The following is a 56156-nucleotide window of genomic DNA, read 5'->3' on the forward strand; positions in this document are numbered from 1 at the left end:
GGTGGTGGATGGGTACTGCTTCATGAAGTCAGCCAGGTTTTTGATGTCAGCGTAGCTGTTAGGCTTGACATCCGCCTTGTTGAAGTCGAACTTCACGTCCAGCTCAACACGTACGACTTCAGCAACAGCCGGGCAGCCATCAGCGTCAACAGTTACGTTGGCCGGGGTGTCAGGGCACTTGTCAACGTTGTCGCAAACGCCGTCGTTGTCGCTGTCGGAGCAGACTTCTGGAGCTGGAACCGGAGCAGCAGGCTTGTTGCCGCCACCGAAGTTAACACCCAGACCTACGGACGGGATGTAGTCCCAACGGCCGTTGTCCAGCTTGTAGTCAGCTTCTACGCCAGCACGAGCGTAAACGTTTTCCAGGAAGTAGTACTTCAGGCCAGCGCCAGCAGTCAGGAAAGTCGACTGGTCACGACCAGTGTGGCCGTCAGCGGCTACGTTGGTCATGCTGCCGTGCTTGACACCACCTTGAACGTAAGGACGCAGAGCGTCGCCAGCGTTGTTGAAGTGGTACTGAGCGTTCAGACCGAACTGGTCGCCTTCGATTTTCTGATGGCCAGTACCGTTGTTCGAACGGGTGTGGTCGTCATTGTTGTAGGTCAAGTTCAACGATACATCGTCGGTCAAGAAGTAACCGATGGAGGCGCCAGGAGTGTAGCCGTCTTCAACGTTGTTAACGCTGTCGTTGTACTTCTTCCCGTAGTTGAGCTCGCCTTCAACTGCGCCTTGGCCTTGTGCCAGTGCGCCGAACGAAGTAGCGGCAATAAGAGTACCAATGGCCAAGCCCAAGGTGTTTTTCAGTTTCATCCGTTAAATCCCCATCTGGTGATTGTGAAGCAGTCCCGCAAACCGGGGGACAACTCGGCGGCAAGTCTAACAGAACTTGCCTGCACGTAAGAGATATTTGCGCTGAACTAAGTTTCAGCAATGCCTGCAAATTTCTCACGCAATTTATCTAGAGCGCGTTTGTACCGCATTTTTGTTGCACTCAAACCCATGTGCATGATGTCTGCGATCTCCTGAAACTCCAGCTCTGCGACAAAACGTAGCACCAGAATTTCCCGGTCGATCGGGTTCACATACACCAGCCAGCGATCAAGCCCGCCCTTTTCCTCAGGTTTCGGCGTCTTTTCTTCGGACGCTTCCTCGAGGGGGTCAAGGCTCAAGGCGTCCATCAAGCGACGCTTTCGCCGTTCCTTCCGATACTGTGTGATGCACTCGTTGTACGTGATGCTATACAGCCATGTCTTGAACTTCGACTTACCCTCGAAGTTCTTCAGGCCATACAGCACCTTCAACATGACCTCCTGACAGACATCGTCTGCATCGCGATCGTTCCCGAGATACCGTGCACACACGTTAAATAATGTTCGCTGGTAACGCCGCATCAGTTCTTCATAGGCGCGCGTTACGTGAAACAGCTCGGTATGCGAGCGCGCGACCAACTCCTCATCAGAGAGCTCGCGGGGGTCGTAGCGCATGGATAGCGATTGGGCTTTATTCAAAACAAGTCGGGCCGACAGTCAGGTCAATGTCCGCCGCAGCCGGCGTCAGCAGGCATTTTGCGGCGGCATAGATTAGCAGGGTTTGCCGGGTTAGCGGCTACTCACATGCTGCTCAAGGAGAATCCGATTGGAGAGAGAGACTAGCTCACCTTCATCGGTCAGCAATGTGGTTTTAACCGTGCCGATCTCTTCGATCTGGCCTTCGACCTCACCAACACGCACTTGTTGCCCAACCTGGTACAGCTCACGCACGTAGATTCCCGCAAGAATCTGGCCGGCGATTTCCCGGCTTCCCAACCCCATGGCCAGCGCTACCGCCAGACCAACGGTTATCAACACGATCACGATCACATGGTTGAGCAGGTCAGTCTTGACCTCCAACTGACTGATCGCCACCGAAATACTGATGATGATTACCAGGCCCTGGGCAATTCGCCCAAGCCCTGAAGCATAGTCCAGACCTACGCCTTCCGCCGCGCCGCGCACCAGCCCGTTGGCCAGTTGCGCCAGCAAGACACCGACCAGCAACACCAGCGCGGCGCCAAACACCTTCGGCAAATACAGCGCAAGCATGTCCAGCGTAGCTGAAACTCGCTCAAGTCCAAGGGACTCTGCTGCAGAAACCAGGAAAATAAGCAGAACGAACCAATAGACGATCTTGCCGATCAAGGTCGAAATGGGAACTTGCAGTCCGGCACGGGACATCAGCTTGGTCAGGCCGGTGCCGCCCATCAAGCGGTCAAGGCCCAATTTGGCGAGTAACTTGGAGAGCAAGGTGTCCAGCAGTTTGGCCACGACAAAACCCAACAGCAACACAACCAGTGCGCCGAACAGGTTCGGAATGAAGTTCGCAACCTTGGTCCACAACGCAGTCATTGCAGTGACGAGGCTCTGAGTCCAGAGATCAAGTTCCATATTCAATCAGCCTTATCAGCAGTGCGGGCAGCAGGTTTACGAAGACGGGATACCGGCGCGACATGGGCCGATCCGTTATTAAGGGCAATCATCAGTGCGGGCAACCAACGCCCCAGCAGGCTGAACAAATCACCTGCGCCGACCTGGCGGTTGGCGGTTTTCAGCACACGCCCCAGGCACGCATCGTCGTCCCGGGTGGACGGTGAGGCATTGAGCATGTCGCGTAAAGACTGTTCAAACGGATCGTGCATACGCACCTCTCGTGATGTCTGTGGGAGACGCGGTCAGATTTGGTCGGGTCACATGGTTGCCCTCAGACCCAGCGCAAACGTCGGAACAACCACCACTGCCCCAGCGCCACCGAGACCATCATCAGGCAGGCGATGAGAAAGCCATAAGGGCTGGCAGAGAACGGAATTCCACCGACGTTGATTCCCAAAAGCCCAGTCAGAAAACTCATCGGCAAAAAGATCCCGGTGATGATGCCGAAGCGATACATCGTGCGATTCATGCGCACGCTCAAGCGACGGTCTTCAGCTTCCAGGACCAGCCCCACCCGCTCCCGGGTCAATTCCAGCTCTTCGAGATAACGGGTCAGGCTGTTGTTCAATTCGTTCCAGTAATCACCATCGTCCTCGACGAACCAGGGCAACTTGATGCGCGTCAACTGCCCGAAAATATCCCGCTGCGGAGCAAGAAAGCGCTTCAACGCCGCCGCCCGGCGACGAATCTGCAAAACCGATCCGTGCTCGGGAGTGTACCGTTCGTCGGCATCCAGCTTTTCTTCTTCCTCATCGACCACTTCCGAGAGACAACCGACCAGATCCTGCACCTTGTTGGTGAGGTACTGCGCCATGCACAGGATGAGTTCGGAGGCAGTTTTCGGCCCCTTGCCTTCGGACAGTTGCACCAGCAGCTCTTCAGTGGCGCGCAACGGACGCAAACGCAAGGAAATGACACGCTGTGCGGAACCGAAGATTCGCACCGACACCATGTCTTCCGGTTCGGCACCGGGGTTCAGATTGACCCCGCGCAGAAACAGCAGCAGTTCGCTGTCTGAAAGTTGTAAAAGTCGCGGACGGGTGTTTTCTTCGAGCAAGAGGTCACAGCTGAATTCGCTCAGACCGCTGGATTTGCGCAGCCAGGTCTGGGTTTGCGGATGACTGCGATCCCAGTGCAACCACAGGCTTTCATGGGCCTGCAGTTGCAAGTCGTCAAGTTCAGTCCGGGCAATCGAACGCGCACCGCCTCTACCGTCAAGCACCAGGGCATGCACCAGCCCCCATTGCGCGTTTTCTTCCTCGAACATCCGCACTCCTTTGGTCGGCCAGCGCTTTATTCAGGCATTTTCAGCGGACTTGGCGAAATGATCACGCCGTTGTTGTCCGCATAGATGTAATGGCCCGGATGAAAGGTCACGCCCGCGAAGGTCACGGCAACGTTGAGATCGCCGATGCCGCGCTTGTCGGTTTTCATCGGGTGGCTGGCCAGCGCCTGAACCCCCAGGTCGGTTTGCGCGATGACGTCGACGTCACGGATGCAACCGTAGATCACCAGGCCTTCCCAGCCATTGCTGGATGCTTTTTCGGCGAGCATGTCACCCAGCAGCGCGCGACGCAGGGAGCCACCGCCATCAACCACCAGAACCTTGCCATTGCCCTTGAGTTCGACTTGTTCCTTGACCAGCGAGTTGTCTTCGAAGCACTTGATGGTCACGATTTCGCCACCGAAGGAATCACGGCCGCCGAAATTGCTGAACATCGGTTCCAGCACCTGCACCAGTTCCGGATAGGCGTCGCACAGGTCAGGCGTGAGGTAATGGATCATCGAGAAACTCCTGTAAAGAGGAAGACAGCACGAACATCTGTGATGACTCGGTCACGCAAAGTGACCGGAACAGCTCAATGCGTCATATCTTAGCCGCAAGCTGATCAGAGCGAAATGCCCTTGTTAGAGCACCCGACTCAAACCGCCGCGGCCAAATCCCGTTGATCGCCCAACAGTGGTGCCTGTTGATCCGCCAGCCAACGGGCCACCAGCGGCCAGACTTCGGCCTGGGCAGGTTTGCTGACGAGCATTTCAACGTGACCGAAATTGGTGGTGAACCCTTCATCCCGACCCAGGCTGATAAACTGCTTGTGCTCGGAACCGAACTGTTCGAACAGTTTGCGGCACGCCCACGCAGGATCCTGATGATCACCCGCCGCGCTCACCGCGAGCACCGGCAACTTGACCTCGGCCAGACCGGCCCACCAGTTTTTATCGGTGTCGCCAAAGCGTCCGAACAGGCCGAACCAGCGCATGCTTTCCAGGGCCAGGCCGATCGGCTCGTCCTCCGGTCCGCGCTTGAGCCTTGAACCAGATAACTGGGCGAAGCGCTTGAGAATGAAACGACCGCCCCACTCCACCGGCGGAATCTTCAATGGCCAGTAGGTTCGACTGACCTGGGTGCCAAAAAACGCCGCCGAGGCCACCACCGGTTCACCGATGTACTCGCCGCCCAGCGCCGCCGCCAGTGTGGTGCCGCCCAGAGAATGACCGATCCAGTGCGGAACCTGCCCGCTCTGTTCGCGCACGAACGCGCCAATGGCCGGCAGGTCGTAGCGGGCATAGTCGGCGACACGGTTCTTGCGGTAGTCGTGGTTACGCTGGGACAAGCCATGACCGCGCATTTCCGGAATCCAGACGTCGAATCCCAGGCGCGCCAGATAAGCGCCCAGCCCCTGGCCCTTGGGAGAAAACCAGAACCGCCGATTGGAAAAGCTGCCATGCAGCAGAATCACCGGCACGCCTCGGGAAGACGGCTCATCGGCCATGCCGAGACGTGTCACAGCCAATTCGACAGTGAAGTCGGGGCTGTTGCCGGGTTTCAAACGATACACATCTTCGCTCAGATCACCGCGACGTTCGGCGCAGATCAGGGCGACAGGAAATAGGTTGCTGCTGCTTTGCATAATCTCTTGCGCAAAAAAGGGCGGCATCCGAATGGAGCCCGCCCTGATTGGATCTTGATGACTGTAGGAGCGAGCATGCTCGCGATGGAACCCCAAACACCACGGGGCATCTGATGCCCCGCGTTATCGTTGACGACCATCGCGACGGTGCGACGATTCGACATGCTCGCTCCTACAGGGATCTTGTACACCGCGGAGCACCTGGCGCCCCGCGGTATCGCAGGCTCGCTCCCACAGGGAACGGCCCGTTCACATGGCAATCAAGCTTAAGCCTGACCCTCAGCGAGGAAGAACCAGGTTTCCAGCACGGAGTCCGGGTTCAACGAAACGCTTTCGATGCCCTGTTCCATCAGCCACTTGGCCAGGTCCGGGTGGTCCGAAGGGCCCTGGCCGCAGATGCCGATGTACTTGCCGGCCTTGTTGCACGCGGCAATGGCGTTGGCCAGCAGCTTCTTGACCGCCGGGTTACGCTCGTCGAACAGGTGCGCGATGATCCCGGAGTCACGGTCCAGGCCCAGGGTCAGCTGGGTCAGGTCGTTGGAGCCGATGGAGAAGCCGTCGAAGTATTCGAGGAACTCTTCCGCCAGGATGGCGTTGGACGGCAGTTCGCACATCATGATCACGCGCAGGCCGTTGTCACCGCGGGCCAAGCCATTCTTGGCCAGCAGATCCACCACCTGGCTCGCTTCGCCCAGGGTACGGACGAACGGCACCATGATTTCCACGTTGGTCAGGCCCATCTCGTTGCGCACGCGCTTGAGGGCGCGGCATTCGAGTTCGAAGCAGTCACGGAACGATTCGCTGATGTAACGCGAAGCACCGCGGAAGCCCAGCATCGGGTTCTCTTCTTCCGGCTCGTAGAGCTTGCCGCCGATCAGGTTGGCGTATTCGTTGGACTTGAAGTCCGACAGACGCACGATGACCTTCTTCGGATAGAACGCCGCCGCCAGGGTGCTGATGCCCTCGACCAGTTTTTCGACATAGAAGCCGACCGGATCGTTGTAACCGGCGATACGCTTGTCGACGCTTTCCTTGATGTCCAGCGGCAGACCGTCGTAGTTCAGCAGCGCTTTAGGGTGCACGCCGATCATGCGGTTAATGATGAACTCCAGGCGGGCCAGGCCCACACCGGCGTTCGGCAGCTGTGCGAAGTCGAAGGCGCGGTCCGGGTTGCCGACGTTCATCATGATCTTGAACGGCAGTTCCGGCATGGCGTCCACGGAGTTCTTCTTGATGTCGAAGCCCAGTTCACCTTCGAAGATGTAGCCGGTGTCGCCTTCGGCGCAGGAAACGGTCACGCCCTGGCCTTCTTTCAACAGCTCGGTGGCGTTGCCGCAACCGACCACGGCCGGAATGCCCAGCTCACGGGCGATGATCGCCGCGTGGCAGGTACGCCCGCCACGGTTGGTGACGATGGCGCTGGCGCGCTTCATGACCGGTTCCCAGTCCGGGTCGGTCATGTCGGAGACCAGCACGTCGCCGACCTGGACCTTGTCCATCTCGGACACGTCCTTGATGATGCGGACCTTGCCGGCGCCGATGCGCTGGCCGATGGCGCGGCCTTCCACCAGCACGGTGCCGGTTTCTTTCAGCAGGTAACGTTCCATGACGTTGGCCTGGGTGCGGCTCTTCACCGTTTCCGGACGGGCCTGCACGATGTACAGCTTGCCGTCGTCACCGTCCTTGGCCCACTCGATGTCCATCGGGCACTGGTAGTGTTTCTCGATGATCATCGCCTGCTTGGCCAGCTCGCTGACTTCGGCGTCGGTCAGGCAGAAACGCGCGCGATCGGCCTTGTCCACATCGACGGTCTTGACCGAACGACCGGCCTTGGCCTCGTCGCCGTAGATCATCTTGATGGCCTTGCTGCCCAGGTTGCGGCGCAGGATGGCCGGACGACCGGCACTCAGGGTGTTTTTGTGGACATAGAATTCGTCCGGGTTCACCGCACCTTGCACGACGGTTTCACCCAGGCCGTAGGCGCCGGTGATGAACACCACGTCACGGAAACCCGATTCGGTATCGAGGGTGAACATCACGCCGGCGGTGCCGGTTTCGGAACGGACCATGCGCTGTACGCCGGCCGACAGGGCAACCAACTTGTGGTCGAAGCCCTGATGCACGCGGTAGGAAATCGCGCGATCGTTGAAAAGGGAAGCGAACACCTCTTTGGCGGCGCGGATGACGTTATCCACACCACGGATGTTCAGGAAGGTTTCCTGCTGGCCGGCGAAAGAAGCGTCTGGCAGGTCTTCGGCGGTGGCGGAAGAACGCACGGCCACGGCCACGTCGGGATTGCCGGCGGACAGGGTGGCGAATGCGGCGCGGATTTCGGCGTTCAGTTGTTCAGGGAACTCGGCTTCCATGATCCATTGACGGATCTGGGCACCGGTCTTGGCCAGGGCATTCACGTCGTCGACGTCCAGGGCATCAAGGGCGTCGTGAATCTGCTGGTTCAGGCCGCTCAGTTCCAGGAAATCACGATAAGCCTGAGCGGTCGTGGCGAAGCCACCAGGCACCGATACACCGGCACCTGCAAGGTTGCTGATCATCTCGCCCAGGGATGCGTTCTTGCCCCCCACGTGCTCAACATCGTGTTTGCCGAGCTTGTCGAGGGAAACTACGTACTCTACCAAGGTGATCTCTCCACTAACTGTGTTGGAAAAGCTCAAAAACCGGCTGCCAAAGGGAGCGTTTGCCGGCTATATGGCCTGGACCTGGAAAATAAGTGAGAATGCGGGCCATCGGCGGCCAGCAAATCGCGCCTATCATATCCAAGAATCATCATTAGCTTAAGGCCCAAGGTGCAAATGAAACGATCTGCTTTCTTTATCTCCGATGGTACCGGCATCACCGCCGAAACCCTGGGTCAAAGCCTTCTGGCGCAGTTCGAAAACATTACCTTCAGCAAAGTCACGCGGCCGTACATCGACAACGTGGACAAAGCGCGGGCCATGGTACAACAAATCAACAAGGCCGCCGAAACCGACGGCTTCCGTCCGATTATCTTCGACACCATCGTCAATCAGGACATTCGTGAGATTCTCGCTACCTCAAATGGTTTCATGATCGACATTTTCTCGACGTTCCTGGCACCGCTTGAACAGGAACTGACCGAGCATTCTTCCTACACCGTGGGCAAATCCCACTCCATCGGCACCAACTCCAATTACATGGAGCGCATCGAGGCGGTGAACTTTGCCCTCGACAACGACGACGGCGCCCGCACCCACTATTACGACAAGGCCGACCTGATACTAGTGGGCGTGTCGCGATGTGGTAAGACGCCGACGTGCCTGTACATGGCGATGCAATTCGGTATCCGCGCAGCCAACTACCCGCTGACCGAAGACGACATGGAGCGCCTGCAACTGCCGTCCGCCCTGCGCGCCCACCAGCACAAGCTGTTCGGCCTTACCATCGACCCGGACCGCCTCACCGCGATCCGCAACGAGCGCAAGCCCAACAGCCGCTATTCGAGCTACGCCCAGTGCGAGTTCGAAGTGCGCGAGGTAGAGAACCTGTTCCGCCGTGAAAACATCCCGAACATCAACTCAACGCATTTTTCCGTGGAAGAAATTTCCGCGAAGATTCTCGTGGAGAAAGGCGTGGAGCGGCGCTTGAAGTAGATATCCAGCGTTTGAGCGGGCCCCTTCGCGAGCAAGCCCGCTCCCACACTGGATTTGGGTGATCCTAGAAAGAATCCCCCGGCACCCGCACAAACCCTTCCATCAACACCCGCGCACTACGGCTCATGATGGCTTTGTTCACCGTCCATTCGCCGTTGACCTGACTGGCCTCGGCGCCAACGCGCAAGGTGCCGGACGGGTGACCGAAACGCACTGCATTGCGTTCGATTCCGCCTGCCGCAAGGTTCACCAAAGTGCCGGAAATTGCCGCCGCCGTGCCGATGGCCACCGCAGCGGTACCCATCATCGCGTGGTGCAATTTACCCATGGACAGTGCACGCACCAGCAGGTCGACATCGCCGGCCGCCACCGCTTTGCCGCTGGACGACACGTAGTCCGCCGGCTTGGCCACGAACGCCACTTTCGGCGTGTGCTGACGCTTGGCCGCTTCGTCGACATTGGCAATCAGGCCCATGCGCACGGCGCCGTAAGCACGGATGGTTTCGAACATCAGCAGCGCTTTCGGATCGCCGTTGATCGCGCCTTGCAACTCGGTGCCCTTGTAGCCGATGTCTTCGGCATTGATAAAAATTGTCGGGATACCGGCGTTGATCATGGTCGCCTTGAAGGTGCCGACACCTGGCACTTCCAGGTCATCGATCAGATTGCCGGTCGGGAACATCGAGCCGCCACCGCCCTCTTCTTCCGCTGCCGGATCGAGGAACTCGACCTGCACTTCAGCAGCCGGGAAGGTCACGCCATCGAGCTCGAAATCGCCGGTTTCCTGCACTTCGCCGTCAGTGATCGGCACATGGGCAATGATGGTCTTGCCGATGTTGGCCTGCCATACACGGACCACGGCTACGCCGTTTTGCGGAATGCGGCTGGCATCCACCAGACCGTTGCTGATGGCGAACGAACCGACCGCCGCCGTCAGGTTGCCGCAGTTGCCGCTCCAGTCCACGAACGGCTTGTCGATGGAGACCTGACCGAACAGGTAGTCGACGTCGTGATCGGCCCTGGTGCTTTTCGACAGGATCACGGTTTTGCTGGTGCTGGACGTCGCGCCACCCATGCCGTCGATTTGCTTGTCGTACGGATCGGGGCTGCCGATCACGCGCAGCAACAAGGCATCGCGGGCCGGACCTGGAACCTGTGCCGCTTCCGGCAGGTCCTTCAGGCTGAAGAACACGCCTTTGCTGGTGCCGCCGCGCATGTAGGTCGCGGGAATCTTTATTTGAGGTACGTGAGCCATGGTGCTCCTTACTCCTGAAAACGGACACGGGACTCGAAAGCCCCGTGTCTGTACTGCTTGTGTTAAACGGCGACCGCCGATTCTTCGAGGAAGTCCTGGGCGAAGCGTTGCAACACGCCGCCAGCCTCGTAGATCGACACTTCTTCGGCGGTGTCGAGACGGCAGGTCACCGGCACCTCGACGCGCTCGCCGTTCTTGCGATGGATCACCAGTGTCAGCTCGGCACGCGGCGTACGATCGCCGATCACGTCATAGACCTCGGTACCGTCGATGGCCAGGGTGTGGCGATCGGTGCCCGGCTTGAACTCCAGCGGCAACACGCCCATGCCCACCAGGTTGGTGCGGTGAATGCGCTCGAAACCTTCGGCGGCAATCGCCTCCACACCCGCCAGGCGCACGCCTTTGGCTGCCCAGTCGCGGGACGAGCCCTGACCGTAGTCGGCACCGGCGATGATGATCAGCGACTGCTTGCGATCCATGTAGGTCTCGATGGCTTCCCACATGCGCATCACCTTGCCTTCCGGCTCGACGCGAGCCAGTGAGCCCTGCTTGACCTTGCCGTTTTCCTGAACCATTTCGTTGAACAGTTTCGGGTTGGCGAACGTTGCGCGCTGCGCGGTCAGGTGGTCGCCACGGTGAGTCGCGTAAGAGTTGAAGTCCTCTTCCGGCAGGCCCATTTTCGCCAGGTATTCGCCAGCGGCGCTGTCCATCATGATCGCGTTCGAGGGCGACAGGTGATCGGTGGTGATGTTGTCCGGCAGCACCGCCAACGGACGCATGCCCTTGAGCGAACGAGCCCCGGCCAACGCACCTTCCCAGTACGGCGGACGGCGGATGTAGGTGCTCATCTCGCGCCACTCGTACAGCGGTGCGACTTTCGGGCCGGTGTCTTCGTGGATGGCGAACATCGGAATGTAGACCTGACGGAACTGCTCCGGCTTCACCGCAGCCTTGACCACGGCGTCGACTTCTTCGTCGCTCGGCCAGATGTCTTTCAGGCGGATTTCCTTGCCATCGACCACGCCCAGCACATCTTTTTCGATGTCGAAACGGATGGTGCCGGCGATGGCGTAAGCGACCACCAGTGGCGGCGAAGCAAGGAACGCCTGCTTGGCGTATGGGTGAATCCGGCCGTCGAAGTTGCGGTTGCCGGACAGCACGGCAGTGGCGTACAGGTCGCGGTCGATGATCTCTTGCTGGATCACCGGGTCCAGTGCGCCGGACATGCCGTTGCAGGTGGTGCAAGCGAAGGCGACTACACCGAAGCCAAGCTGGTCCAACTCCTGGGTCAGGCCCGCCTCATCGAGGTACAGCGCCACGGTTTTCGAGCCCGGTGCCAGGGACGACTTGACCCATGGCTTGCGGGTCAGGCCGAGCTTGTTGGCGTTGCGCGCCAGCAGGCCGGCGGCGATTACGTTGCGCGGGTTGCTGGTGTTGGTGCAACTGGTGATGGCGGCAATGATTACCGCGCCATCCGGCATCTGGCCTGGCACATCTTCCCATTGGCCGGAGATGCCTTTGGCTGCCAGATCGGAAACCGCAACACGGGCGTGCGGGTTGCTCGGGCCGGCCATGTTGCGCACGACCGAGGACAGGTCAAACGTCAGGCCACGCTCGTATTGCGCGCCTTTGAGGCTGTCAGCCCACAAACCGATCTGCTTGGCGTAGTTCTCGACCAACTGCACCTGCTCGTCTTCACGGCCGGTGAGCTTGAGGTAGTCGATGGTCTGCTGGTCGATGTAGAACATCGCCGCGGTGGCGCCGTATTCCGGGGCCATGTTGGAAATGGTTGCGCGGTCGCCGAGGGTCAGCGCGGAGGCGCCTTCGCCGAAGAACTCCAGCCATGCGCCAACCACTTTTTGCTTGCGCAGGAACTCGGTCAGTGCCAGCACCATGTCGGTGGCGGTGATGCCCGGTTGCAGCTTGCCAGTCAGTTCGACGCCAACGCTTTCCGGCAGACGCATCCACGATGCGCGGCCGAGCATCACGCTTTCGGCTTCGAGACCACCGACACCAATGGCGATCACGCCCAGCGCATCGACGTGCGGGGTGTGGCTGTCGGTGCCGACGCAAGTGTCGGGGAAAGCCACGCCATCACGCACCTGGATCACCGGAGACATTTTCTCCAGGTTGATCTGGTGCATGATGCCGTTGCCCGGCGGGATCACGTCGACGTTCTTGAACGCCTTCTTGGTCCAGTTGATGAAGTGGAAGCGGTCTTCGTTGCGACGGTCTTCGATGGCGCGGTTCTTCTCGAACGCCTGTGGATCGAAGCCGCCACGCTCGACGGCCAGGGAGTGGTCTACGATCAGTTGCGTCGGCACCACCGGGTTGACTTGCGCGGGGTCGCCGCCTTGCTGGGCGATGGCGTCACGCAGGCCGGCGAGGTCGACCAGCGCGGTCTGGCCAAGGATGTCGTGACACACCACGCGGGCCGGGAACCACGGGAAATCGAGGTCGCGCTTGCGTTCGATGAATTGCTTGAGGGATTCGGTGAGCGTGGCCGGGTCGCAGCGACGCACAAGGTTTTCCGCCAGCACACGAGAGGTGTACGGCAGGGTGTCATAGGCGCCAGGCTGGATCGCCTCGACCGCTGCGCGGACATCGAAGTAATCCAGGTGGCTGCCAGGCAGCGATTTACGGAATTGTGTGTTCATCGTCAGGACTCGGTCACGGTAAATACAAAAGGCGGGCTCGGCTTTCACCTCCTGTAGGAGCGAGCATGCTCGCGATGGTGGACGCCACACCGCGGGGTATCAGATTCCCCTCGTATTCGTTGACGTCCATCGCGAGCGTGCTCGCTCCTACAGCCCTCCTCGATCAGCGTTGTTCGATTGGCACGAACTTGCGCTGTTCAACGCCGGTGTACTCGGCGCTTGGACGGATGATGCGGTTGTTGGCACGTTGTTCGTACACGTGGGCGGCCCAGCCGGTCAGGCGCGAGCAGACGAAGATCGGTGTGAACAACTTGGTCGGAATGCCCATGAAGTGGTACGCCGAGGCATGGTAGAAGTCGGCGTTCGGGAACAGCTTCTTCTGCTCCCACATGGTCTTGTCGATGGCTTCGGACACCGGGAACAACACCTTGTCGCCCACTTCGTCGGCGAGCTTTTTCGACCAGCCCTTGATCACCTCGTTGCGCGGATCGCTGTCCTTGTAGATCGCGTGGCCGAAGCCCATGATCTTGTCCTTGCGCTCGAGCATGCCGAGGGTGCCCTTGATCGCGTCTTCCGGCGACGAGAAACGCTCGATCATTTCCATCGCCGCTTCGTTGGCGCCGCCGTGCAGTGGGCCGCGCAGCGAACCAATGGCTGCAGTGATGCAGGAGAACAGATCGGACAGGGTCGAGGCACAGACACGGGCGGTGAAGGTCGAGGCGTTGAACTCGTGCTCCGCGTAGAGGATCAGCGAAACGTTCATCACCTTGACGTGCAGCTCGCTCGGCTTCTTGCCGTGCAGCAGGTGCAGGAAGTGACCACCGATGGACGGCTCGTCGCTCACGCAATCGATGCGCTTGCCTTCGTGGCTGAAGCGATACCAGTAGGTCATGATCGCCGGGAATGCGGCCAGCAGGCGATCGGTCTTGTCGTGCTGTTCGGAGAAGTTGTTCTCAGGCTCCAGGTTGCCCAGGAACGAGCAGCCAGTGCGCATCACGTCCATCGGGTGGGCGTCGGCAGGGATGCGTTCCAGCACTTCTTTCAGCGCTTGCGGCAGGTCACGCAGCTTGCTCAGCTTGGCGACGTAGGCGCTCAGTTGCGCCTTGCTCGGCAGCTCACCGTACAGCAGCAGGTAAGCGACTTCTTCGAACTGTGCGTCGGCCGCCAGTTCACGAACGTCGTAGCCGCGATAGGTCAGGCCTGCGCCTTCCTGGCCCACGGTGGACAGGGCGGTTTGCCCGGCTACCTGGCCACGGAGCCCGGCGCCACTGAGTACTTTTGCTTCGGCCATTGCTGCCTCCAATATTCTTGAATTTGTCAGAGATTCGTTATCGGGTCTTCTGTAGGAGCGAGCATGCTCGCGATGGTGGACGCTACACCGCTGGGTATCAGGTGCCCTGCGTTATCGTTTACGTCCATCGCGAGCATGCTCGCTCCTACAGGACCGGTTCATTACTTCTTGGCAGCAAACAACGCATCGAGCTTCTGCTCGAAGGTGTGGTAGTCGATGCGATCGTAAAGCTCCATGCGAGTCTGCATGGTGTCGATGACATTCTGCTGCGTGCCATCGCGACGGATCGCGGTGTAGACGTTTTCCGCAGCCTTGTTCATCGCGCGGAACGCCGACAGCGGGTACAGCACCAGCGATACATCCGCTGCAGCCAACTGTTCGGTGGTGTACAGCGGGGTTGCGCCGAATTCGGTGATGTTGGCCAGGATCGGCGCTTTCACGCGGTTGGCGAACAGTTTGTACATTTCGAGTTCAGTGATGGCTTCCGGGAACACCATGTCGGCGCCGGCCTCGATGCACGCGGCGGCGCGATCCAGGGCAGACTCCAGGCCTTCCACCGCCAGGGCATCGGTACGGGCCATGATCACGAAGCTGTCATCGGTACGCGCATCGACTGCGGCCTTGATGCGGTCGACCATTTCCTGCTGGGTCACGATTTCCTTGTTGGGGCGGTGACCGCAACGCTTGGCGCCAACCTGGTCTTCGATGTGAATCGCCGCCGCGCCGAACTTGATCATCGACTTGACGGTGCGAGCGACGTTGAACGCCGAGGAACCGAAACCGGTATCCACGTCCACCAGCAATGGCAGGTCGCAAACGTCGGTGATACGGCGCACGTCGGTCAGCACGTCATCCAGACCGGTGATGCCCAGGTCAGGCACGCCCAGGGAGCCGGCAGCCACCCCACCACCCGACAGGTAGATCGCCTTGAAACCGGCGCGTTTGGCCAGCAGCGCATGGTTGGCGTTGATCGCGCCGACCACTTGCAATGGATGCTCGCTGGCGACCGCATCGCGGAAACGCTGGCCTGGAGTGCTCTTGTTCAAACTCATGACTCACCTCGTTTGGCTGTCGGGTTAGCGCCGTCCTGGTAAAGACGGGCGATGTTGCGTTTGGAGGCGCCGATGTGACGACGCATCAACAACTCGGCCAGTTCACCGTCACGGTCGGCGATGGCATCGAGAATTCGGTGGTGCTCGGCGAACGCCTGGTGCGGGCGATTGGGCGTGGTGGAAAACTGGATGCGGTACATGCGCACCAGTTGATACAGCTCGCCGCAGAGCATTTGGGTCAGCGTGCGGTTGCCGCTGCCCTGGATGATTCGGTAGTGGAAGTCGAAATCGCCTTCCTGCTGGTAGTAGCCTCTCCCGGCCTGGAACGCCTCATCGCGCTCATGGGTTTCCAGGACCCGGCGCAGCTCGTCGATTTCTTCGAGGCTCATGCGCTCGGCGGCCAGGCGACAGGCCATCCCTTCCAGGGATTCGCGAATTTCATATAGCTCGATCAATTCGGCGTGATTGAGCGACACCACCCGTGCGCCGACGTGCGGCACGCGGACCAGCAGGCGCTGACCTTCCAGACGGTGGATGGCTTCGCGCAACGGGCCTCGGCTGATGCCATAGGTGCGCGCCAGTTCCGGTTCGGAGATTTTGCTGCCCGGGGCGATTTCGCCTTTGACGATAGCCGCCTGAATGCGGCGGAAGACGTTCTCGGAAAGCGTCTCCGTATCGTCTTGCGTAGAAACCGGGGGATCGAGTTGATCCAGCATATTGTCGACACCTTGTAAGCCAGCGCCGTAAAAACTAACGAATACAGACGTATCAGTCAAAGGATAATTAGATATTGTCGACAATCTTCTGATAACCGGTTGCACCATAACGAAGCAACCCATCTCTTTATAGCCACCGGCCAGCGCTGGCGCCATCAAACCACCGTGCTAGAATGCCGCCCGCATTTGTTTGTCACATCTGCACTGTCTGTCATAAAACCCTGATAGGCATACGAGGGAGCTTGCGCAGCGATGCCAGGGCCTTGAATCAAGTCGGACCGCTGCGCACCAGGATTTATGAGACTCAAGCCCCTCCCTGCCCTTCTTTATTTCTTATGCCTGCCCGGCTTCGCAATGGCCGGAGAAAAGACCGTGTATGGCTTGAACGAGTACGCATCGCTCAATGGCATCGACCTGGAAGTGGCGGCCAAACTCGACACGGGGGCGAAAACCGCGTCCCTGAGTGCACGGGATATCAAACGCTTCAAACGCAACGGCGAGTCATGGGTGCGCTTTTACCTGGCCATCGACGCCGCCCATTCGCACCCGATCGAACGCCCTCTGGCCCGTGTCAGCAAGATCAAGCGCCGGGCCGGCGACTACGACCCGGAGGAAGGCAAGACGTACACCGCCCGCCCGGTGATCGAACTGGACATCTGCATGGGCTCGGCCCTGCGCAGCATCGAAGTGAACCTGACCGATCGCAGCGCCTTCCAATATCCGCTGCTGATTGGCTCCGAAGCGCTCAAACGCTTCGATGCACTGGTCGACCCCAGCCTTAAATATGCTGCCGGCAAACCCGCCTGCACCACCGACGCTCATACCGCCGAGTAATTCAAATGCGCTCTCTTACCCTTCATCTGAAATTGCTGATCGCCATCCTGGTGGTGCTGGGCCTTTCAGTTACGGCCTATCAGATCTTCGTGCTGGGCATCCCGGTGACCGAAGACGCCACTGACGACTTGTGGAACATCGACGCCAAGGTCGAGTTCGTTGCCAATGCCAAGGACCCGGTCAAGATCCAGATGTTCGTGCCTCCACTGAGCCGCGACTTCGTCAGCCTCAACGAGAGCTTCATCTCCAACAATTACGGCGTGGCCGTGAACCGGGTCGACGGCAACCGCAAGGTCACCTGGTCGGCGCGCCGGGCCAAGGGCAATCAGACACTGTATTACCGCCTGGTACTGACCAAGCGTTACTCCGGCGAGAAAGCCAAGGTCAAAGGCCCGACCTTCCGTGACAGCGTCGCCATCGAGGGTCCGGAGAAAATCGCCGCCGAAGCGCTGCTCGCTCCCATTCGCCAGCACTCGGCCGACGTCGAGACCTTTGTCGGTGAAACGATCAAGCGTGTCAGCAACGTCAACGACGACAACGTGAAACTGTTGCTGGCCGGTGATCCGTCCACCGCGCACAAGGCGAAAATCGTCGAGTTGCTGCTGTCCATCGCCCACGTGCCGATCGAAAAGGTCCACACCATTCGCCTGGTGGCCGACCAGCCGCAAATGCCGGAACTGTGGCTACGCAGTTTCAACGGCACCGACTGGCTGTACTTCAACCCGGAAACCGGCGAACAGGGCCTGCCGAGCGACCGCCTGCTGTGGTGGACCGGCGACGAAAACCTGATCACCGTCGATGGCGGCAAGAAAGCCAACGTGACCTTCAGTCTGAACAACAGCGAGATGAACGCCATTCGTCTGGCCAAGCTGACCGACGAAAACACCGACGCCAACTTCCTCGAGTACTCGTTGTACGGCCTGCCGCTGCAAACCCAGCAGACTTTCATGATCATGGTGATGATCCCGATCGGCGTGCTGGTGATCCTGATCCTGCGCAACCTGGTCGGCATCCAGACACTGGGTACCTTCACGCCGGTGCTGATCGCCCTGGCCTTCCGCGAAACCCAGCTCGGCTTCGGCATCATGCTGTTTACCATCATCACGGCACTGGGGCTGTCGCTGCGGTCCTACCTCGAACACCTGAAGCTGCAAATGCTGCCGAGGCTGTCGGTGGTACTGACGTTCGTGGTGGTGCTGATTGCGGCGATCAGCCTGTTCAGCCACAAACTCGGCCTGGAACGCGGCTTGTCAGTGGCGCTGTTCCCGATGGTGATCCTGACCATGACCATCGAACGCCTGTCGATCACCTGGGAAGAACGTGGCGGCGGACATGCCATGAAAGTGGCCATCGGCACGCTGTTCGCCGCATCCCTGGCGCACTTGATCATGACCGTTCCGGAGCTGGTGTACTTCGTGTTCACTTTCCCGGCAATCCTGCTGATCCTGGTGGGCTTCATGCTGGCCATGGGCCGTTATCGCGGCTATCGCCTGACCGAACTGGTGCGCTTCAAGGCCTTCCTGAAGAAGGCTGACGCCTGATGTTCGGCTTCTGGAAGACCTGGAAGGCCCTGGAAGCCCGGGGCATCATGGGGATCAATCGGCGCAACGCAGACTACGTGCTCAAGTACAACAAACGCAGCCTGTACCCGATCGTCGATGACAAGATCCTCACCAAGGAGCGCGCCATCGCCGCCGGCATCCATGTGCCCGAGCTGTATGGCGTGATTTCCACCGAGAAGGAAATCGACAATCTCGAGGAGATCGTCGGTGGACGCAACGATTTCGTGATCAAACCGGCCCAGGGTGCCGGTGGCGACGGCATCCTGGTGATTGCCGACCGTTTCGAGGGACGGTATCGCACGGTGTCCGGCAAGATCATCAGCCACGAAGAAATCGAACACCAGATTTCCAGCATCCTGACCGGCCTGTACTCCCTGGGCGGTCACCGCGACCGGGCGCTGATTGAATACCGCGTGATTCCGGACCAGATCTTCAAGAGCATCAGTTATGAAGGCGTGCCGGATATTCGCATCATTGTCTTGATGGGCTACCCGGTCATGGCCATGTTGCGCTTGCCGACGCGCCAGTCCAACGGCAAGGCCAACCTGCACCAGGGCGCCATCGGTGTCGGCGTGGACCTGGCCACCGGCCTGACCCTGCGCGGCACCTGGCTGAACAACATCATCAACAAACACCCGGACACCACCAACGCGGTGGATGGCGTGCAACTGCCCTACTGGGACGGTTTCATGAAACTCGCCGCGGGTTGTCATGAGTTGTGCGGGCTGGGCTACATTGGTGTCGACATGGTCCTGGACCAGGAAAAAGGCCCGCTGATCCTTGAACTCAACGCCCGTCCGGGCTTGAACATTCAGATTGCCAACGATTGCGGGCTGACGCTGCGAACCCATGCCGTCGAGGCTCGCCTGGAAGAACTGAAGGCGCGCGGCGCGACCGAAACCGTCGAGGAGCGCATAGCGTTTGTACAGGAGATGTTTGGGCATATTCCTGCGGTCCTGTAGGAGCGAGCATGCTCGCGATGGTCGTCAACGATGACGATGGGTGCCTGACACCCAGCGGTGTTCTCGAGTTCATCGCGAGCTTGCTCGCTCCTACAGGTGACCAACCAGCCAATCCCCTCTAGGAGCAAATCTCCGAGGGGACTACAATCGCCACCCCGCCTCGATGGCTGATCTCCCTCGCCCATGCCGACCTGTTCCGTACACCCGCTGCCCTATCGCGCCAACCCCGCCCACTACTTCGCGGCGATTCGCCATGCTCCCGGTGCCGTGCTGCTCGACAGCGGCCGCCCCAGTGCCGACCGGGGTCGCTATGACCTGCTCAGCGCCTGGCCCCTGGAGCAACTGACGGTATCGCCCGACGAAAGCGGCGATGATTTCCTGCAACGCCTGCGCGATAACCTGACACGCCTGGGTGAAGCCTCTCTGCCAGCACCTTATGAGTTGCCGTTCGCCGGCGGGCTGATCGGCTACTTGAGTTACGATTTCGGCCGGCACCTGGAACGCTTGCCGAGCCAGGCCCGGGACGACCTGCAATTGCCCGATGCACGTTTTGGCCTGTACGGCTGGGCATTGATCAGCGACCACCTTTCGCTGACCAGCCAACTGGTGTTCCACCCGGCACTGCCCGCCAGCGAACGCCAGCGCCTGATCGAACTGTTCAGCCAAGCGTCACCGGAAGTGGCCGCGCCCTTCAAACTGCTAACGCCGATGACAGCCGACTTGAGCGCCGACGAGTATCAACAGGCCATCGAGCGCATCCAGCAATACATTCAGGCCGGTGACTGCTATCAGGTCAACTTCGCCCAACGGTTTCGCGCGCTCTGCGAGGGTGATTCGTGGGCCGCTTACTGCGCATTGCGCGCAGCGTGCCCGACGCCTTTTTCCGGCTTCCAGAGCCTGCCTGACGGCAACGCTGTTCTCAGCCTGTCGCCGGAGCGCTTCGTCAGAGTCAGCCAGCGCCACGTGGAAACCCGCCCGATCAAGGGCACTCGACCTCGCGGCCTGACGCCTGAACAAGACGCCGCGAACGCCGCCGAACTGTTGGCCAGCCCCAAGGACCGCGCGGAAAACCTGATGATTGTCGACCTGCTGCGCAATGACCTCGGTCGGACCTGCCGCACAGGTTCAGTCCGGGTGCCGGAATTGTTCAGCCTGGAAAGCTATCCGAACGTGCATCACCTGGTGAGCAGCGTCACCGGCGAACTGGCGGATGACCGCGACGCCCTGGACCTGATTGCCGGCAGTTTCCCCGGCGGTTCGATTACCGGCGCGCCAAAGATTCGGGCGATGCAGATCATCGACGAACTGGAGCCGACCCGACGCGGACTGTATTGCGGTTCTTTGCTGTACCTGGACGTGCGCGGCGAGATGGACAGCTCGATCGCGATTCGCAGCTTGCTGGTCAAGGATGGCCAGGTCTGTTGCTGGGGCGGCGGCGGGATTGTCGCGGATTCCGAGTGGCAGGCCGAATATCAGGAGTCGATCACCAAGGTGAAGATCCTTCTCGAGACCCTGCAGGATCTTTGATCTGCCCCCCCTGTAGGAGCGGGTGCCCGCTTGCGGCATGCTCGCGATGAACCCGAGAACACCGCTGGGTGTCAGGCGCCCAACGTCATTGTTGGCGACCATCGCGAGCTTGCTCGCTCCTACAGGGAATGCATTTACAGGCTCAAAGTGCGGTTCGAAGCCTTGATGAACTCCTGCTTCAACGCTTCAAACGTATGCACCGCCGGGAATTGCGGGAACTCTGCAATCACGTTGTCCGGTGCATGGAACAGAATCCCGGCATCGGCCTCACCCAGCATTGTGGTGTCGTTGTAGGAATCCCCCGCCGCGATCACCCGGTAGTAGAGGCTCTTGAAGGCCAGGACCGACTGACGCTTGGGATCTTTCTGACGCAGCTGATAGCCGGTGACTCGTCCGGTGTCGTCGGTAATCAGGCGGTGGCAGAGCAGCGTCGGGAAGCCCAGTTGACGCATCAACGGCTGGGAGAACTCATAGAACGTGTCCGACAGGATCACCACCTGGAAGCGCTCGCGCAGCCAGTCGACGAACTCGATGGCGCCGTCCAGCGGCTTGAGCGTGGCGATCACTTCCTGGATGTCGGAGAGCTTCAGCCCGTGCTCGTCGAGAATCCGCAGGCGCTGCTTCATCAGCACGTCGTAATCGGGAATGTCCCGGGTGGTGGCCCTGAGGGATTCGATCCCGGTTTTTTCGGCGAAGGCGATCCAGATTTCCGGGACCAGCACTCCTTCAAGATCCAGACAGGCAATTTCCACAAGACACTCCCATTTGTATTGATTATTGAGTCGAGCGAGCAAAAAGACTGCCGAACTCTAGCGACTCGGGCTTGCCTGCGCAACGCAGAGGATGCCCCGGCCCGTGCAGCTTTTTGTTACCATCGGCCCCATATAGAGCGCCAAGCGCCACCGACCTGTAGGAAGCCGCCCTGATGAGCCCAACGTTCGACGTCGTGGAACTCGCCACGACCTATGCCAACAAATCCGCCCAGGACATCCTCAAACTCGCGTTTGCCGAGTTCGGCGATGACCTGTGGATATCTTTCAGCGGCGCCGAGGATGTGGTGCTGGTGGACATGGCCTGGAAGCTGAACAAGAACGTCAAGGTGTTCAGCCTCGACACCGGCCGCCTGCACCCGGAGACCTACCGTTTTATCGATCAGGTGCGCGAGCACTACAAGATCGACATCGAACTGGTATCGCCGGACTACACCAAACTTGAACCCTTCGTGAAGGAAAAGGGCCTGTTCAGCTTCTACAAGGACGGCCATGGCGAATGCTGCGGCATCCGCAAGATCGAACCGCTGCGCCGCAAGCTGTCCAGCGTAAAGGCCTGGGCCACCGGCCAGCGTCGGGACCAGAGCCCCGGCACTCGCAGCGCCGTCGCGGTGATGGAAATCGACACTGCGTTCTCCACCCCGGAACGCACCCTGTACAAGTTCAACCCGCTGGCGCAAATGACCAGCGAAGAGATCTGGGGCTACATCCGCATGCTCGAGCTGCCGTACAACAGCCTGCATGAACGCGGCTTCATCAGCATCGGCTGCGAACCCTGCACCCGCCCGGTACTGCCGAACCAGCATGAGCGCGAAGGTCGCTGGTGGTGGGAAGAAGCGACGCAAAAGGAATGCGGGCTGCATGCGGGGAATATCATCAGCAAGTCCAAATGACACCCCTGTAGGAGCGAGCATGCTCGCGATGGTCGTCAACGATAACGCTGGCTGCCTGATGCCCCGAGGTGTCTGGCCCACCATCGCGAGCATGCTCGCTCCTACAGGTCAGTGTCCTGCCTCATAAATGTGTACACAGGAATGTCACCATCGGTGCCATTTATGTGTGCACTTCTTGTTTCCAAGCCCCCAAAAGTTACATTCCTGCGCCTGATTCGCGCCGCCACCCTCTTCTGAATCCCCGTCTTGAAATAAATACCTGTTCAGTCGGTCAATTTATATTGCTTGTTTTTCAGCATGTTGGCGAAAAGGCATAACAAAACGAAATGAGCAACGCTTTTCATAGAACGCCTGATTGGCATGGATCTGGCTTAAGTGCATACATGTTTTGTATACAATCACATCAAAACATACACACACTTTAGATCCGCAAGCCTGAAGCGCCCTATCCCGTACAGGCTGCAGATGCCCCGTAACCAATGATATTCGCCGCCCGCGACGAAGATTTGTCGAGCCAACGCTCATGCACAGTCATCGCGATGTCGAGCATCAGGAGCCTGCCGGAATGCGTACTAGTCTCTCCAATAACAACATCGCACTGGATCTACCCTCCTCCCATTCCACCCACACCGCCGACAATCAGGGGCACCACGCTCCCGTGGTGCTCAGCCCGCGACTGCACAACCAGGACCTGGCGCCAACCAAGTCCGAAGGCCGGCGCTGGGGTCGCTACAGCATCTTCGCCCTGTGGACCAACGACGTTCACAACATTGCCAACTACTCGTTCGCCATCGGCCTGTACGCCCTGGGCCTGGGTGGCTGGCAGATTCTCCTGTCCCTGGGGATCGGCGCGGCGCTGGTTTATTTCTTCATGAATCTTTCTGGCTATATGGGCCAGAAAACCGGGGTGCCGTTTCCGGTCATTAGCCGGATAAGTTTCGGCATTCACGGTGCGCAGATTCCCGCATTGATCCGTGCCGTTATCGCCATCGCCTGGTTCGGTATTCAGACGTACCTGGCCTCGGTGGTGTTTCGCGTGCTGTTGACGGCGGTCCACCCCGGGTTCGCCGATTACGACCACAACTCGATCCTTGGCCTGTCGACACTGGGCTGGGTGTGTTTCGTCGCGATCTGGTTCGTGCAGTTGGCGATCCTTGCCTACGGCATGGAGATGGTGCGGCGCTACGAGGCGTTTGCCGGCCCGGTGATTCTGCTGACCGTCGCCGCCCTCGCCGTGTGGATGTACACCCAGGCCGACGCGACCATTGCCTGGTCGATCCGTGAGCCGCTGACGGGTGGCGAGATGTGGCGCAACATCTTTGCCGGTGGCGCACTGTGGCTGGCGATCTACGGAACGTTGATCCTCAACTTCTGCGACTTCGCCCGCTCTTCGCCGTGCCGCAAGACCATCAAGATCGGAAATTTCTGGGGTCTGCCGGTGAATATTCTGGTGTTCGCCAGCATCACCGTCCTGCTGTGCGGCGCGCAATTTCAGATCAATGGTCGGATCATCGAAAGCCCGACCGAAATCATCGCCTCGATCCCCAATACGTTCTTCCTGGTGCTCGGTTGCCTGGCGTTCCTGATCGTCACCGTGGCGGTGAACATCATGGCCAACTTCGTCGCCCCGGCGTTCGTACTCAGCAACCTGGCGCCGAAGTACCTGACCTTCCGCCGCGCCGGGCTGATCAGTGCGACCATCGCTGTGCTGATCCTGCCGTGGAACCTCTACAACAGCCCGTTGGTGATCGTGTACTTCCTGTCCGGCCTCGGCGCCCTGCTCGGCCCGTTGTACGGCGTGATCATGGTCGACTACTGGCTGGTCCGAAAAGGCCGGATCAACGTGCCGCAGTTGTACAGCGAAGACCCCAACGGCGCGTATTACTACAGCCGCGGCGTCAATTTGCGCGCGGTGGCGGCGTTCATTCCCGCCGCCCTGATCGCCATCGTCCTGGCCCTGGTGCCAGGCTTCCACAGCGTATCGCCGTTCTCCTGGCTGATTGGTGCCAGCATCGCCGGGATGCTCTATCGGATCGTGGCCAAACGCCAACCCCACTACGCCGATGTCAGCGGCGAGGCCATAGCGGTCGACAACGTCAGTCATTAATCCTGTCGCGGCCTGCCGTTGTCGGGCCGCAGAACCCTCTGCAATAAGGACTTTCCATGCGCATTCTCGTGGTCAACGTCAACACCACCGAATCCATTACCCAGGCCATCGCCCGCTCGGCACAGGCCGTCGCATCGCCCGGCACGGAAATCGTCGGCCTCACTCCGCACTTTGGCGCCGATTCCATCGAGGGCAATTTTGAAAGTTACCTGGCGGCGATCGCGGTCATGGACCGGGTGATGTCCTACGACCAGCCTTTCGACGCGGTAATCCAGGCCGGATACGGCGAGCACGGCCGTGAAGGCTTGCAGGAACTGCTCAACGTGCCGGTGGTGGACATCACCGATGCCGCCGCCAGCACGGCCATGTTTCTGGGTCACGCCTATTCCGTGGTCACCACCCTCGACCGCACGGTGCCGTTGATCGAGGATCGCCTCAAGCTCTCCGGCCTCTGGGACCGTTGCGCCTCGGTACGGGCCAGCGGTTTGGCCGTGCTGGAACTGGAGCACGAACCGCAGCGTGCACTGGAAGCCATCGTGCATCAGGCCGAACTGGCGGTGACCCAGGACAAGGCCGAAGTGATCTGCCTGGGCTGTGGCGGCATGGCCGGGCTGGACGAGCAGATCCGCCGACGCACTGGCGTACCGGTGGTGGATGGCGTGACGGCGGCGGTGACCATTGCCGAGTCCCTGGTGCGACTGGGCCTGTCGACCTCGAAAGTACGGACCTATGCGACGCCGCGGCCGAAAAACATCATTGGCTGGCCGGCGCGCTTTGCCCGCTGAGTTCGCAACTGTTGACCGAGGCGCCGCCTTCGCGAGCAAGCCCGCTCCCACACCGGATCTCCAGTGAATTCAATTTTTGCATTCACAACAGATCAAATGTGGGAGCGGGCTTGCTCGCGAAGAGGGCACCTCGGTCTTGTGTCACGCTCAAACCGCACTAAACCGCTGCCCCAACCCCCGCGCGGCAAACTGCTCAATGATGAAATCGACGAACGCCCGGGTCTTGCCGGGCAGCAGTTTGTGTTCGGCGTAATAAATAGAGGTGTAGCCGTCGTCGATGTACCAGTCCGGCAACACCCGCCGCAACCTGCCCGTTTCCAGATAACCCGCAGCAAACGGCATGCTCACCAGCGCAATGCCCAGTCCTTGCGCGGCCGTGGCGCAGGCAGCCTCGGAATCGCTCATGGTCATCCGCGTCTTGAGTGTCAGCGCGGCGTGTTGCTGATTGCGATGGGTCAACTGCCAGGAGCGCACCCGACCGGTTTGCGGCGAGCGAATCAGAATCCCCTCGTGGTGCTTGAGGTCCTCCGGCCCGGTGATTGACGCATGGGCCTCCAGGTAATCCTGCGAAGCCACCAACACCCGATGCGCCGGGCTCAGCCGGCGCGCTACCACGCCCGGGGGCAATTCGAAGCCACCGCCGATTGCCGCGTCGAAACCTTGCCCGATCAGATCAACCTGGCGGTTGTCGAAGTGCCAGTCCGGGTTGATCGCCGGAAATCGCCGCAGAAACTCACCGAGCATCGGCACAATGTACAGGCAGCCGAATACAGTCCCCATGCTGACTTTCAAGGTACCCGCAGGCTGCCCTCCGACGCTGGCCAGATTGGCCACGGCATTCTGGATCGTGTGCAGGCTGCCGCTGACTTCGCCGAGAAACAACTGGCCGGCCTCTGTCAGCGTCAGGCTGCGAGTACTGCGCTGGAACAGCCTGACGCCCAAACGCGCTTCAAGCTTGGCGACGCTCTTGCCCACCGCCGCCGGTGTCAGGCTCAAGCGTCGCGCGGCTTCAGCGAAGCTGCCGACTTCCGCGCTGCGCACAAAGCATTCGATACTGCTGAAGGTTTCCATAGGCGCCACTATAAACTTTTGGTTTACACAGACTATCGCGATTATGGTCTACACAGCACGTAATCCTGAATCGATACTAGGCTCCATCAACCGAGACATCTCGCCTCGGGACTTGGAGATCGACATGACTACTCAGAACCTCAGCGGCAAAGTGGCATTGATTCAAGGTGGTTCCCGCGGTATCGGTGCAGCCATCGTCAAGCGCCTGGCCGCTGAAGGCGCGACCGTTGCCTTCACTTACGTCAGTTCGACGGCCAAGGCTGAACAATTGCAAGACAGCATCACCGCCAAAGGCGGCAAGGCCCTGGCCATCAAGGCCGACAGCGCCGACGCCGACGCCATCCGCGGCGCCGTATCCGCCACGGTAGAGACCTTCGGCCGCCTGGACATCCTGGTCAACAATGCGGGTGTACTGGCCGTCGCACCGCTGGCCGAGTTCAAGCTCGAAGACTTCGACCAGACCCTGGCCATCAACGTGCGCAGCGTGTTCATCGCCACCCAGGCTGCCGCCAAATACATGACCGAAGGCGGACGCATCATCAACATCGGCAGCACCAACGCCGACCGCATGCCCTTCGCCGGTGGCGGCCCGTATGCCATGAGCAAGTCGGCCCTGGTCGGCCTGACCAAAGGCCTTGCTCGTGATCTCGGCCCGCAAGGCATCACCATCAACAACGTGCAACCAGGCCCGGTCGACACCGACATGAACCCGGCCCACGGTGATTTTGCCGATAGCCTGATCCCGTTGATGGCCGTGGGCCGTTACGGCAAGGCCGAAGAAATCGCCAGTTTCGTTGCCTACCTTGTCAGTCCTGAAGCCGGCTACATCACAGGGGCCAGCCTGACCATCGACGGTGGTTTTGGCGCCTGATACGCGTCAGCCAAATGCAAAAACCGTGGGAGCGAGCCTGCTCGCTCCCACATTTGCCAGAGTCACCCCGTCACTTTGACCAGGCCCAATCAAGCGCCGGCAAACCAAAAGCGTCCGGTTCGAACGCCGTTAGCGTACGAAGAATGCCATCGGCGTGTGCGTACCTGGCGTCGGCCATTGCCGCATCCGGAATTGCAATCGCTGTCATCCCCGCCGCTTTCGCCGCGGTGACCCCAAAGGGCGAATCCTCGAACACCAGGCAATCCTCGGGGGCGACGCCCAGGCGCCGCGCCGCCGTCAGGAAAATATCCGGTGCCGGTTTGGCTGCGCCCACCTCCGGGTCATCGGCAGTGACGATGAAGTCGAACAAGGCGAACCAGTCGCGATGCAAGGTGATTTTCTGGCCAAACGACTGGCTCGAAGAACTGGTGCCGACGGCAATGGGAATGCTGTTGGCCTTCAGATGCCGTACCAGCTCCTGTGCGCCGGGCATCGCTTTCGCGGCAGGAAAGCGCTCGCGCATCAGCGGCTCGCGGATCACCAGAAACTCCTCGGCGGTTATCGGCAAGTCCAGCGCTTGAACCACATGGCACGCCAGATCGTTCGCACCGCGGCCAATGATGTTCTGCTTGATACTCCAGTCGAACGTTCGGCCGTAACGCGCGGCGATGATGGACGTGACTTCGGTGTAGATACCCTCCGTATCCAGCAACAAGCCATCCATATCGAAAATCACGGCCTTGATCGGGCCGAATGCTTTCAGCGGTGCATTCATCGCATCTGATCCGTTTTAAGAGGCATCCATAGCGGTGCAGCCGAGGCCCGCCTGCGGATGGATTAAAGGATTCAGCAGCATAGCGAGCGCAACGGACCCGGAGCAACGATGAAATCCCGATTCGCGCCGGTTACGCGGGAGTTTCCGCCGGCGAACGAGCCTGGATACCCGGTGACGGATGAGGAGAGAGTGGGTGATGGCAGCGGATACCCGGGCGTTTCATCAATGTCGAAGACTTTCGGATCAGTCTTCGTCCTCTTCCTCGTCTTCGAGGTCGATATTTCCCACATCGCCCGCATCATCGGCATCGTTAAGCGGCACCGTCGCATCATCCATCAGCGATCCCGGATCCTCATTGCCAGGATCGTTGATAAACGGCAGTCCGCCCGCGCCTCTTTCGTCCTTGCCTTCGGTTTTCGCAGTCATGGTATGCCTCGCTTAACTAGTGATGCTTGTTGTGGTGCTTTTTCGAATGTTTATGACCGCCACCCGAATGGGAATGGCCACTGCCGCTCCCCAGATCATTGCCGACCGCACCACCCGCCGCACCGCCAAGACCTGCGCCGATGGCCGATCCGGTCGAACCGCCAAGACTGTTGCCGATCACCGAACCACCCGCCGCGCCCAAACCTCCGCCTACCGCCGCCTCAGTGCGACTGTGCTTGGGCGCGGCAATAGCACCGCCGGCCGCTCCGCCGACGCCCGCACCAATTGCTGCCCCCGTACTGCCGCCCACCTGGCCACCGACAACGTTGCCCAGCACCCCGCCAAGACCACCGCCCACCGCGGCATCTCCGTTACCTCCCGCCAGGGCCGCCTGCGAGACCAGCAATCCAAAAACAATCGCAGGCAACATCAAGCGTCGAGTACGTTGGCTTGCGTTTTTTTTGCCGTTGGTATCCGGGTTCATGGTACGCCTCACATTCTTGAAAGGTATGGAGGATTTGAGCCGCTGCGGCGAAAAACGTTCAGATACGAAAAAGCCCGGCATCAAGCCGGGCTCTTTTCAGATCAGGATCAGGATCAGTGATGCTTGTGACCGTTGGCCAGGTTGCTGCCCACGCCACCGCCCAATGCACCGCCCAGGCCTGCACCGATGGTGGCACCGGACTTGCCACCCAGGCTGTGACCGATCACCGAACCACTGGCTGCGCCGACACCGCCGCCAATGGCAGCACTGGTACGATGACCTTTTTTGGCGGCCACTGCGCTGCCCGCCGCGCCAGCCACGCCCGCACCAATCGCTGCGCCAGTGCTGCCGCCCATCTGCTGGCCGACCACATTACCCAATGCGCCGCCCAGGCCACCGCCCAGCGCGGCAGTGCCGTCACCAGCCATTGCACCTTGAGCAACCAGAAGCCCCAGAACCAGAGCGGGCAGTGTTAAACGCATGACAAAAACCTCAAAAAATTGGGGGACACAAAAAAGGGGCGAGATTGAATGCTTTTGCACGAACAACTTCGCAATTGGCGACGGTTGGACAGCATTTTTGGAAAAGGTTTTATCGCGGACAAAAAAAAGCCCGCTGGGGAAACGGGCCAGGTGTTGCTTTCTAACGGATGAGTCGAGACTACCGAGGGTGTTGTGAAAAGTTTGTGAACGATCACCACATAAAAAAACTTGTCATAAAACCCCTTCACACATGAAAAACCCCATTCAATGACGGGGTTTCCCTGCGCTCGCCTACTGCCTGACCGGTGCAGTCACCTTGGGTAAAAATTTGCCCTTGAGTACCCTGCACGCTCTGGACTTGATCTTGTCGACCTCGGTCTGGTCCTCGCCAAAACTGGCCACATACTCGGTCTGACCACACCGCACGGAGTTGTTGATCGGAAATTCTGCGTCATCGTCCTCGAAATACGGATCAGCCATCTCTTCACCCCCTTTTCAAAAAAGCGATATCGACACCGGCAAGCCCTTTGCCTGAAAGAATATCGATCGCCAAGGCGTTTGAGACTAGTCGGTCACTAATGGACCTGCCGCTCCAATCCTCCCGAGACCGACGAATGGCTTCTCACCTTTCACCTCAACTTGACTGCAGTCCCGGTCACAAACACCACGACCATCCCGCCTTTGCCGGCTGGCATGCTGATCTCATAATCAAGCCCGACCACCGCATCCGCCGCAAGCGCCCGCGCCCGCTCCTTGATCTCATCGGTGGCTTGAATTCGTGCTTCCTTCAACGCTCGCTCCAGGGTCTGGGAGCGCCCGCCGAAGAAATCGCGCATCCCGGCAAACACGTCGCGAACAACGTTGATCCCCTGCACGGACTCGGCGCTGACAATGTCCAGGTAGGCGGTAATCTGCCGGCCTTCGATAGAGTGGGTTGTAGTTGTGATCATTGCTGTTTATTCCTGTTCAGATATTGACGGTGAGGTACCGCACCCTCACCCGCGCCTTTGCCAGAGCTCCACTTTTCCACTGCTATGCTAACAAGATCTGTTTCCTGCACTGGAGACGCGCAGCATGGCAGCAGAAAGCAAGCATTCCCCGTTCATTTTCAAAGCCGTGGCCTTCCTGGCTGGAGGCCTCCTTGTGGCTTGGGCCGCCACAAAACTGCTCGACATTGACTTCGATCAGACATTATTGGCAGATACCAAGGGCTGGCTGCTACATGCGTGGCGCTGGCTTCTTTTGGAAACACCCATGCAGAACTGGTTGCTGCTGATGATGATCGCGGTTTTAACCAGCACGCTGTTTGTAGCGACTTACTACTACCGCACCACTGACGGAGCCAATAGCGAGTTACATGAGATAGAGCGAAAAATTTACAAAAACAACAACCCTCAGTTTCCGCAGTTGACCGATAACCAAACGCTGCTGATGGAGGCTTTGGCCTATCATGCAAACTTCAGGAAAATTGCGAATCTGGACTCAATTTGCAAACTTGTCTCACTCAGCAAACTGGAAGTGGAAGACGGCCTGAAGCAACTCCAGGTTAAACGTCTTGTGAAGCAAAACGTGACACGAGGTACGTTTGGCGCCACCACGTTTGAACTTACCCTGGCAGGCAAGGACTATGCGCTGGAGCGACTTGAGCTGACGTAGTGAGGATACCTGATCGCGCTTTTTTGAACATCGGGCCCCGGTTTATAAGGGTTTCGCGGCGATAGTCTGGCTCTGTACGAAATCCCGAGAAACCCAATCTCAGGCATGCGCCTCGCGATCAAGAACGTCAGCGACCCACTGATTGATACTCTTGTGAGCTAACTGCGCTTTCACCGCGACCGTTGCATGGAGTGCGGGGGCTAAACGCAGACTGAGGTTGCCCGAATAGGGTTTCTGCGGTGCACGTCCGAGCTTGGCACACGTCTCCAGATAGTCCGTGACAGCCTCCTCGAACGCAGCACGAAGTTCCTGGACTGACTCGCCGTGAAACCCCACGACATCCTTGATACCGGCAATGTGGCCGACAAACAGGCCGTCTTCATCACTGTAATCAATTCGGGCGGCGTAGCCGTTGTAGTTCATCACGTTCACGGGGTAACTCCTGCTTGTTCAAGGAAAGCCCGAGCGTCACGCACCTGGTAGGGCTTGGCTTCTTTTTCGGGGTGGGGTCGGTGAAAGGTGGCGACCACACCATTGAGCTCAAAACGTACTCGCGACCCGTTGCCTTCAATGGTTCTGGCGCCCACTGCGCCGAACAAGGACTCGATACGAGCCCACTCCAGCGTGGCCGGGGCAGGCCTTGAGAACACGGCTTTGAGCGTACTGAACTGTTTATTGTTCATGGTATTATATCATGATACCGCGCAGGATTTTGCAACCGCGAATGACATCGCTGATGCATGAGGTACCCCTCCAACACGCGTTACAAAATCGCCGCCTTTCCAGTAACAAGAAAATGGCGTTTTCGAATGTGAGATTCGGGTTTTAGTTGAGACGGCTCCAAGAATATCCGGTAACTCTCCCTGTCGTTGTAGGCAAACTCCGAGAGATGCGTAAGGCGACGGCGGCAATGGCGCAATGCCTACTTCCATGACGTGAACAGCGCGAAGAAACTGAACGCCATTGACGGTAGAGGAGGAAATCTCAAGGGTTTGAGGCACTAGCGCGACAAGAAGATCGGTAAGAAAGTAGGAGGTGACTGGTGGGGGTCACTGCAAGGCAAGGCGGTTGCTGTGAAAAAGTGCAATATAGAAAACGGCGAAACAGGCAGCCGAAGAAGAGCAGGAGCGATTACAATACTGATGATATTTATTTTTGCTTATTTTTTTCACTACTCGCGTACATTTCGAACCATGATGTCGCCCTAAATATTGCAAAAACAGCACTAAAAACCTGAACCATCGAATACATATAAATAAAATAACCTATAAACCACACAATCCTATTTAGTACATAAACAACCTGATAATAAAGCTCAGGCAACCCATCAAGATCAAAGTACGCCGACTTCACTGTCAACGCAAAAATCACTGCGACCGCCTGAGTTATAATGAAATGTGCAAAAGCGGAAACAAGTGCCATGAAGGGTGAAATTTTTCCTTCTTCACTATCAACAAGGAATCGGCTAAACCCCGAATCCATCCCTAAAAAAACAGCGAGCCCAGCCAAAGTAAAACCAAGAATTGTTGGGACACTCGCAATTACTATGTCCCACCACCCCGAATGAAACCAAGCTCCGAAATTTACAACGGTTAATACCAGTGCGACATAAAAGTAAGTAGAGCTAAACAGAGCTGAGCAGCCACCATACATAGACCAATACTGGGTCCATATCCGACGAACACCCTTGAAATCCTTTTTTAACCTACCTAAAAAATTCATAGCTACCTAGTAATCTCACGATGAATCTGAACCACTTTATCATAGAGAGCATCAAACTCAGAGGTAAGATTTGGATTATACTTCGCCGTCTCGTGCAACGGCATATCTTTAGTTGACAGGTATTTTTTCAACCCATCACTATCTTTACCTTCAACTGCGACATACCCATTATCATTGGCAACCGCCGCTAGCGCCTTGACATACTCATCTGGTCGCAAACCTTCATTACTTGCTTCCATGAATTCAATTTTCTCTGTTCTCGCATTCAATTTATTCAGCCTCTTCAGAATTTCCTCTTCCATATCTTCCAGATCATCTGGATTAGGGCGGTCAATTTCCATCTTCAAAATTGAGATCCGCTTCAACGACAATAGCTCACTGAGACCACTGGGGTCTGGCTGAATCGTAACATTCAACGTACCAAAACCTGCAAACTCCTCTTTCAAAAACACTGATTCAAAGAAGCGCTTAACGAGCCTAGGAGAAAGACTGTGCTTTGGCTTAGCACTAATAAAATAAAATCTGTGCCCCTGTGGAATGAAAATATATTGAAACCTCTTGAAGTGCGGCTTCAAATTATCCGGTATATTAATTTCAGCAATTTCATCCTCGGTTGCTGCATCCATTACCTCTGTATTAAACCAAGCCTCAGTTGAATCCAGTTTCAAAAACTTATAAATGTCGCCCCTAACACCTAACAGTGGCTTACTTGGATCAAGGTACCGGCAAGAGCCCAAAAGCAGCGCATCATCCCCCCTCACTAGTGCATCAAACTTATAACGCGCCATTTTCTGAAGCATTTCAATATACTTCTCTGGCGTATGAGGCTGAAGAACAATATTAAGCGCACCAATATGTATTGCAGAACTTCTTACGCTAGACATCCAACCTCCACACGATAAAAATAGATCTATGCAAACATGAAAAATACATGCAAGCGAAGAATAACTATCAATTCACCACTCATCTTTTTTGAGTTTAATTAACACTGCCACCTCTCGTTTACGACGATACCAGCACATTCGACGAAACAAGTAGTTGGGGTGTTGGAGCAGCAAGTAATGCGTTGAGCATGGATCATATCCCTATGCCAGTTTGAGGAGCCGCAGGTAGACGAATTCGCTAACCCTTTTTCCGGGCTTTGGCGATTGGATCATCGGCGTCCCTATCTGACTGATCCGTTCTTAATGGATACAGATTATGCTGGCCTTTTAGAATCGGCAAGGGCTTCGGTCAGATCCTTGAGGCGTTGCTCTACGTCCATCAGGCGTTATTTTCTTCGGCGGCACTTTGGATTTCTCGCATTCCCGCTTCTCCCAGGGAACGGAAGACCTTAAGCATGGCCCTTTTCTGCATGTTTTCAGTCGCAGGGGCTGAACCTTCAGTCGACACACCATGAAACACTGTGCCTTCGCCCGTGAGTAGCCAACCAAACGCCAAGGCAATGGGTGCGATACGCACCAGCGACTGCATTGCCGTACTGCGGCTGGACAATTGCCCTCAACAGGAGGTGCACACCTACGCCCATAACGGCGATGCCATCTGGGAAAACCTGTGCAAGAGCCGGACATGACGCGGGCTGGGCCCCGGGTTTCAGAAACCATCGCACTGACTTGGGAGGATGTTGACCTGAAGAAAGGAACGGCCATTTTTCACCCATCGAAGGTGCGCGGGGCCAAGCGGGTGACGAAAACCCGGCGCTCGACGCGGAAGGTGCGGCCGCTGAGGCCGGCGTGGGACGTGCTACGCAAGATCGATGCTATTAACGGGAAGAAGAAAGCGGATACAGTAGATGTCACTGAGCGGGATAACACGACGGTGCGCCAGCACACACTGCATTTCGTTTTTTTGAACAGCAGAAGCGGGCTACCGCATGTGAGCGTTTTTTTGGTGCGGGACCGGTTCTTTAAAGCGCATTCAAATGCGGTTGGGGTGCGGTATCGGGGGCCTGGGTAGTGCCGACATATGTATGCGAGTCAGCTGCTGACGAAGGGGGTGGCTTCAATTGACTGGATTGCGGAGCAGATGGGCATACAAATGGGAATATGATCCGGCAGCATTATGGGACTTGGATTAATGAGAGTGGGCCGGATGTTTTGGGGATGCTTCAGCATGCACTGAACATCTAGCCCAACCTATTATGGCCAAAACGAACGAACGGGCTCAGGAGAAATACGACCCTGAGGATTTACCGGATACTCTGCCTTGCAGCCGGTGCATCGGAATTTTCCAGATAACGTTCGATTGTCTTGGAGTGGATGAATCTCCTTTTTATTGAAGCAGCTTGGACACGCATAATGGTGCGGAGACTCGCTACTTTGATATACAAAAGCCCCTCCCGGAGCCTCAGCAAGAGAATACTGAGCCGATCTTTTCAACCAATAATCTGCGGCATCCAGCTGTTTTCGTAGATCATCCCTTTCATTTTGCAGCCGATTCAGCTCTTCCCGAATCTGGAACATACCATCCTGGGTTTCACCGAGACGCGTCAAAGCCTCATTGATTTTTTCTTTGGCGTCGGCATCAACCTTCGCGGCATATACGACCCCAAGCAGTTTCCGAACAACGTTAAAGCTCTCGAACGTCGCCCCAATCATCGCGTAATCCATCAGCAGTCCCCGTTTTTTCCAATGATCGCGTCATTCAAACGATAGGATCTGCGGGAAAAAACGCCAATTCCCCCTAGCCCACACACGCGGCAGTTGTGGCGCCATTCACATATCGTTCCCATATCGCCCTTTTTCAGACGCCAAAAACCACAAACCCCCGACTTTCTCCAGGAAAATCAGGGGTTTGTGTTTGCAGAATGTGGCGGTGAAGGAGAGATTCGAACTCTCGATACAGTTTCCTGTATACACACTTTCCAGGCGTGCTCCTTAAGCCACTCGGACACTTCACCGTATCTCTTCAAACATGTTCTGTCTGTCGAGGCGCGCTAATGTAGTCGAAAGCTTTTCCGATGGCAAACATTTTTTTCAGAATTTTCATGCGGTTAACGCGATTCAGCGTTTGCGGTCATTCCGAGCCATGGCAAACCGGCCAATCTCCGGCTTCGCGCCCACTTCTATATAGAGAGCAACACGCGGCAGGCGTGGCGGGTGACGCCTGGAGGACGGGCAAAGGGTGACTGGCGGGTCAGTCACGGCGCTTTACCTGGCTTGCGGCGGTGGGTAACGTCTGCCCAACTTTATTGAAAGGAATAGCGTCATGAGTGAGTTGATCTCCTACCATCTCGAAGACGGTATCGCGACCCTGACCTTGAGCAATGGCAAGGTCAATGCCATCTCCCCGGACGTGATTGCCGCGTTCAACGCTGCGCTGGATCAGGCCGTGGCTGATCGTGCGGTGGTGATCATCACTGGCCAGCCGGGCATTCTCTCCGGCGGTTATGACCTGAAGGTGATGACATCCGGCCCTAAAGAAGCGGTGGCGCTGGTAACTTCCGGCTCGACCCTGGCGCGTCGCCTGCTGTCGCACCCCTTCCCGGTGATTGTGGCGTGCCCGGGGCATGCGGTGGCCAAGGGTGCGTTCCTGCTGTTGTCGGCCGACTATCGCATCGGCGTAGACGGCGCGTTCAGCATTGGTCTTAACGAAGTGCAGATCGGCATGACCATGCACCACGCGGGCATCGAGATCGCACGTGATCGCCTGAACAAAGTGGCGTTGCAGCGTTCGGTGGTCAACGGTGAGATGTTCAATCCACAAGGCGCCCTGGCTGCCGGTTTCCTTGATGCGGTGGTGTCGCCCGAGGAACTGCAAGGCGCGGCCCTGGCAGCGGCCCGTCAGTTGAAAAAGATCAACATGACCGCACACAAGAACACCAAGTTGAAGGTGCGCAAAGCGCTGCTGGAGGCCCTGGACAACGCGATCATCCAGGACCAGGAACATCTGGCTTAAGCCCGAATCTGCCGTAACGAAAAGCCCGACCGTCGCGTCGGGCTTTTTCATACATGCCTGCGCTAAACCTCTGTAGCCGCTCTAGACAGCATCTGACCAATTAGTCGGAAACATCAGCACAAACATCGGCTATCTCCCATTACTCTGGCAGCAATTGCCGAAAACAGTGCACATCCGTACACTGCGCCACCTTTTGTCCCGGTGGGGCCTGTAAATGCTGTATTTGTTCCGTATGTCATTGATGGGCCTGCACTTTATCGTGGCGGGTGTGCTGGGGGTGATTCTCGGCCTGTGCCGGCCATTCAACCCGGACAACAGCCGCCTGTGCGCCCGCCTCTACGCCTGGCCGGCCATGTGTATTTTGCGTTTGCGGGTGAAGGCCGATGTCGGGCCGTTGATGGATAAGCCCGACAGCTGCGTGATCATTGCCAATCACCAGTCCAACTACGACCTGTTTGTGTTTGGCAATGTGGTGCCCCGTCGTACCGTGTGCATCGGCAAGAAAAGCCTGAAGTGGGTGCCATTGTTCGGGCAGTTATTCTGGTTGGCCGGAAATGTGCTGATTGACCGCGGCAATGCACACAAGGCGCGCAAATCGATGTTGACCACCACTCACACCCTGCAAAACAAAGACACCTCGATCTGGGTCTTCCCGGAAGGCACGCGCAACCTCGGTGAGGACTTGCTGCCCTTCAAGAAAGGCGCCTTCCAGATGGCCATTGCCGCCGGGGTGCCGATCGTGCCGGTGTGTGTCAGCAGTTACGTCAAACACATGCGATTGAACCGCTGGCGCAGCGGGAAAATTCTGATTCGCTCGTTGCCGGCGATTCCTACCACCGGATTGAGTCTGGACGACATGCCCATGCTGATTGCCCAGTGCCGCGAGCAGATGCGTGAATGCATCGATTCGATGGACCGGCAACTGCAAGCCGCCTGAACTGAAAACCCGCCCAGCGCGGGTTTTCTTTTGCCTGCGAGACTTTACCGGCGAACTCGGCAGATTTAACTGACTCCCAAACACTTGCAAGGCTAAGCTGATCAACACTGCCATAACATCTGTTGCCAATTGAAAGCTGCCAATAAGAAGTGAACCACCATCATGGGTAGAGTTGTTGCTGCTGCGGTTTATAGCGCCGGTAAAAGAGTCACCAATATCACCCTCGACGAAGGCGCAGCCTGGGCGGCAAAGCCCGGGCACTTCGTCTGGATCGGCCTCGAAGAGCCGAACGCCGAGGAGCTCTACAACCTGCAACGCCAGTTCAACCTGCACGAACTGGCCATTGAAGACGCCCTGGAAAAGCACAGCCGACCGAAGCTGGAAACCTTCGGTGATGCGCTGTTCATCGTGACTTATTCGCCCATCAAGGAAGACGACAAACTCAAGTTCATCGAGACGCATATCTTTGCCGGTAATGGCTACATCATTACTGCGCGCAACGGTCACTCCGCGTCCTACGCCCATGTCCGACAACGCTGTGAGGCGCGTCCGCTGTTGCTTGAGCACGGGGAAGATTTCGTACTCTATGCCATTCTCGATTTCGTCATTGAAAACTATCAGCCGATGGGGGAAGCCATTCACGCGGAAATCGATGAGCTGGAAGGCAATGTGTTATGTGGTTCGTTGAATGACTACGACATCCAGAGGCTACATGGCCTGCGACGTGATGTTTTGCGCTTGCGTCGATATGTGGCACCGATGATCGAGATCGGGGAGGAATTGCAGAGGCTGAAATTCCCGTTCATCGACAAGAACATGCGGCCTTACTTTCGCGATGTGCAGATCCATGTAACGCGACAAATGGAAGACCTGACGACCCTGGCGGATATTGCCAGCCAGACGATTGAGATCGGGGTGCTGTTGGAGGCCTCACGGCAGAGCGTGGTACAACGCAAATTTGCGGCCTGGGCGGCGATTCTGGCCTTCCCGACGGCAGTGGCGGGGATCTACGGGATGAACTTCCAGAACATGCCGGAATTGACCTGGCACTATGGGTATTTCGGGGTGCTGGGATTTATTACGGTGGGTTGCCTGGGGTTGTGGGCGAGTTTCAAGAAGTCGGGATGGCTGTAGGAGCGGGTGCCCGCTTGCGGCATGCTCGCGAAAAACCTGAGAGCACCGTGGGCTGTCAGGTTTGGCGCGTAATCGTTCACGTCCATCGTCGGAACGCCGCCCGGAGCATGCTCGCTCCTACAGGTTTTAAACAGCTGCTGGCTTGTGCGCGACAAAGCGCATCATCCACTCGGCAACCGTGGTGCCGTGGTGCTCCTGCTCCAGGCTCGCAATGCCTTTGGAGTAAACCTGCTGGCCCAGCGCTTCCTGACGAATATCCAGAAGGGCGCGGGAGTAGTCGTGGATGAACTCCGGATGCCCCTGGAAACACAGCACCTGATCATTGATGTGGTAGGCGGCATAGGGGCAGAAATCGCTGGATGCGATGACCGTGGCGTTCTCCGGCAGCGACGTGACCTGGTCCTGGTGACTGATCAGCAGCGTCAGTTCCTCGCGCACCGGGTTCATCCACGGAGCCTTGGCGGCCAGTTTATAGTTGTGGGTGCCGACACCCCATCCCTGGGTTGCACGCTCGCTCTTGCCACCGAGCAGCAGCGCCAGCAACTGGTGACCGAAACAGACGCCCAGCAGCTTGTCGCCGCGCTCGTAGCGGGTCAGCAGATATTTCTTGAGGGTTTCGATCCACGGGTCGGTGCCGAAGGAGTCGGCCTTGCTGCCCGTAACAAGGTAGGCGTCGAACGTCAGGTCGTCGCTTGGGTACTCACCCTGCACCACGTTGTAGACGGTGAACTCGGCGGCAATCGGCTGCTGCGAAAACAGGTGTTTGAACATCTGCCCGTAGCCCTGATATTGGTCAACCAATTCCGGACGCAGGTGGTCGGTTTCCAGAATGCAGATGCGTAACGACATAAAAAATACCTGACACGTGATGGGAATAATGCACACCCCAGAGCCTGCCTTGAAACACCGTGACAAGGCAAGCCCCGAAATGCGTCATCGTGCCCTCAGAACGCCTCCCCTTTGGCTGCCTTCTCCAGCAGCAATGCAGGCGGCGCGAACCGCTCGCCGTACTGCCTGGCCAGATACTCGGCGCGGGCAACAAAATCCCGCACGCCGTACTGGTTGATGAATTGCAGCGCACCGCCGGTCCAGGCGGCGAAACCGATGCCGAAGATCGAGCCAATGTTGGCATCCGCCGTCGAGGCCAACACGCCCTCCTCCACACAGCGCACGGTTTCGATGGCCTGCACGAACAGCAAGCGATCACGCACATCCTTCGGCGAAATCTGCCCCTCGGCTTTCTCGAAACGCTTCTTCAACTCTGGCCACAGGTGTTTCTGGCCACCCGCCGGATACTCGTAGAAACCACCACCGGCAGCCCTGCCCGGACGCTTGTATTCATTGAGCAGCAAATCGATCACGGCGAATGCCGGATGCTCTGCCAGCGGTTTGCCTTCTGCTTGCAGGTCCTTGGCGGTTTGCAGGCGGATATGGCTCATCAGGCTGAGGGAAACTTCGTCGGAGATCGCCAGCGGACCTATAGGCATGCCGGCCTTGCGCGCCTCGGTCTCGATCATTGCCGCGTTCACGCCTTCGCCCAGCATGGCGATGCCTTCATTGGTAAAGGTGCCGAACACCCTTGAGGTGAAGAAACCACGGCTGTCATTGACCACAATCGGAGTTTTCTTGATTTGCAGGACGAAATCGAACCCGCGGGCCAGGGTTTCTTCGCTGGTGTTGGTGCCCTTGATGATTTCCACCAGCGGCATTTTTTCCACGGGGCTGAAGAAATGCAGGCCGATGAACTTGCTCTGGTCGGGCACGGCGCACGCCAGGCCGCTGATCGGCAAGGTCGAGGTGTTGGAGGCGATCACCGCGTCCGCGCCGACGACTTTCTGTGCGGCCAATGAGACCTTGGCCTTCAACTCACGATCCTCGAACACGGCCTCGATGATCAGGTCGCAACCGGCGAGATCGGCATCGCTTTCACTGGTTTGAATGCGTGCCAGCACGGTGTCGCGTTGCTCGATGCTCATTTGTCCGCGAGCGACTTTCTTGTCCAGCAGCGCCGCCGAATGCGCCTTGCCCTTCTGCGCCGCGGCAAGGTTGATGTCCTTGAGCACCACCTCGATGCCGGCCGATGCGCTGACAAACGCGATACCGGCGCCCATCATCCCAGCGCCGAGGACGCCGACCTTGCGGGTGACATAAGGCGCGAACCCTTCAGGCCGCGAGCCACCGGCATTGATTTCGTTGAGCTGGAACCAGAAGGTGCCAATCAGGTTCTTCGAGACCTGGCCGGTGGTCAGCTCGGTGAAGTAGCGGGTTTCGATCAGGTGCGCCGTATCGAAGTCCACCTGGGCGCCCTCGACCGCCGCACAGAGGATTTTCTCCGGCGCGGGCATAGTGCCCTGGGTTTTGCTGCGCAGGATCGACGGCGCAATCGCCAGCATCTGCGCGACTTTCGGGTTTGACGGTGTACCGCCCGGAATCTGGTAGCCCTTCACATCCCAGCGTTGAACCGCTACCGGATTGGCAAGAATCCACGCCTTCGCCTTGGCTATCAATTCTTCGCCATCGGCTGCCAGTTCGTCGATCAACCCCGCCTGCAACGCCTGTTGCGGGCGAACTTTCTTGCCTTCGAGCAGATACGGCAGGGCTTTCTCGATCCCGAGCATGCGCACCATGCGCACCACGCCGCCACCGCCCGGCAACAGGCCAAGGGTGACTTCCGGCAGGCCGAGCTGCACCGATGGATTATCCAGTGCCACGCGATGATGGCAGGCCAGGCAGATTTCCCAGCCACCGCCGAGCGCCGCGCCGTTGATCGCCGCGACCACGGGTTTGCCGAGGGTTTCCAGGGTGCGCAACTGCCCCTTGAGGGTCAGCACCATGTCGTAGAAGGCTTTGGCTTCAGGCTTGCCGACCTTGATCAGTTCATTGAGGTCGCCGCCAGCAAAGAAGGTTTTCTTGGCCGAGGTGATGACCACCCCGGCGATGTTGTCTTTATCGGCCACCAGGCGCGCAACACAGCCCGCCATGGCCTGGCGGTACACCGCGTTCATGGTGTTGGCGCTCTGGCCCGGCATGTCGATGGTCAGGACAACGATCTGGTCCTGGCCTTTTTCGTAACGAATGGCTTCGCTCATATCTGGGTTCCTTGAAGTCCGGGCTCAGAGGCGTTCGATGATGGTGGCAATGCCCATGCCGCCGCCGACACACAGGGTCGCGAGGCCGTAGCGCAGGTGCCGGGCTTCCAGTTCGTCGAGCAGCGTGCCAAGAATGGCGCAGCCAGTGGCGCCCAGCGGATGGCCCATGGCGATGGACCCGCCATTGACATTGACCTTGTCAGGATCGACGGCCATGTCCTTGATGAATTTCAACACCACGGAGGCAAACGCCTCGTTGACCTCGAACAGATCGATGTCTTCGACCCGCAGCCCGGCCTTGGCCAACGCCTTGCGGGTCGCCGGCGCAGGGCCGGTGAGCATGATGGTCGGATCGGTGCTGGTGACCGCGGTGGCGACAATCCGCGCCCGTGGCTGCAAGCCCAGTGCCCGGCCCTTGGTTTCGGAGCCGATGAGCATCAGCGCCGCGCCGTCGACAATCCCGGAGCTGTTGCCGGGGGTGTGCACATGATTGATCCGCTCCACATGGCTGTAGACCCGCAGCGCGGTGGCATCGAAGCCCATCTGCCCCATCATCTCGAAACTCGGCTTGAGCTTGCCCAGGCCCTCCAGGGTCGTTTCGGCGCGAATGAACTCATCGTGATCGAGCAGGATGATGCCGTTCTGGTCCTGCACCGGCACCAGCGACTTGTCGAACGAGCCGTCGGCTCGCGCCCGCACAGCCTTTTGCTGGGAATGCAGCGCGTAGGCATCGACGTCCTGACGGCTGAAGCCTTCAAGGGTGGCGATCAGGTCGGCGCCCACACCCTGCGGTGTGAAATGACTGTGCAGATTGGTCGCCGGATCCAGCGCCCAGGCACCGCCGTCGCTGCCCATCGGCACCCTGGACATCGACTCGACGCCACCGACCACCACCAGGTCTTCGAAGCCTGAGCGCACCTTCATCGCGCCGAGGTTGACCGCCTCCAGCCCCGAAGCGCAGAAACGGTTGATCTGCACGCCTGCCACACTGATATCCCAGTCAGCCACCTGAGCGGCGGTCTTGGCGATATCAGAGCCCTGATCGCCAATTGGCGTCACGCAACCGAGCACCACGTCATCGACCTGGCTGGTATCCAGCGCCGTGCGCTGTTGCAGCGCGGTCAGCAAACCGGCAACCAGGTTCACCGGCTTGACACTGTGCAAGGCGCCATCGGCCTTGCCTTTGCCACGGGGTGTGCGTAACGCGTCGAAAATCAATGCTTGGGTCATGACATCCTCGAACCGCAGTGCAGGTGGATAAATCCGAGTGCCCACTCTTGGCCCGAGCCGCGTTTGATTCAATGACCGCAGCGCTCACAGACGTTGACGCACACGCTCAGACGGACGGTAGTCAGCTACCGGTTCAACCGTTTCAGGACACCAAGCTGTCTAGCCAACGGGCGCCAAAGAAGCTGGCAATAGGCCTCATGCTTTTTTTAAAGCAATTCGTAACGACACCATACGAAATGGATCTAAACCAAGCGCAGCGCGGGCTCTAAGGTGAACGTGTACGAAGTTGTCGTCGGGTTTTGCCGAGGCGCTCGTCACTACAGGAAGTGCAACGCGCTGCCACATGGAGAAATGCAGGCAGGCATCAGGAAATAACAATAAAGGCGGTCAAGCCATGTTCAAACAATCGAAAGTACGACAAGCCGGGCTCATCCTTTTTGCCACCACGCTGTTGTTGATATTGCCGAACCTGACCAAGGTAATCGGCTAGTCGCGTCTGAAAGTTACGGCGTCACAGTTTTTCAATTGCCACTATCAAAATGTGACTGGCCCGCTACCCGGGCCAGCGTGGCTGTGCCACCCTTGACGGCACTTCCACGACATGGACGGCAATCACTTGAAAATGCTCATTCTGCTCGGGGCCCTGCTGTTCGGCTCGCCCCTTTATGCCGCACAGCTGAACCTGGAGCTGGGCGCGAACAGTCGCACCTGGCAAACCGAGGAATTGCTCAAGCACCCTCAGGTTCAAACCATCCGCATCAGCGACGACGTTTCCTACAAACGGGACATGAGCTACCGCGCCGTGCCTCTGTCCGCACTGCTGACCGGTATCAAGCCTGACGACCATCTGCAAGCCGTGGCCCTGGATGGCTTTGCCGCCGAAATGACCGCCGCGCCGCTGCTCAATACCCAGGGCGCACGGGCGTGGCTGGCGATCGAAGACCCGGCCACCCCCTGGCCACCGCTATCCGAAGACAAGCCAGGGGCCGGGCCGTTCTATCTGGTCTGGACCAACCCGCAGGCCGGCAACATCAGCCCCGAACAATGGCCGTTCCAGGTGGCGAGCATCAAGCGCCTGGCGCCCGTGGCCGAGCGCTTTCCCGCCCTGCTGCCCGATCCGGCCTTGAAGGCGGATGATCCGGTGAACAAGGGTTTTGCGTTGTTCCAGAAGAACTGCCTGGCGTGCCATCGACTCAATGGCGCCGGGGACGCGCAGTTCGGGCCAGACCTGAATATTCCCTACAACCCGACCGAGTATTTCGGCGCGGACTTTCTCAAGCGCTATATCCGCGACCCACAGAGCTTGCGCCAGTGGCCGCAAGCGAAGATGCCCGGATTTTCGGCCGAGGTGCTGCCGGATGGAGATGTGGGGATGCTGGTGGGGTATTTGCAGCATATGGTCGGGCGCAAGGTTAAGCCGTAACAAATTCGTACCTTTAGGAGCGGGCTTGCCCGCTCCCACAGGATCACCGGTGCTGGCGTCGGTGACTCTGGAACGTACTGAAACGAAAACGGCCAACCCGAAGGTCAGCCGTCTTTGCCGGTTGTCACTGTTCATAAGGTTATGCGAGTCGCCCTCGTACCTCCTGTTTCACACCCCAGCCTTCGATGATGCCGCCAAGCGGCTCGACGACCGCTTCGAAACCCTGTTCGAAATTGCCGATGTCGTCGTAGGTTGCATACATGACTTTGCACAATTCCAGCGCCCAGGCACCGTCGTCGCGCACACTGACTTGCGCATCCAGGGATTCGCCACGATGGAAATGACCTGCCGCCCTGCGCGCCCGCTCCTCGTCCGGGAAAATGGCGTAGAACTCGATGGGATGAAACCGTGAAAAGTCAAAACCGCCTTCTTTCATGCGGCGCAGAACGCTGCTGCTGATGTCTTCTTGATAGGCTGTGCTCATGAAACGTCCTCCTCAAAACGATGGATAGACTTTCCGTACTCCCTCACCCGCCACCGAACAGCGCGGACGACGGCAACCGATGTGCCGGCGGGAAACAAGCATGTAGCTGACAAGACCAGACCTTAGCGATCCATTCGCTGATCTCGCTTGCAGAGTAGCCCCAAGACAGAGCCTCTGCCAAGGTCTGGTAGTGAATGTCAAGGAGGTGGGATCAGATCGGGGCAATACTGAGGATCTGGATGCTGTACTGGGACTTCAGGCTTTTGACCGTCGGATTGTCGGTTCGCCCTTCCAGATCATTGAGATCGAGCTCGGCAGCGACCGGCAGGTACCGCGCGAGGATAAGTTTGGCGGCCTGCTCGTCGTTCGGGCACTCCTCGCACTCGAAGATTTCGCCAACTGCTTCGCCGTGATCATCCACGAAAGTGATCTTCCACTTCTGCATCAGAGCCTCCTCGATCAAACCCGCAAATGGGTTTACATCTATCTGGACTTTTGCCTTGAGTGATCGTTCATGCCGATTGCGGCGGGCTGGCATGAAAAGAAATTTACCCTGTAGGAGCGAGCAAGCTCGCGATTGCGGTGGGTCAGTTTACGAGATGTTGCCTGACACTCCCTCATCGCGAGCTTGCTCGCTCCTACAGGTTCAGGTGTATCAGTCGTTGCCTGGCTTGTTCACTGCCTGCAATACGTATTGCGGCAAGGCGAACGCGCCAATGTGGATTTCCGGATTGTAGTAGCGGGTGACGATGCCGCTGCCCGTGAAGCGTTGTTGCAGGGTTTCGCGGGACAACTTGCGATAAGCGGTATTGGTCGCGCCCCAGGCGAAGGTCATCGAGCCGCCGATGTAGGTCGGCACGGCGGCCTGGTAGAAGTGCCAGTCCGGGAACAGGCTGCGCAGGCGACCGGCTGTAGTCTTCACTTCTTCGATCTGCATGAATGGCGTGCCGTTCTGGGTCACCAGGATACCGCCTTCGTTCAGGCAGCGGTGGCAGGCCTGGTAGAAGTTTTCCGAGAACAGCACTTCGCCCGGTCCGATAGGGTCGGTGGAGTCGGAAATGATCACGTCGAATTTTTCAGTGGTGGTGGCGACGAAACGCATGCCGTCGTCGATCACCAGGTTCAGGCGTGGATCATCGAATGCGCCCTTGGAGTGGTTCGGCAGGAATTCCTTGCACATGTCGACCACGGTGCCGTCGATCTCGACCATGGTGATGTGTTCGACGCTACGGTGCTTGGCCACTTCACGCAACATGCCACCGTCGCCGCCGCCAATGATCAACACGCGCTTGGCGGTGCCATGGGCGAGGATCGGTACGTGGGTGAGCATTTCGTGATAGATGAACTCGTCGGCTTCGGTGGTCTGGATCACGCCGTCCAGCGCCATCACCCGGCCCATGCGCGGGTTTTCGAAGATCACCAGGTGCTGGTGTTCGGTGCGCACTTCGTGCAGCAGTTTTTCCATGCGAAAACGCTGGCCGTAGCCTTCGTAGAGGGTTTCCAGGTAGTCGCTGGTCGGGATGTTGCTCATGGGAAGTGCTCCGATGAATGCGGGTGGCAACGGACGGTTACCCGCCCATGATGGTCATTCGAAAGTCTCGATTGACCGGGAAAGGCGCGCATTCTACGTCGAGGAACATGACAGGTCGAATGCGGGAGCAAGCTCGCTCCCACAGGTTTAGTGTCGCTTGTTCAGAACTTGACATTGCCGCGCGGTCCGGCAATGGCCCAGATGACCAGCCCCAGCACTGGCAACAGCGCGATCAGCAGCACCCAGAGGACTTTCGCCCCGGTCCCGGCGCTGCTCTTGAAGACGTTGATGATGGCCCAGATGTCCAGGACAAAAATGATCAAGGCAACCAGGCTGTTGAACGTGGAACCCATGGTGACGCTCCCTAAATTTGATTTGCCCTCACAGGATAGACTGTCATCGCGAGGGCTCCTTCTTTTTGACAGTATTTGCTATCAGACGTGGATCGCCACTTTCAGGGCTTCCAGGGATGGCGCGGCGGCGATGCCGACTTCTGCGCACAACTCCAGGACGCGCGGCACGTCATTGCCATAGACCAGGACCACCTGCAACTCGTCATCGAGCAACTGGCTGATGTTCATCAGCGTGTAGCCGCCGTTTTCCTTGTTCAGGCTGCTCATCTGCACCTGGATGCGATTGAGCGCGGTCAGGGCTTCGGTCCTGGCCAGTTGCTTGGGCTTGAGATTGAACTCCACCCCCGGGCCGAACGAGGCGACGATCTGTGCGAACAGTTCCATGTAGGTGTCAGCCTGGAACAGCACCGTTTCCGGCAGGCTACCGACTACCACCCACTCCCCCAGCGGAATCGGGAAAGTGTCGTCGTAGTTGATGTCTGTATTGGCGATCAGAAAAGCCTGTGGATCGGCGTAGGCCTGGGCCGCTTCGTCCGCGACCTTGAGGATCTCGTCTTCGCCCATGCACCCGGAGCTGATTTTGCTGATGAGTTCGACGAGTGCGGCTTTCATGGGGCGGATCCTGTAGCGAGGGAAGTTTTGAGGGCGCGAAGGATAACGCATTACCGAGTGAAATGCGGACCTGTGGCGAGGGGGCTTGCCCCCGCTCGGCTGCGTAGCAGTCGTAAAGTCGGCGTATGCGGTCTTTCTGAGGTGCCCCGATTGAATGGTATGGGGCCGCTTCGCGACCCAACGGGGGCAAGCCCCCTCGCCACGGGGGAAAGCGTCAACCCAGGAGTTTCTGCAACTGCGCAACGGTATCGGCAGCGCCCATGGTTCTGGCGGCGTCCAGCGCGGTGAGGCCATTGGCGTCCTTGGCTTTCGGGTCGGCGCCCTTGCCGATCAGGTAATCGACCACTTCGACGCGGTTGAACATCGCCGCCATCATCAGCGCCGTACGGCCATCGAAGGACGAGCCTTCAACTTGCGCGCCGCCGTCGACCAAGGCCTCGATCACCGCCAGGTCGCCCTTGAAGGCGGCGCCGGCAATCGGGCTCTGGCCGTTGTCGTTGCGAATCTCCGGGTCGGCCTTGTGCTCGAGCAGGACTTTCACCGTGTCCACATGCCCGTGATACGCGGCCAGCATCAGCAAGGTATCGCCCTTGTGGTTACGCAGGTTCGGCGGCAAACCCTTGGTCAGCAGCGCGGCCATCATTGCCGCATCGCCCTCCCGTGCCTTGTTGAATACCTGTTCGGCAAATTCGGCGGCTTCTTCGGGGGTCATCTGGCGGCTTTTGTCTGACATTGGGCACTCCCTTTTCTGTCATTCGTAAAAGCCGACAGTTTCCCGAGCGGCCCCGGCACTGTCACTTGTTTTTTCTCATGGGTCGCCATAGCCAGATTCAATAGCGGTACTTGCCGCCGTGAATATCGGACAACAACTGCTCCGTGACCTGCACATAGGTCTGGGTCCCCGGCAGCCAGGCATAGATCGGGTCCTCCCCGGTCTTACCCGGGTCGAAAGCTTCGTCCTTGAGTCGGGTCTTCTGATATTTGAACGTCCCGGTGGTTTCCATTTTCACTTTCACCCGCAGGAACAACGGCACCGCATAGGCCGGCATTTGCTCACGGGCGAAGGCCAGCAATTCACTGAAGTCCAGGGTTGCCAGGGATTCGGCGGGTGTGATCGCCGCCATGCCGGCACGGCCATTGGTATTGCGGATTTCCACGCCATAGGCCACGGCCTCGGAAATTTGCGGGTGTTGCAAGAGGATGTTTTCGACCTCCGTGGTCGAGACGTTTTCGCCTTTCCAGCGGTAGGTATCGCCCAGGCGGTCGACAAACTGCGCATGACCGAAACCGATGTTGCGTAGCAAGTCGCCGGTGTTGAAGTAGCGGTCACCTTTCTCGAAGACATCGTGGAGCACGACCCTGGCGGTTTTCTGCGGATCGGTGTAGCCGTCCAGCGGTGCCTTGTCGTCGATTTTCGCCAGCAACAACCCCTGCTGGCCCTTGGCGACCTTGCGCATCAGGCCGTTGGCCTGACGAATCGGTGCGCCGCTGTCGTGGTCGTACTCGACCAGCTCCCAGGACATCAGGGAAAAACCGATGGTGTTGTCGAAATTCAGAATGTTGGTGAACCCGATATTGCCGTCGCTGGCGGCGTACAGTTCACAGATGTGATTCACCGCGAAGCGGGTCTTGAACTCGTTCCAGGCGCCGGGGCGCAGGCCGTTGCCGACCATCTTCTTCACGTCGTGCCGGCTGTCGTCGGCGCTCGGCGGTTGATCGACCAGGTAGCGGCACAGTTCGCCAACATAACCGATGGTGGTCGCCCGGTACTTGCGCGCGTCGTTCCAGAACTGACTGGCGCTGAACTTGCGGCGAATGGCGAACCCGCTGGCACCACTGACGGCCGAACCCCAGCACACGCACAGGCCAGTGGCGTGGTAAAGCGGCAAGGTGCAATAGACGACATCGTCCGGGCGCATGTCCAGGGCGATCATGCCGAAGCTCACAGAGCTGCGCATCCAGCGGCCATGCTTGAACACACCTGCCTTGGGCAGCCCCGTGGTGCCCGAGGTGTAGATATAGAAACAAGGGTCATCGAAGAAAATCCGCTGGCTGCTGGCGGGGTTGTCAGTGGCGTCATCAAGGCTGACGGTCATCAAGTTGATGAAACCCTCAGGCGCGATCCCCGGATGGCGCGAAGTATCCTGATCGGCGACAAACCAGGTGCGCGCCGTCTTGATCGCCACCCGATCACGAACCGCCAGGTACGCCGGGACCAACTCCTCACCGACTATGATCGCCACCGGCGCCACCAGATTCACGCTGTGCACCAGGGTGTCGCGGGTCTGCGAGGTATTGAGCAGCGCACTGATCGCGCCGACCTTGGCCACCGCCAGAATCGTCACCAGCAGTTCGGGGCGGTTCTCGATGAAGACCGCCACCACATCGCCCTTGCCGATGCCCTGGCCGATCAGGTGATGGGCGATGCGGTTGGCCCATTGGTTGACCTCGGAATAACTGAGTACCACGTCGCCTTGCAACAGCGCCGGGCCATCCGGGTTACGTAACGTGGCTTGCTCGAAACTCCAACCCAGACCACACGCTTGGGTCGGATCCTTGACGTTGGCGACCTTCATGCCCTTCACCACCCGAGGGATGGCTTTGGCAATGGAAGGCAGCTTGCGGAGCATCATGCCCCAGGTAATCGTGTCGTGCGGCGTGCGGCTCATGATGCTCCCGTTCGATCTTTTTATTGTCGGGCGGCGATGACTGAGCCCGAAAATACGTCAACGGTTCTTGAGCTGTACACGCGGTTTTTGAAATGTTTTGTATCTGCGATCTTGATCCGCGATCTTGATCCGCGCGTGCGTTGCGCGAAGGTGATCCCGTGCACGCCAATTGGTTCCATGGAGTCGCCGACGTACCTGCAAAATGCAGGATGCACGATGAGCATTCATGCAAATTGCACGAAAGCAAAAACCACCACAAATCTTAACTTGTTGATTTTTATAATAAATTAACAACTGAAAATACTGGCACAAAGGCTGCAACTGTCTATCCATGCTTGCCATTCAAGTCATCATGGAGCCGAACGACATGAGCCTCATCCAGGAAAAATTTTCGTCCCTGTTCTCCCGTTTCACGGTCACTACCCAAGACCGTCCTGACGGCGGGATCCTGCTGACTTTGTCCAGCGACGACGGCAGAGAATTCAAGCGCTCGATTTCCTACCAGCAATTGCACAACGGCGACCAACTGACGTGGGTCATCAGCGCCATTCGCCGCGATCTCGCCGAGCAAGCCAGTGAGTTGCCGCAGATTACCCAGCTGCAAAGCCAGCAACGGTTTGCCTTGCCGACCTATCACTCGCTGTAAGAAAACACTGTAGGAGCGAGCATGCTCGCGATAGCGGAGTGTCAGTCAACATCAATGTTGAATGACAGATCGCAATCGCGAGCATGCCGCAAGCGGGCACCCGCTCCTACAGGTTGTGTAGTGTTTAGAAGGCAGCAGGATTTATCCGCGCAAAGCTGTCCACGGTGACATGTCCCGCCAGTTCGCCACCTTCACGAGCCAGGCCACACGTGGCCATCCCCGCTGCACGCGCGGCATCCAGCTCTTCGACAATGTCTGACAGAAACAGAATCTGCCCCGCCTCGATATCGATCGCTTGCGTGATGTTGGCGTAGGACTGCGCTTCACGTTTTGGCCCCGACGTCGTGTCGAAGTAGCCACTGAACAGAGACGTCAAATCCCCCGCTTCCGAGCAGCCGAAGATCAATTTCTGCGCCTGGATCGAGCCCGAGGAATATACGAACAGTCGATAGCCGCTCTGGTGCCAGTGCTTTAGCGCATCGACGGCGTCGGGGAAGACGTGACCTTTCAGTTGCCCGGCCTCATAGCCCTGTTCCCAGACCATTCCCTGCAACGCTTTCAATGGCGTGGCCTTGCGATCTTCGGCAATCCAGCCCAGCAGGATCTCGACAACGCGCTCGACATCGGCGTCCGGCTCGTTGCTGTCCCGGCGCACGGCGTCCAGCTGTGCAGCCACGTCTGCGCGCCCGGCATGCTCACGAACGAAGTCCGGCAGATGCCTGGCCGCGTAGGGAAACAGCACGTCGAACACAAAACTCACCGCGCTGGTGGTGCCTTCGATGTCGGTGAGAATCGCTTTGATCGGCATCGATTCAGTCCTCAAGACGCGGGAATTGGCTGGCGATGTCTTCGCCGGTGAAATTGGCCACCCAGCCTTCCGGATTATTGAACAGACGGATCGCGACAAAATGCGGGTGCTCGCCCATGTCGAACCAATGTTTGGTACCGGCCGGCACCGAGATCAGGTCGTTCTTCTCGCAGAGCACCGCGTAGACGTAATCATCGATGTGCAGGGTAAACAAGCCACGGCCGGCGACGAAAAATCGTACTTCGTCTTCGCCATGGCGGTGTTCATTGAGGAACTTGGCGCGCAGTTCGGCTTTTTGCGGGTGATCGCTGTTGAGGCTGATGACGTCGACGGTGATGTAACCGCGTTCGGTCATCAGCTTGTCGATTTGCGCCTGGTAGGCGGCAATCACTTCTTCCTGACTGGCACCCGGCTGGATCTTCGCCGCCGCTTGCCAGCGGTCGAAACGCACGCCCTGCTCGGCCAGGGTCGAGGCGATGTCTTCGAAATGGGTCAGCACCTTGTTGGGAATCTCGGGGCTGGAGACGTGATAAACGGACAGGCTGCTCATCAGGGCAACTCCTTAACGGTTCATGCTTTATGGTTCGAGAGCGAGCGCACCTTCAACTCGCACTCGAACAAAAATTCGAAGGCCTCGATCTGCCGCAGGGCATCGCTCATGCGCGTACCCCAGGTGTACAGGCCGTGGCCGCGGATCAGATAACCGACGCAATCGGGATGGGCGTCGAGCCAAGGCTGCACCTTGGCGGCCAGGCGCGCAATGTCCTGATCGTTGTCGAATATCGGCACGCACACCCGGGATTCGTGGGTCGTCACACCGCTGAAGGCTTTTTGCAGTTCGTAGTCTTCGAACTCGATGAAGTCTTGCTGCGTGAGGCGCGACAGCACGGTGGCATTCACCGAATGGGTGTGCAGCACTGCGCCGATCTCGGGACGCCAGCTGTAAAGCTGGGTGTGCAACAGGGTTTCGGCGGACGGTTTCTTGCCCGGCTCCAGGCTGTTGCCCGACAGGTCGGTTGCCAGCACATCGTCCATGCCCAGTTGCCCCTTGTGCTTGCCGGACACGGTCAGCAAAGCTTCGGTTGGCGACAGGCGGGTCGAGTAATTGCTGCTGGTGGCCGGCGACCAGCCGCGGCCATAGAGAAAACGCCCGGCGTCGATGATTTCCTGGGCGAGTTGTTCACGGGTAAGGCTCATGGCCTGTCCTCTTGCATACATGTGGCAATGATAACGGCAGCCGCGACGGCTGCGAGACTGGCAATACTAAATGTCCATGCCGCGCCGAGGGCATTCCAGCTGTAGCCGGAATACAACGCGCCCAACGCGCCGCCGGTGCCGGCCAATGCGGCATACAACGCCTGGCCCTGGCCTTGCTGGCGCGCACCGAAACTACGTTGCACGAATGAAATGGCGGCGGCGTGAAAGCTGCCGAATGTCGCCGCGTGCAGCACCTGGGCAAACAGCAATACCCAAAGGAATTCGGCCAACGCCCCAAGCAGCAACCAGCGCAGCGCCGCCAGCAGAAAACTCGCCATCAGCACCCGGCGCAGGGAAAACCGCGCGAGGATCTTGCTCATGGCCAGAAACATCAGGACTTCAGCGACCACGCCGACCGCCCAGAGCATGCCGATCACACCACGGCTGTAACCCAGACGCTCAAGGTGCAAGGTCAGAAACGTGTAATACGGCCCGTGGCTCATTTGCATCAGCGCCACACAGGCGTAAAACGCCAAAACGCCGGGGTTGCGCAACTGCTTGAGAAATCCCTCCCCCGCTACCCGGTTTCCCGGTGCCGGCTGGGCATTGGGCACCCACAGACTGCTGAGCACGATACCGGCCATGATCAGCACCAACGCTGACGGGTAGATATCGAGGCTCAGCCATTGGAACAGCCGGCCCAGCGCGACCACGGTGATGATGAAACCGATCGAGCCCCACAGGCGAATCTGGCTGTAGCGCGAGGTCTGGCCCTGCAAGTGCGCCAGGGTGATGACTTCGAACTGCGGCAATACTGCATGCCAGAAGAACGCGTGCAAGGCCATGACCATCGCCAGCCAGGCATAGCTCTTGCTGACGAAAATCAGCGAAAAGGTCAGCAGCGTGCACACCGCGCCGAAGCGCACGATGGCCAGTCTTCGGCCGGTGTAATCACCCAGCCAGCCCCAGATATTCGGCGCCACACAGCGCATCAGCATCGGGATCGCCACCAGCTCTCCGATGCGCGCGGCACTAAAACCCAGGTGATCGAAGTACAGCGCCAGAAAAGGCGCTGTCGAACCGAGCAAGGCGAAATAGAACAGATAGAAACTGGAAAGCCGCCAGTACGGGAGCGCCGCAGCCGCCATCAGACGGCTGCGACCGGAAAGTCAGCCATTTACAGCTGACCCAGCACCGGCGTGCTCACGCGCACATCGGCATTCTGCCCGCGGTGACGCAGCAGGTGATCCATCAGCACAATGGCCATCATTGCTTCGGCAATCGGCGTGGCGCGAATGCCGACGCACGGATCATGACGGCCCTTGGTGATCACTTCCACCGGGTTGCCATGGATGTCGATGGAGCGGCCCGGCGTGGTGATGCTCGACGTCGGCTTCAGCGCCAGGTGCGCAACGATGGGCTGACCGGAGGAAATACCGCCGAGAATGCCGCCGGCGTTGTTGCTGAGGAAGCCTTGCGGGGTCATCTCATCGCGATGCTCGGTGCCACGCTGGGCGACGCTGGCGAAACCGGCGCCGATTTCCACGCCCTTGACCGCGTTGATACTCATCAGTGCATGGGCCAGTTCAGCGTCGAGACGGTCGAAAATCGGCTCGCCCAGGCCCGGCATCACGCCTTCGGCGACCACGGTGATTTTCGCGCCGACCGAATCCTGGTCGCGGCGCAACTGGTCCATATAGGCTTCCAGTTCCGGCACTTTGTCCGGGTCCGGGCTGAAGAAGGCATTCTGCTCGACCGAGTCCCAGGTCTTGAACGGGATTTCAATCGGCCCCAACTGGCTCATGTAGCCGCGAATGACGATGCCCTGGCTGGCCAGGTATTTCTTCGCAATCGCACCGGCCGCGACGCGCATCGCGGTTTCGCGAGCCGAGCTGCGACCGCCGCCGCGGTAGTCGCGCTCGCCGTACTTGTGGTGGTAGGTGTAGTCGGCGTGGGCCGGGCGGAACAGATCCTTGATCGCCGAGTAGTCCTTGGACTTCTGGTCGGTGTTGCGGATCAACAGGCCGATCGCGCAGCCCGTGGTACGCCCTTCGAACACGCCGGAGAGGATTTCGACTTCGTCGGCTTCCTGGCGCTGGGTGGTGTGGCGGCTGGTGCCGGGCTTGCGGCGGTCCAGGTCACGCTGCAGATCCTCCAGGGATATCTCCAGGCCCGGTGGGCAGCCATCGACAATGGCGACCAACGCCGGGCCATGGCTTTCGCCCGCGGTGGTGACAGTGAACAGCTTGCCGTAGGTATTGCCGGACATGCAGGGCGCTCCGTGAAATCGAACCTGAATACGTAATGCGCGCCAGTATACGCAGGCTACCCAAGTAGTTCATCCTCGAACCTTATGGGTGCCTGTGAGTCCAACCGGCATCTTCTGAATGATGGCGCGATGATGCTGCGAGTTCTAGCCTTGAGCCTTACCCTGATTTCCGGCTTCGCCCAGGCGACTGTCCTGCAACGGCTGATGACCCTGGACACCGGCACTGGCGAGCTTTTCGGCTCGTTGTTATTGCCAAAATCCGACAATCCGGTGCCGGTGGTCCTGATCATTTCCGGCTCCGGCCCTACGGATCGCGACGGCAACAATCCCGATGGCGGGCGCAATGACAGCCTCAAGCGCCTGGCCTGGGTGCTGGCCAAACACAACATCGCCAGCGTGCGTTACGACAAGCGTGGCGTGGCCGCGAGCCTGGCCGCGACCCCGGACGAGCGTAACCTGACAGTAGAGGCCTATGTGGCCGATGCGCAAGCCTGGGGCCAGAAGCTCAAGACCGATCCGCGTTTCGGCAAACTGATTGTGCTGGGTCACAGCGAAGGTGCCTTGATCGCCAGCCTCGCGGCGCCGGGCATCGATGCCGACGCGGTGATTTCGGTCTCGGGTAGCGCCCGGCCGGTCGATCAGGTCATCCGCCAGCAACTGGGCAATCGCCTGCCCCCGCCGCTGATGCTGCGCAGCAATGAATTGCTCGACAGCCTCAAGGCTGGCAAGCCCGACGATAATGTGCCGCCACCCTTGCAGGCGATTTTCCGCCCGAGCGTGCAGCCTTACCTGATTTCCCTGTTCCGTCAGGACCCGGCCGCGGCGTTCGCCAAGCTGAAAATGCCGGCATTGATCATCCAGGGCAGCAACGACATCCAGGTCGGCGTCAATGATGCAAGGTTGCTCAAGGCAGCCAAGCCGGACGCCGAACTGGCACTGATCGAGGGCATGAACCACGTCATGCGCATCGTGC

The 56156-nt window shown here is 58.7% G+C and carries 58 protein-coding genes, 1 tRNA gene and 1 pseudogene (2 of these 60 only partly in view); 18 read left to right on the plus strand and 42 right to left on the minus strand.

The genetic code is table 11. The features are described 5' to 3' along the window. From CAG47_RS01520 to ppsA, 8 genes are all read right to left on the minus strand, one after another. A protein-coding gene (locus tag CAG47_RS01520) for an OmpA family protein (RefSeq protein ID WP_085723158.1) crosses the window boundary here: on the minus strand, positions 1 to 810 show its 5' portion. The gene continues 234 nt to the left of window position 1, outside the view; only the first 810 of its 1044 coding nucleotides appear in the window; it begins with the start codon at positions 808 to 810; the stop codon falls past the left edge of the window. 107 nt (positions 811 to 917) lie between these two features. Further along, positions 918 to 1508 carry an RNA polymerase sigma factor SigX gene (gene sigX / locus CAG47_RS01525; protein ID WP_015096065.1) on the minus strand — a complete coding sequence of 197 codons (591 nt, stop codon included), beginning with the start codon at positions 1506 to 1508 and terminating at the stop codon, positions 918 to 920. Positions 1509 to 1598: 90 nt separating this feature from the next. Continuing rightward, the gene (locus tag CAG47_RS01530; protein ID WP_007916401.1) at positions 1599 to 2423 is read right to left on the minus strand and encodes a mechanosensitive ion channel domain-containing protein; all 825 of its coding nucleotides are present in this window, start codon (positions 2421 to 2423) and stop codon (positions 1599 to 1601) included. Positions 2424 to 2425: 2 nt separating this feature from the next. After that, a complete protein-coding gene (locus CAG47_RS01535) occupies positions 2426 to 2674 on the minus strand; it encodes a hypothetical protein (protein WP_008048593.1) in 249 nt (82 codons plus the stop codon). 62 nt (positions 2675 to 2736) lie between these two features. Beyond that, positions 2737 to 3732, minus strand: coding sequence for a zinc transporter ZntB (locus CAG47_RS01540; RefSeq protein ID WP_085723159.1), 996 nt, complete (start codon positions 3730 to 3732; stop codon positions 2737 to 2739). 26 nt (positions 3733 to 3758) lie between these two features. Beyond that, the gene (rraA, locus tag CAG47_RS01545) at positions 3759 to 4247 is read right to left on the minus strand and encodes a ribonuclease E activity regulator RraA (protein WP_173900792.1); all 489 of its coding nucleotides are present in this window, start codon (positions 4245 to 4247) and stop codon (positions 3759 to 3761) included. A 140-nt stretch (positions 4248 to 4387) separates the two neighbouring features. Beyond that, positions 4388 to 5377 (minus strand): alpha/beta fold hydrolase, encoded by a 990-nt coding sequence (locus CAG47_RS01550; RefSeq protein ID WP_085723160.1) that lies wholly within the window; start codon positions 5375 to 5377, stop codon positions 4388 to 4390. A gap of 266 nt (positions 5378 to 5643) precedes the next feature. Continuing rightward, a complete protein-coding gene (ppsA, locus tag CAG47_RS01560) occupies positions 5644 to 8013 on the minus strand; it encodes a phosphoenolpyruvate synthase (RefSeq protein WP_085723162.1) in 2370 nt (789 codons plus the stop codon). A gap of 174 nt (positions 8014 to 8187) precedes the next feature. Between ppsA and CAG47_RS01565 the strand changes: the two genes are divergently transcribed. Continuing rightward, positions 8188 to 9006: a pyruvate, water dikinase regulatory protein gene (locus CAG47_RS01565; protein WP_085723163.1), complete on the plus strand. Its 819-nt coding sequence runs from the start codon at positions 8188 to 8190 to the stop codon at positions 9004 to 9006. Positions 9007 to 9070: 64 nt separating this feature from the next. On the opposite strand, the gene prpF is transcribed toward CAG47_RS01565, so the two are convergent. The 5 genes from prpF to CAG47_RS01590 all read right to left on the minus strand — a co-directional run bounded on the left by prpF (position 9071) and on the right by CAG47_RS01590 (position 15977). Next, positions 9071 to 10261 (minus strand): 2-methylaconitate cis-trans isomerase PrpF, encoded by a 1191-nt coding sequence (prpF, locus tag CAG47_RS01570; RefSeq protein WP_085723164.1) that lies wholly within the window; start codon positions 10259 to 10261, stop codon positions 9071 to 9073. A 62-nt stretch (positions 10262 to 10323) separates the two neighbouring features. Next, the gene (gene acnD / locus CAG47_RS01575) at positions 10324 to 12918 is read right to left on the minus strand and encodes a Fe/S-dependent 2-methylisocitrate dehydratase AcnD (RefSeq protein WP_085723165.1); all 2595 of its coding nucleotides are present in this window, start codon (positions 12916 to 12918) and stop codon (positions 10324 to 10326) included. Between the two features lie 163 nt (positions 12919 to 13081). Further along, the gene (gene prpC, locus CAG47_RS01580) at positions 13082 to 14209 is read right to left on the minus strand and encodes a 2-methylcitrate synthase (RefSeq protein WP_085723166.1); all 1128 of its coding nucleotides are present in this window, start codon (positions 14207 to 14209) and stop codon (positions 13082 to 13084) included. 161 nt (positions 14210 to 14370) lie between these two features. Then, positions 14371 to 15261, minus strand: a complete 891-nt coding sequence (gene prpB / locus CAG47_RS01585) for a methylisocitrate lyase (RefSeq protein WP_008017616.1) — start codon at positions 15259 to 15261, stop codon at positions 14371 to 14373. Beyond that, positions 15258 to 15977, minus strand: a complete 720-nt coding sequence (locus CAG47_RS01590; protein ID WP_085723167.1) for a GntR family transcriptional regulator — start codon at positions 15975 to 15977, stop codon at positions 15258 to 15260. Before CAG47_RS01590 ends, prpB begins: the two co-directional genes overlap by 4 nt. Positions 15978 to 16274: 297 nt before the next feature. Here CAG47_RS01590 and CAG47_RS01595 point away from each other — a divergent pair, with 297 nt between their 5' ends. The 4 genes from CAG47_RS01595 (at position 16275) to pabB (ending at position 20862) form a co-directional block, all read left to right on the plus strand. Continuing rightward, on the plus strand, positions 16275 to 16811 hold the full coding sequence (locus CAG47_RS01595; protein ID WP_085723168.1) for an ATP-dependent zinc protease: 537 nt from the start codon (positions 16275 to 16277) through the stop codon (positions 16809 to 16811). Between the two features lie 5 nt (positions 16812 to 16816). Continuing rightward, positions 16817 to 18352: an inactive transglutaminase family protein gene (locus CAG47_RS01600; RefSeq protein WP_085723169.1), complete on the plus strand. Its 1536-nt coding sequence runs from the start codon at positions 16817 to 16819 to the stop codon at positions 18350 to 18352. Beyond that, positions 18352 to 19335, plus strand: coding sequence for an alpha-L-glutamate ligase-like protein (locus CAG47_RS01605; RefSeq protein ID WP_085723170.1), 984 nt, complete (start codon positions 18352 to 18354; stop codon positions 19333 to 19335). Before CAG47_RS01600 ends, CAG47_RS01605 begins: the two co-directional genes overlap by 1 nt. Positions 19336 to 19518: 183 nt before the next feature. Next, positions 19519 to 20862 carry an aminodeoxychorismate synthase component I gene (gene pabB / locus CAG47_RS01610; protein WP_085723171.1) on the plus strand — a complete coding sequence of 448 codons (1344 nt, stop codon included), beginning with the start codon at positions 19519 to 19521 and terminating at the stop codon, positions 20860 to 20862. Positions 20863 to 20996: 134 nt separating this feature from the next. Here the strand turns inward: pabB and thrH are convergent, their stop codons facing one another. Continuing rightward, positions 20997 to 21614, minus strand: a complete 618-nt coding sequence (thrH, locus tag CAG47_RS01615) for a bifunctional phosphoserine phosphatase/homoserine phosphotransferase ThrH (RefSeq protein ID WP_085723172.1) — start codon at positions 21612 to 21614, stop codon at positions 20997 to 20999. A 173-nt stretch (positions 21615 to 21787) separates the two neighbouring features. Between thrH and CAG47_RS01620 the strand changes: the two genes are divergently transcribed. The 3 genes from CAG47_RS01620 to CAG47_RS01630 all read left to right on the plus strand — a co-directional run bounded on the left by CAG47_RS01620 (position 21788) and on the right by CAG47_RS01630 (position 25417). Then, positions 21788 to 22525: a phosphoadenylyl-sulfate reductase gene (locus CAG47_RS01620; RefSeq protein WP_085723173.1), complete on the plus strand. Its 738-nt coding sequence runs from the start codon at positions 21788 to 21790 to the stop codon at positions 22523 to 22525. 565 nt (positions 22526 to 23090) lie between these two features. Further along, positions 23091 to 24632 carry an NCS1 family nucleobase:cation symporter-1 gene (locus tag CAG47_RS01625; RefSeq protein ID WP_085723174.1) on the plus strand — a complete coding sequence of 514 codons (1542 nt, stop codon included), beginning with the start codon at positions 23091 to 23093 and terminating at the stop codon, positions 24630 to 24632. A 56-nt stretch (positions 24633 to 24688) separates the two neighbouring features. Next, positions 24689 to 25417, plus strand: a complete 729-nt coding sequence (locus CAG47_RS01630) for an aspartate/glutamate racemase family protein (protein WP_008017624.1) — start codon at positions 24689 to 24691, stop codon at positions 25415 to 25417. A 147-nt stretch (positions 25418 to 25564) separates the two neighbouring features. Here the strand turns inward: CAG47_RS01630 and CAG47_RS01635 are convergent, their stop codons facing one another. Beyond that, entirely contained in the window at positions 25565 to 26488 is a 924-nt protein-coding gene (locus tag CAG47_RS01635) for a LysR family transcriptional regulator (protein ID WP_085723175.1), read from the minus strand. A 124-nt stretch (positions 26489 to 26612) separates the two neighbouring features. On the opposite strand from CAG47_RS01635, the gene CAG47_RS01640 reads away from it, so the two are divergent. Continuing rightward, on the plus strand, positions 26613 to 27359 hold the full coding sequence (locus CAG47_RS01640) for a 3-oxoacyl-ACP reductase family protein (protein WP_085723176.1): 747 nt from the start codon (positions 26613 to 26615) through the stop codon (positions 27357 to 27359). A 70-nt stretch (positions 27360 to 27429) separates the two neighbouring features. On the opposite strand, the gene CAG47_RS01645 is transcribed toward CAG47_RS01640, so the two are convergent. The 6 genes from CAG47_RS01645 to CAG47_RS01670 form a co-directional block, all read right to left on the minus strand. Next, the gene (locus CAG47_RS01645) at positions 27430 to 28134 is read right to left on the minus strand and encodes an HAD-IA family hydrolase (protein ID WP_085723177.1); all 705 of its coding nucleotides are present in this window, start codon (positions 28132 to 28134) and stop codon (positions 27430 to 27432) included. A 243-nt stretch (positions 28135 to 28377) separates the two neighbouring features. Beyond that, positions 28378 to 28560, minus strand: coding sequence for a hypothetical protein (locus CAG47_RS01650; protein ID WP_085723178.1), 183 nt, complete (start codon positions 28558 to 28560; stop codon positions 28378 to 28380). A gap of 16 nt (positions 28561 to 28576) precedes the next feature. Then, positions 28577 to 29044: a hypothetical protein gene (locus CAG47_RS01655; RefSeq protein WP_085723440.1), complete on the minus strand. Its 468-nt coding sequence runs from the start codon at positions 29042 to 29044 to the stop codon at positions 28577 to 28579. A gap of 113 nt (positions 29045 to 29157) precedes the next feature. Beyond that, positions 29158 to 29526 carry a bacteriocin gene (locus tag CAG47_RS01660; protein ID WP_085723179.1) on the minus strand — a complete coding sequence of 123 codons (369 nt, stop codon included), beginning with the start codon at positions 29524 to 29526 and terminating at the stop codon, positions 29158 to 29160. Positions 29527 to 29817: 291 nt separating this feature from the next. Then, positions 29818 to 30006 carry a hypothetical protein gene (locus CAG47_RS01665; RefSeq protein ID WP_085723180.1) on the minus strand — a complete coding sequence of 63 codons (189 nt, stop codon included), beginning with the start codon at positions 30004 to 30006 and terminating at the stop codon, positions 29818 to 29820. Positions 30007 to 30155: 149 nt separating this feature from the next. Further along, positions 30156 to 30476, minus strand: a complete 321-nt coding sequence (locus CAG47_RS01670; RefSeq protein WP_085723181.1) for a YbjQ family protein — start codon at positions 30474 to 30476, stop codon at positions 30156 to 30158. A gap of 124 nt (positions 30477 to 30600) precedes the next feature. Between CAG47_RS01670 and CAG47_RS01675 the strand changes: the two genes are divergently transcribed. After that, on the plus strand, positions 30601 to 31182 hold the full coding sequence (locus tag CAG47_RS01675) for a hypothetical protein (protein WP_085723182.1): 582 nt from the start codon (positions 30601 to 30603) through the stop codon (positions 31180 to 31182). Positions 31183 to 31281: 99 nt separating this feature from the next. On the opposite strand, the gene CAG47_RS01680 is transcribed toward CAG47_RS01675, so the two are convergent. The 4 genes from CAG47_RS01680 to CAG47_RS01695 form a co-directional block, all read right to left on the minus strand. After that, entirely contained in the window at positions 31282 to 31614 is a 333-nt protein-coding gene (locus CAG47_RS01680) for a type II toxin-antitoxin system HicB family antitoxin (protein ID WP_085723183.1), read from the minus strand. Then, complete coding sequence (locus CAG47_RS01685; protein WP_085723184.1) at positions 31611 to 31865, minus strand: type II toxin-antitoxin system HicA family toxin; 255 nt, start codon at positions 31863 to 31865, stop codon at positions 31611 to 31613. Before CAG47_RS01685 ends, CAG47_RS01680 begins: the two co-directional genes overlap by 4 nt. 466 nt (positions 31866 to 32331) lie before the next feature. Beyond that, positions 32332 to 32904, minus strand: a complete 573-nt coding sequence (locus CAG47_RS27650) for a hypothetical protein (RefSeq protein ID WP_143515792.1) — start codon at positions 32902 to 32904, stop codon at positions 32332 to 32334. 2 nt (positions 32905 to 32906) lie between these two features. Further along, positions 32907 to 33788: a DUF4747 family protein gene (locus CAG47_RS01695; RefSeq protein ID WP_085723186.1), complete on the minus strand. Its 882-nt coding sequence runs from the start codon at positions 33786 to 33788 to the stop codon at positions 32907 to 32909. A 533-nt stretch (positions 33789 to 34321) separates the two neighbouring features. On the opposite strand from CAG47_RS01695, the gene CAG47_RS28560 reads away from it, so the two are divergent. Both CAG47_RS28560 and CAG47_RS28885 read left to right on the plus strand, forming a co-directional pair. Further along, entirely contained in the window at positions 34322 to 34477 is a 156-nt protein-coding gene (locus CAG47_RS28560; RefSeq protein ID WP_158091306.1) for a hypothetical protein, read from the plus strand. After that, positions 34474 to 35033: pseudogene (locus CAG47_RS28885) on the plus strand (tyrosine-type recombinase/integrase); the annotation flags it as partial. The gene CAG47_RS28560 and the pseudogene CAG47_RS28885, both read left to right, overlap by 4 nt. Before the next feature lie 9 nt (positions 35034 to 35042). Here the strand turns inward: CAG47_RS28885 and CAG47_RS01705 are convergent. Together CAG47_RS01705 and CAG47_RS01710 are read right to left on the minus strand one after the other, a co-directional pair. Beyond that, entirely contained in the window at positions 35043 to 35513 is a 471-nt protein-coding gene (locus CAG47_RS01705) for a hypothetical protein (RefSeq protein WP_085723188.1), read from the minus strand. 200 nt (positions 35514 to 35713) lie between these two features. Next, a tRNA-Ser gene (locus CAG47_RS01710) sits at positions 35714 to 35803 on the minus strand. 308 nt (positions 35804 to 36111) lie between these two features. Between CAG47_RS01710 and CAG47_RS01715 the strand changes: the two genes are divergently transcribed. From CAG47_RS01715 to CAG47_RS01725, 3 genes are all read left to right on the plus strand, one after another. Next, positions 36112 to 36801, plus strand: coding sequence for a crotonase/enoyl-CoA hydratase family protein (locus tag CAG47_RS01715; protein WP_085723189.1), 690 nt, complete (start codon positions 36112 to 36114; stop codon positions 36799 to 36801). A 214-nt stretch (positions 36802 to 37015) separates the two neighbouring features. Continuing rightward, complete coding sequence (locus CAG47_RS01720) at positions 37016 to 37738, plus strand: 1-acyl-sn-glycerol-3-phosphate acyltransferase (RefSeq protein WP_085723190.1); 723 nt, start codon at positions 37016 to 37018, stop codon at positions 37736 to 37738. A gap of 162 nt (positions 37739 to 37900) precedes the next feature. After that, on the plus strand, positions 37901 to 38872 hold the full coding sequence (locus CAG47_RS01725; protein ID WP_085723191.1) for a magnesium and cobalt transport protein CorA: 972 nt from the start codon (positions 37901 to 37903) through the stop codon (positions 38870 to 38872). Between the two features lie 126 nt (positions 38873 to 38998). Here the strand turns inward: CAG47_RS01725 and CAG47_RS01730 are convergent, their stop codons facing one another. The 3 genes from CAG47_RS01730 to CAG47_RS01740 all read right to left on the minus strand — a co-directional run bounded on the left by CAG47_RS01730 (position 38999) and on the right by CAG47_RS01740 (position 43191). Continuing rightward, complete coding sequence (locus CAG47_RS01730) at positions 38999 to 39721, minus strand: amidotransferase (protein ID WP_085723192.1); 723 nt, start codon at positions 39719 to 39721, stop codon at positions 38999 to 39001. Between the two features lie 95 nt (positions 39722 to 39816). Further along, positions 39817 to 41961 (minus strand): 3-hydroxyacyl-CoA dehydrogenase NAD-binding domain-containing protein, encoded by a 2145-nt coding sequence (locus CAG47_RS01735; RefSeq protein WP_085723193.1) that lies wholly within the window; start codon positions 41959 to 41961, stop codon positions 39817 to 39819. A 24-nt stretch (positions 41962 to 41985) separates the two neighbouring features. Beyond that, a complete protein-coding gene (locus tag CAG47_RS01740) occupies positions 41986 to 43191 on the minus strand; it encodes an acetyl-CoA C-acetyltransferase (protein WP_085723194.1) in 1206 nt (401 codons plus the stop codon). Positions 43192 to 43792: 601 nt separating this feature from the next. Here CAG47_RS01740 and CAG47_RS01750 point away from each other — a divergent pair. Then, the gene (locus CAG47_RS01750) at positions 43793 to 44614 is read left to right on the plus strand and encodes a cytochrome c (protein WP_085723196.1); all 822 of its coding nucleotides are present in this window, start codon (positions 43793 to 43795) and stop codon (positions 44612 to 44614) included. 139 nt (positions 44615 to 44753) lie between these two features. Here CAG47_RS01750 and CAG47_RS01755 read toward each other — a convergent pair whose 3' ends face one another. The 7 genes from CAG47_RS01755 to CAG47_RS01785 form a co-directional block, all read right to left on the minus strand. Continuing rightward, positions 44754 to 45098: a ribonuclease E inhibitor RraB gene (locus CAG47_RS01755; protein WP_085723197.1), complete on the minus strand. Its 345-nt coding sequence runs from the start codon at positions 45096 to 45098 to the stop codon at positions 44754 to 44756. A gap of 211 nt (positions 45099 to 45309) precedes the next feature. Beyond that, positions 45310 to 45543, minus strand: a complete 234-nt coding sequence (locus CAG47_RS01760) for a hypothetical protein (RefSeq protein ID WP_085723198.1) — start codon at positions 45541 to 45543, stop codon at positions 45310 to 45312. A gap of 210 nt (positions 45544 to 45753) precedes the next feature. Then, a complete protein-coding gene (gene speE / locus CAG47_RS01765) occupies positions 45754 to 46629 on the minus strand; it encodes a polyamine aminopropyltransferase (protein ID WP_085723199.1) in 876 nt (291 codons plus the stop codon). 161 nt (positions 46630 to 46790) lie between these two features. After that, positions 46791 to 46982, minus strand: coding sequence for a PLDc N-terminal domain-containing protein (locus tag CAG47_RS01770; RefSeq protein ID WP_085723200.1), 192 nt, complete (start codon positions 46980 to 46982; stop codon positions 46791 to 46793). Positions 46983 to 47063: 81 nt separating this feature from the next. Then, a complete protein-coding gene (locus CAG47_RS01775) occupies positions 47064 to 47594 on the minus strand; it encodes a hypothetical protein (protein ID WP_085723201.1) in 531 nt (176 codons plus the stop codon). Positions 47595 to 47808: 214 nt separating this feature from the next. Next, positions 47809 to 48327, minus strand: coding sequence for an ankyrin repeat domain-containing protein (locus tag CAG47_RS01780; protein WP_085723202.1), 519 nt, complete (start codon positions 48325 to 48327; stop codon positions 47809 to 47811). 97 nt (positions 48328 to 48424) lie between these two features. Further along, entirely contained in the window at positions 48425 to 50263 is a 1839-nt protein-coding gene (locus tag CAG47_RS01785) for a long-chain-acyl-CoA synthetase (RefSeq protein ID WP_085723203.1), read from the minus strand. 367 nt (positions 50264 to 50630) lie between these two features. Between CAG47_RS01785 and CAG47_RS01790 the strand changes: the two genes are divergently transcribed. Then, a complete protein-coding gene (locus CAG47_RS01790; RefSeq protein WP_085723441.1) occupies positions 50631 to 50909 on the plus strand; it encodes a DUF3509 domain-containing protein in 279 nt (92 codons plus the stop codon). Between the two features lie 124 nt (positions 50910 to 51033). Here CAG47_RS01790 and mtnC read toward each other — a convergent pair whose 3' ends face one another. From mtnC to aroC, 5 genes are read right to left on the minus strand one after another with little or no spacing between them, the layout of a single operon-like run. Further along, positions 51034 to 51717 (minus strand): acireductone synthase, encoded by a 684-nt coding sequence (mtnC, locus tag CAG47_RS01795; RefSeq protein ID WP_085723204.1) that lies wholly within the window; start codon positions 51715 to 51717, stop codon positions 51034 to 51036. A 4-nt stretch (positions 51718 to 51721) separates the two neighbouring features. Beyond that, complete coding sequence (locus CAG47_RS01800) at positions 51722 to 52267, minus strand: acireductone dioxygenase (RefSeq protein WP_085723205.1); 546 nt, start codon at positions 52265 to 52267, stop codon at positions 51722 to 51724. Between the two features lie 20 nt (positions 52268 to 52287). Continuing rightward, the gene (locus tag CAG47_RS01805) at positions 52288 to 52914 is read right to left on the minus strand and encodes a methylthioribulose 1-phosphate dehydratase (RefSeq protein ID WP_085723206.1); all 627 of its coding nucleotides are present in this window, start codon (positions 52912 to 52914) and stop codon (positions 52288 to 52290) included. Further along, positions 52911 to 54062 (minus strand): MFS transporter, encoded by a 1152-nt coding sequence (locus CAG47_RS01810; protein ID WP_085723207.1) that lies wholly within the window; start codon positions 54060 to 54062, stop codon positions 52911 to 52913. Before CAG47_RS01810 ends, CAG47_RS01805 begins: the two co-directional genes overlap by 4 nt. A 29-nt stretch (positions 54063 to 54091) precedes the next feature. Then, complete coding sequence (aroC, locus tag CAG47_RS01815; RefSeq protein ID WP_085723208.1) at positions 54092 to 55183, minus strand: chorismate synthase; 1092 nt, start codon at positions 55181 to 55183, stop codon at positions 54092 to 54094. A gap of 84 nt (positions 55184 to 55267) precedes the next feature. Here aroC and CAG47_RS01820 point away from each other — a divergent pair, with 84 nt between their 5' ends. Next, positions 55268 to 56156 carry the 5' portion of an alpha/beta hydrolase gene (locus tag CAG47_RS01820; protein ID WP_085723209.1) on the plus strand. Its footprint extends 110 nt past the window's final position, so 889 of the gene's 999 nt are visible here — the first part of the coding sequence; its start codon is at positions 55268 to 55270; the stop codon falls past the right edge of the window.

The organism is Pseudomonas sp. R37(2017) (assembly GCF_002113375.1).
GTDB lineage: Bacteria > Pseudomonadota > Gammaproteobacteria > Pseudomonadales > Pseudomonadaceae > Aquipseudomonas.

Bases quoted from the DNA above. Each gene is read 5' to 3' on its own strand.
- CAG47_RS01760 (WP_085723198.1), bottom strand. From the start codon at position 45,543: ATGCAGAAGTGGAAGATCACTTTCGTGGATGATCACGGCGAAGCAGTT.
- CAG47_RS01810 (WP_085723207.1), bottom strand. From the start codon at position 54,062: ATGGCGGCTGCGGCGCTCCCGTACTGGCGGCTTTCCAGTTTCTATCTG.
- CAG47_RS01650 (WP_085723178.1), bottom strand. From the start codon at position 28,560: ATGACTGCGAAAACCGAAGGCAAGGACGAAAGAGGCGCGGGCGGACTG.
- CAG47_RS01750 (WP_085723196.1), top strand. From the start codon at position 43,793: ATGGACGGCAATCACTTGAAAATGCTCATTCTGCTCGGGGCCCTGCTG.
- CAG47_RS01630 (WP_008017624.1), top strand. From the start codon at position 24,689: ATGCGCATTCTCGTGGTCAACGTCAACACCACCGAATCCATTACCCAG.
- CAG47_RS01620 (WP_085723173.1), top strand. From the start codon at position 21,788: ATGAGCCCAACGTTCGACGTCGTGGAACTCGCCACGACCTATGCCAAC.
- CAG47_RS01805 (WP_085723206.1), bottom strand. From the start codon at position 52,914: ATGAGCCTTACCCGTGAACAACTCGCCCAGGAAATCATCGACGCCGGG.
- CAG47_RS01565 (WP_085723163.1), top strand. From the start codon at position 8,188: ATGAAACGATCTGCTTTCTTTATCTCCGATGGTACCGGCATCACCGCC.
- CAG47_RS01775 (WP_085723201.1), bottom strand. From the start codon at position 47,594: ATGAAAGCCGCACTCGTCGAACTCATCAGCAAAATCAGCTCCGGGTGC.
- CAG47_RS01535 (WP_008048593.1), bottom strand. From the start codon at position 2,674: ATGCACGATCCGTTTGAACAGTCTTTACGCGACATGCTCAATGCCTCA.
- CAG47_RS01670 (WP_085723181.1), bottom strand. From the start codon at position 30,476: ATGATCACAACTACAACCCACTCTATCGAAGGCCGGCAGATTACCGCC.
- CAG47_RS01665 (WP_085723180.1), bottom strand. From the start codon at position 30,006: ATGGCTGATCCGTATTTCGAGGACGATGACGCAGAATTTCCGATCAAC.
- CAG47_RS01770 (WP_085723200.1), bottom strand. From the start codon at position 46,982: ATGGGTTCCACGTTCAACAGCCTGGTTGCCTTGATCATTTTTGTCCTG.
- CAG47_RS01735 (WP_085723193.1), bottom strand. From the start codon at position 41,961: ATGAGCGAAGCCATTCGTTACGAAAAAGGCCAGGACCAGATCGTTGTC.
- CAG47_RS01625 (WP_085723174.1), top strand. From the start codon at position 23,091: ATGCGTACTAGTCTCTCCAATAACAACATCGCACTGGATCTACCCTCC.
- CAG47_RS01790 (WP_085723441.1), top strand. From the start codon at position 50,631: ATGAGCCTCATCCAGGAAAAATTTTCGTCCCTGTTCTCCCGTTTCACG.
- CAG47_RS01655 (WP_085723440.1), bottom strand. From the start codon at position 29,044: ATGAACCCGGATACCAACGGCAAAAAAAACGCAAGCCAACGTACTCGA.
- CAG47_RS01635 (WP_085723175.1), bottom strand. From the start codon at position 26,488: ATGGAAACCTTCAGCAGTATCGAATGCTTTGTGCGCAGCGCGGAAGTC.
- CAG47_RS01685 (WP_085723184.1), bottom strand. From the start codon at position 31,865: ATGAACAATAAACAGTTCAGTACGCTCAAAGCCGTGTTCTCAAGGCCT.
- CAG47_RS01785 (WP_085723203.1), bottom strand. From the start codon at position 50,263: ATGAGCCGCACGCCGCACGACACGATTACCTGGGGCATGATGCTCCGC.
- CAG47_RS01660 (WP_085723179.1), bottom strand. From the start codon at position 29,526: ATGCGTTTAACACTGCCCGCTCTGGTTCTGGGGCTTCTGGTTGCTCAA.
- CAG47_RS01725 (WP_085723191.1), top strand. From the start codon at position 37,901: ATGGGTAGAGTTGTTGCTGCTGCGGTTTATAGCGCCGGTAAAAGAGTC.
- aroC (WP_085723208.1), bottom strand. From the start codon at position 55,183: ATGTCCGGCAATACCTACGGCAAGCTGTTCACTGTCACCACCGCGGGC.
- CAG47_RS01675 (WP_085723182.1), top strand. From the start codon at position 30,601: ATGGCAGCAGAAAGCAAGCATTCCCCGTTCATTTTCAAAGCCGTGGCC.
- CAG47_RS01695 (WP_085723186.1), bottom strand. From the start codon at position 33,788: ATGTCTAGCGTAAGAAGTTCTGCAATACATATTGGTGCGCTTAATATT.
- pabB (WP_085723171.1), top strand. From the start codon at position 19,519: ATGCCGACCTGTTCCGTACACCCGCTGCCCTATCGCGCCAACCCCGCC.
- CAG47_RS01755 (WP_085723197.1), bottom strand. From the start codon at position 45,098: ATGAGCACAGCCTATCAAGAAGACATCAGCAGCAGCGTTCTGCGCCGC.
- CAG47_RS01640 (WP_085723176.1), top strand. From the start codon at position 26,613: ATGACTACTCAGAACCTCAGCGGCAAAGTGGCATTGATTCAAGGTGGT.
- prpB (WP_008017616.1), bottom strand. From the start codon at position 15,261: ATGAGTTTGAACAAGAGCACTCCAGGCCAGCGTTTCCGCGATGCGGTC.
- CAG47_RS01645 (WP_085723177.1), bottom strand. From the start codon at position 28,134: ATGAATGCACCGCTGAAAGCATTCGGCCCGATCAAGGCCGTGATTTTC.
- mtnC (WP_085723204.1), bottom strand. From the start codon at position 51,717: ATGCCGATCAAAGCGATTCTCACCGACATCGAAGGCACCACCAGCGCG.
- CAG47_RS01780 (WP_085723202.1), bottom strand. From the start codon at position 48,327: ATGTCAGACAAAAGCCGCCAGATGACCCCCGAAGAAGCCGCCGAATTT.
- CAG47_RS01800 (WP_085723205.1), bottom strand. From the start codon at position 52,267: ATGAGCAGCCTGTCCGTTTATCACGTCTCCAGCCCCGAGATTCCCAAC.
- CAG47_RS01720 (WP_085723190.1), top strand. From the start codon at position 37,016: ATGCTGTATTTGTTCCGTATGTCATTGATGGGCCTGCACTTTATCGTG.
- CAG47_RS27650 (WP_143515792.1), bottom strand. From the start codon at position 32,904: ATGAATTTTTTAGGTAGGTTAAAAAAGGATTTCAAGGGTGTTCGTCGG.
- speE (WP_085723199.1), bottom strand. From the start codon at position 46,629: ATGAGCAACATCCCGACCAGCGACTACCTGGAAACCCTCTACGAAGGC.
- prpF (WP_085723164.1), bottom strand. From the start codon at position 10,261: ATGGCTCACGTACCTCAAATAAAGATTCCCGCGACCTACATGCGCGGC.
- CAG47_RS01605 (WP_085723170.1), top strand. From the start codon at position 18,352: ATGTTCGGCTTCTGGAAGACCTGGAAGGCCCTGGAAGCCCGGGGCATC.
- CAG47_RS01715 (WP_085723189.1), top strand. From the start codon at position 36,112: ATGAGTGAGTTGATCTCCTACCATCTCGAAGACGGTATCGCGACCCTG.
- CAG47_RS01530 (WP_007916401.1), bottom strand. From the start codon at position 2,423: ATGGAACTTGATCTCTGGACTCAGAGCCTCGTCACTGCAATGACTGCG.
- CAG47_RS01595 (WP_085723168.1), top strand. From the start codon at position 16,275: ATGAGACTCAAGCCCCTCCCTGCCCTTCTTTATTTCTTATGCCTGCCC.
- CAG47_RS01740 (WP_085723194.1), bottom strand. From the start codon at position 43,191: ATGACCCAAGCATTGATTTTCGACGCGTTACGCACACCCCGTGGCAAA.
- CAG47_RS01705 (WP_085723188.1), bottom strand. From the start codon at position 35,513: ATGGATTACGCGATGATTGGGGCGACGTTCGAGAGCTTTAACGTTGTT.
- acnD (WP_085723165.1), bottom strand. From the start codon at position 12,918: ATGAACACACAATTCCGTAAATCGCTGCCTGGCAGCCACCTGGATTAC.
- CAG47_RS01590 (WP_085723167.1), bottom strand. From the start codon at position 15,977: ATGCTGGATCAACTCGATCCCCCGGTTTCTACGCAAGACGATACGGAG.
- CAG47_RS01730 (WP_085723192.1), bottom strand. From the start codon at position 39,721: ATGTCGTTACGCATCTGCATTCTGGAAACCGACCACCTGCGTCCGGAA.
- prpC (WP_085723166.1), bottom strand. From the start codon at position 14,209: ATGGCCGAAGCAAAAGTACTCAGTGGCGCCGGGCTCCGTGGCCAGGTA.
- CAG47_RS01550 (WP_085723160.1), bottom strand. From the start codon at position 5,377: ATGCAAAGCAGCAGCAACCTATTTCCTGTCGCCCTGATCTGCGCCGAA.
- CAG47_RS01540 (WP_085723159.1), bottom strand. From the start codon at position 3,732: ATGTTCGAGGAAGAAAACGCGCAATGGGGGCTGGTGCATGCCCTGGTG.
- CAG47_RS01600 (WP_085723169.1), top strand. From the start codon at position 16,817: ATGCGCTCTCTTACCCTTCATCTGAAATTGCTGATCGCCATCCTGGTG.